Genomic DNA, 55,087 nt, shown 5'->3' on the forward strand with positions numbered 1-55,087 from the left:
CATCACAACAACTGGCAGTATACGATCCAAACTGAGACACGCCCTATTCATCCCCCACCTATAGAGGACGGGGAATTACGGGCAATTTGTTAAAAAAGTAAACGGGCAAGCCATTATTGACCTGTGGCTGGAGAAAATTCCTGCTGAGTATATGATAGCTGAGTTTGACCGGGGCTGGGTGTATGTGGGCGGCGCAGATCCGGTTGATTATGTGTCCCGATATGCAGGCCGTGTGCCGCTTGTCCATATCAAGGATTTTAGAGCCGATCACAAAGAAACCGACCTAGGCATGGGACAGGTGGACTTTAATCGAATCTTCGACATTGCCGATCAAGCGGGGATTCTCTACTATATCGTAGAGGAGGAAACGTACGCATCCTCCTCACTAGAGAGTGCTAAGCTGTCTCTGGACTATTTCCGCAAGCTTAATCTGGTGTAGGTGAAATAGAAGATAGAAGGAGATTGTACATGATGCGCTGTATAACCATACGGCAGCCGTGGGCGACACTGGTTGCTCTTGGAGAGAAGGAATTTGAGACCCGTTCTTGGAGAACGAACCATCGGGGAGAGCTGGCTATTCATGCCGGCAAAAAAATCGATAAGGCGATATGCAGGCAGGAACCGTTCAAATCCGTATTGTCTAAACATGGCTATACAGAGAGTAATCTGCCGGTGGGAGTCATTATTGCAATAGGTTCACTGGAAGAGTGTTACGAGATAACACATGAAGGAAATGGTGGAGGTTGGGTCAGCGGGAACGAATACGATTTTGGGGATTATACCGAAGGTCGTTTTGCTTGGAAGCTTGCGGATATGACACCTTTGAGCCATCCTATCCCTGTGAACGGGAAGCTGAGTCTATGGGAATATTCATTAGTGTTTTGTGATATATGATTCGGGTCTTGCCTACTCCCAAAGGCGAGGCCTATTTTTTTGGAAAAAGACACGAAAAATCGCACTATCCCTTCCGGACTCCGGCGCTGTTCCTCTGCGCTTTATTTCCTTTACTCTCTTTTCCATTTTTTAAAAACTCCATTATCAATCCTAAATATTTACAACAAATATCCTATATATTTGTTGTAATGATAAAAATTAACATAGAAGGAAGGTATTTTATGATTGTAAGACTAGACTACACAGCTTCACCCTATTTAGAAATAAACAGAATATCTGTTATTGGTTCTTTTAATGATTATAAGGAAGATTGCGGATTGATGAGAAAATCCGGAAATGTCTGGTCTACAGAGGTGTCGCTTCCACCCGGTGAACACAATTATAAGTTTTTAATCAATCACGAAATCAAGCTCAACGACCCTATGGCCAATCTGTATCTGCCTAATGAATCAGATGAGTTGTGGTCAACCATTATCATCAATGATCTGGATCAAAGACTCTATAACAACGAGCAGTACACGGTTCATATTGATAGCTATGCAGTCTCGGGTATGATTACACCGGCTCCCATAAGTGCCAATAAAAAAGGCTTTCATTTATCCAGCGATAAAATGGTGGTGGTTCGCCTGGGGTTCACAAACCTTAGCGGATTACATGCCGTAACCGCCCTTTGGTTCGATGCCCGCGGAGTGTTGCATGATATTGCGGAGAATATGCTGTGCGCTGATGAGGAATCACCGGACAAGCCTGTTTTTATCTGGTTCTGGCTGCCCTTGAATGACACGCAAAGGGAGTATCCAGAAGGAGTGTGGACCATCAAGCTGTTTCTGGATGGCAGCTATGTCTTGGAGGATCAGGTCACGATCATGAATGCTATTACTTATTCTTCCACAGGGCAGGTGTATAACGCATAGGCACTTCAGACGTAGACACGCAAGTGTTTATAGTATAATTAGGGAAGGAAGATTATAATGGCACAGATTATTGGAGCAGGCAGTAACAGCTATTCATCCCGTTCAGTCACGAGTTCATCACCCAAAACCAGCAGTAGTACATACTCAGGCGCAAGTGCGCCTACGGCGGCAAAAAGCACCAACACAACCATCGCCGCAAAGGCACCGAGCGTACCAAGCTCCAAACCAGCATCCAACAGCAGTTCCGCAAACAACAATACCAAACACAGCTTTTGGGACTCCGTTTCTTCGAGTGTATCCAAAGCGGCGGAATCTGTAAAAAAGGCAACCGTCTCTACCGTCAATGCAGCAAAAACGACGGCAGTCACTGTCAGTAACAAGGTGCAGAACAGTGCGGCTATGGTTTCAAAAGCTGTATCAAATACTGCGGCGGATGTGAAAAAGAACGTTTCAGCTGCGGCAACCTCGACAGTGGACAAAGTGATGACAGGCGGCATTATCCACCGTCAATGCGGCAAAAACGACGGCGGTGATCGTGAGTAAGAATGTGCAAAATACCGTTGCGAAGGTGGCATCCGGTGCTTCTAAGGCAGCAACGCAAGTGTCAGCAGCCGTCAACAAGGTAGCAAGTCAAGTTCCAGCGGCAGTGAACAAAACCTTAAGTTCGGTAAAGACAGTCGTTGCCTCTGCAGCCACAGATGTAAGACAAGCGGCGGCTTCAACGGTAAATAACGTAAAATTAACCGCCGTGACTGTGAGTAAGAATGTACAGAACGCCGTAACGAATGTGGCATCCGGTGCTTCCAAGATGGCAACACAAGTATCAGCAGTCATCAGCAAAACGGTGACTCAGGTGGCAAAACAAGTTGCGCCGACAGTGAACAAGACCTTAAGTTCGGTGAAGCAAGTCGTTGCCTCTGCAGCCACGGAGGTGAGGCAAGCGGCAGCTTCAACGGTGAACACCGTAAAAATAACCGCTGTGACTGTGAGTAAGAATGTGCAGAACACTGTAACGAATATGGCATCGGGTGTATCCAAGGCAGCAACTAATGCTTCAGCAACCGTCAGCAAGACCGTGAATTCCGCGGTGAACGCTGTAAGTGAAAAGGCGAAGAAGATAAACGTAGCGGATACCGTAAATGGATTCCAAACAGGGCTGGATGTGGCCGGGTTGATACCGGGGGCAGGGGAGCTGGCAGATGGGGCCAATGCTCTGATCTATATGGCTAAAGGGGAAAAGGCCAATGCTGCGCTTTCAGCCGCAGCGATGATTCCGGGAATTGGATCGATCGGAACGGTAGGCAAACTGGTTGGCAAAGGCAAAGGATTGTTGGATGAAGGCGTATCGATGGCGGCTCATCTGGGCGATGATGTTCGTGCGGTTAATAAGGGTAAGGGTAAAATTGATTGTCCTGAATGCACCATTTCTAGGGGTAAGTATCCTGAATCGGCTCAGCACATTGAAGATGCTATCAAGAACGGTCAACCGGATACATTGACAATCAACCGTGGTGGGGCAAAATCCAATAGACGAGATTCATTAAAAGGACTTGAAAAGGTACAAGGTAAAGACCTAGATGAATATCCTCCTGCAATGTTTGGAGAAGGTGGAAAGGGTGCAAGTGTTAGACCTATATCACCGTCTGACAATAGAGGAGCAGGCTCATCAATGGGACATAAACTTAGACAATATCCTGATGGAACTAAAATTAGAATTAAAATTAGAATTAGAATTAAAATCGATGATTAAGCATGGTAAAATTAATGAAACGAGGTGAAAAGAATTAATGAAATCATTGGATGAACTGATTGATGAATCAGAATCGGCATGGTTATTAGTACATGATTGGATTTCTAAGGCTACCAATAACGTAGAGATATTAGCTGTTAATCAACTTGAAGCGAAAGATGTCTTGTATAAGCTACAAGTTTCAACTAAATCCTTATTAGGCGCGGTTGCATATTATACAGGTGGAATCTTATTTGAGAATGGTTGGCTACGTTTATTGGGTTCAGGTAGTAGTCTATTGCCGAGAAATTTGACTTCGTGGAATGGAATGGACTCGGATGGAAAAAGTTCGAGATTACCTTCATCATTGTTAATTGCTGATGATGCAGTTGGTGGCTTCTTTGCACTAAATGGTGGGGCTTTCGATGGCAATGTTGGGGATGTATTTTATTTTGCACCCGATACATTGGAATGGGAAAGTTTAGACATGCAATATTCGGATTTTCTAAACTGGGCTTGTGTAGGTGATGTAAAAAAATTCTACGAAACTTTTCGTTGGAATGGTTGGAAAGAAGAGATTCAGAAGATGGATGGAGACAAGGGTATATTGATTTATCCATACTTGTGGGCGGAAGGTGACCCTGTTTCAAATCGTGCAAGGTCAATAGTTCCAATTGAAGAATTATGGAATCTAAATAAGATAAACAAAGAAAAATTGGGCATTAAGTAGACTGCCAAAACCTTGACTGGCTTCATGCCATTCAAGGTTTCTTTTTTTTGGTGGGGGCTACCCAGTGACGAATAAACCTATCATTCAACCAATAACACATATAACCCATGTAATAGGAATAAAGAATTTCCTTTTTATTTGAACGCACATAAATACGACGAACAGTCTCACCAATATGGATGCGGCAGAGAAAATCGTCTACCTAGGGTAATAGAGTACAATGAACGTTTTGGCGAAATGGTGATTCGCGGCTTCGGTGATTTAGAGGTAAAGAAGAAACTAAACGAGATGTTTGAAGCGAGATACCCGGTGCAGGAAGGGCAGGGAGAAACAGCTTAATCCCCTTGTGCCATACCTACAAGCAACACCTGAGAAACTACTTTCTACTCTCTTACACAAACTTCTTGACCCTACCGAAAACTCGGAGGTAGTCCGTGAAATAAATGTATTTTATACACTTATTTCTAGCTTTTGGCGCTGAGATGTATGGATAGATGTACTTTGTGCAACTAAAAACACGAATATGCTGGTTAAACCCCGGAATACCAAAAAATAAGTGTATAAAGTGCAATTAAACACCCTAAAGTGTGCTAAGGGAGAAATATAAGTGTACGTTGTGCAACTATGAATTAGACTATATATTGAAACCCATGTAGGTAGACGATTTGCCGTATTTGTCGAGGATACCTGGGGAGATACTTCTACTCTCATGCACAAACTTCTTGACGCTACCCATTTGGTGGGATTTAATACCACTAAATAACCCGATAGGTGCTTTATCCTTAAATTAGAAGGAAAAATTCCTTCTAAATAGTTGAACAATTCGGATTAACGTTGCTATGTTTATGAGACGTATCATGCGAATCCGTTGGAAGTCATTGATCGGCTTTGAATCAGCTGTAAATCAGCTGTAAATCAAAAGTTCAGTCTATTAAAGTAGCAGGAAAAGAAGTAGATGTGTCAAGAAGAGTGTACCCAATCGAGATAGATAAAGACTATGTGCCGAAAGGAAAATCTTCGTATGTTTTAAAAGATGGGGGAAATAGCTTCAGAAATGACCCGTTGTATGAAAACGTGCAAATGAAGAGTAGTAAAGAGGGAAACCATGAATGAGCAAATAATAAAAATGCTCGTAGAGTATGGTCAGGAAAAGGATTTTTTTGGAGGAGTGTCAGAAAAAAATTCATAATGTAGAAGAAGTGCTCAGGTGGAATAGTCGAGTTGAAATCTTAGACATTCAAGGAGATCTTGGGGCTACTACTATCCCTCTCCTGATCCAGGCTTAATCCAATACTGTTCTTCATAGCTCTTAAAAGCTGATATATCCAACCCAAGGTATCTCCGCATGTGTATAGCGGCTTGCGCGGCAATCATATCATAAAGAAGCAGCATCCGGTCGTGATAGCCCCGGCATATGAATTTGGCTTCAATTCCGGTCTTAAGTCGTTGCTGGTCATACACCTTAACTCCTAACTTCCTCATTTCATTACGTATATCTCTTAAATCTCCAGTGGCTGCAGACGCAGCTGCATTAAGCATATCCAAATAGGGGGCAGGAGTCCGGAGATGGGCGGAAATAAGGCCTGCATCACGCTCGAAAGCGGATAAAATGAGTGGGAGAAGTACATAAGATTTGACCAGTATATTTTCTGCACTTCCAGCCCTCTGCATAGATATCCATCCTTTCTAAAATGGGAACGTATATTCCTATTCTACCCCGGTAATCTAAAAATAATCAATGGTATTTCTAAACATAAGGATAATTGTGACATATTTCACACAAGAAAAGGGAAGGGTAGTATATATTAAAATTGAAATAAACAAATTGTTAATATCTCTTAGGGGAAGAAGGACGTAAAAATGAAATATGAAGGAAATTTCCGTCGCGGGTTGGTATTTGGCGTATTCCTAAGTATTCCTTTATGGGTATCCATGATTGGGTGGATCCAGCTTTTATAAATTTATTCAGTTCTAACCTTTTTAATAATTCTCTCCTTGAACCAAGTACTGTTCTTTATGGACAGCACTTGGTTTTTTTTCGCAGGTTATTAGTGATTGCTGGCTGCGTGTTATACTATTTTCTAATCAGAACTACTGTTTTGGACTTTTAAATAGAAGGGTGACAATCACATTGCTGTGGAGTTTAATCGGATGGTTAAGTGTTATTGTTATAGCCGGGGCAGTGGCATATAGCGGATTCTTTTTTTACAGGATTGCTATTAAGCGAGCGCCGAAGGTGTTTTTAAGTACTAATCGTGATTTGAAGGCTAATCCTCCGGTTGCCGGTGCTTCTTGGGGGGAGGGGCAGAATTGGATATCCAGTCAGAAGATTCAGAACGTAGAGATCCTATCCGCTGACGGTTTGAAGCTTCGCGCCTATATGATCCCTTCCAGCCGGGCCGAGGGTCATACAGTGATTATCGCGCATGGTTATTCAGGAAAAGGCAAGGATATGGGGGCGTACGCCAAAATATATGCTGAGCTCTTGGGCTATAATGTTCTAATTCCTGACGCACGAGGGCATGGGGAGAGCGAGGGCAATTATATCGGCTTTGGTTGGCATGAACGCCGCGACTATCTGCAGTGGATAAGGTATCTCATTGATAGAAAAGGCCCCGAGTCGAAAATTGTCCTCCACGGAGTCTCTATGGGAGGAGCAACGGTGCTGATGACCTCCGGAGAAGACCTGCCGCCGCAGGTAAAGGTAATCGTGTCGGATTGCGCCTACACTTCCGTTAAAGCTCAATTGTCTTATCAACTGCGGCGTATGTATCGTTTGCCAGGCTTTCCTTTTGTAAATAGCGCCAGTCTGGTGACCCGGTTGAAGGCAGGCTACTCCTTTGGTGAGGCCTCTGCATTAAAACAGGTACAAAAAGCAAAGGTGCCCATTCTATTCATTCATGGAGATGCAGATACCTTTGTACCCTTCAGCATGATGAATGAGTTGTATGAGGCTTGTCGCAGTCCCAAGGAGCAATTCATCGTGCAAGGCGCCGGACACGGGACCTCCTATGATAGAGATAAGACTGGTTATGTAAGTCGAGTTACAAACTTTGTAACAAAGTATATGTAAATAGCCCCTGAACGTAGACAGCGCCCGATATCCGCAAGTAGCGGTTATCGAGCGCTTATATGTTTCCACACACTTACCGTCCTTGAACAAAGGTCGGTTGTGTTCGTGTATATTTAATCTCCCGCCGTTCGTGAGTACGGGTCGTATAATTCCCTGTTATTTCCACCAGCACTGTGGTGAGATAATCCTTCCAATACGACAAAAGCCCTACCTCTCTTTTGTCCTTGCGGTTCCGTAGACCGCGCCAGTGTGAATCGGATGCTATGTGTGAATTTAGTCTCATAAAAAGGAGATTCCTGCAAAGAAAACGTAAGATTATGTGTCAGAATTGCCGATAACTATATTACAGTAACCCATCGGTTATCATTTTCTTAAGTAGGAACAGATATAGGGGAAATCAAATATTATATGAATATACCATATATTAGAGACAAATGCAAATAGTTAAAGCTGGTAGGGCTGGAAACGGGGGGACGAATGAATCTATATGCATCATTTCTTAAGAAGCAGATCCGTAATTACTTATTCGGCTCTGCTGTTGCGGTACTAGCTGTCGGAAGCTTACTTCTATTCTGTTCACTGGAAATCACGCCTGTAGAGTACCTAAGGTTGATCCTTGCAATTTGTGCTGCATTTGTAATTATGACTTTAGTGGATATCTCGGTATTTATGAGTCATATGATGGATTGACCGGATTATCGATCCCGTTGTATGGCCGAATTATCGCGGTTGCGGATGCTTATGATGCCATGACTTCAGATCGTCCCTACCGAAAAGGGATGGATCACGATCGGGCGCTGGTTATTTTGGAGCAGGGTAAAGGAAGTCAGTGGGATCCTGAATTTGCCGGGTTATTCCTTTCCTACTTAGGTAAAGGTAAGGACTACAAAGTGAACAAAGAGGACATAAAGAACAAACCTAAAGAGAATGTTTCTGCCTAAATTTTATCCTTATATTTCTTGAAAATCCTTATTTGGGCTGGACGCTTTCTTCTTAGGTGCCTATTTTGTGAACTGGCCCTTAAAAGTGACAATAAACGACTACATTTATTGAAGGATTGACAGCAGACCGTTATAATTAATAAGTCTGGTTTTTAATTAAAAAATAAGGGAGAATTTTATGAAACGTGGGGATGTGCTGCTGATTTCCATCGTTTTGGTTGCTGCTCTTGCTTTTTTGGCGCCGAGATGGTTTTCCAGCAATGATAAGGGTGGACCGGGGAAAAACCTTGTGGCGAATATAACGATAGACGGCAAGCAATATCGAACAATCAAGCTTACCAAAGAAAATCAAACGATTGATATTCGTACAGACCGTGGTTACAACATTCTAAAGGTACATGATTATGGCGTTGAAATGTACGATGCCGACTGTCCCGATAAGGTATGCCTCGGTTTCGGATTTATTACTCTGCCTAAGCAGACTATTGTCTGTCTACCGCATCGGGTTTTAGTAGAAATCGCAAGTGCATCGGGGGAGGACGAAATTGATGCCTATGTCCAGTAGTGAGTCGGCTACAGCGCTGAAAAGGACTGTAATTATAGCTATTTTTTCTGCAGTAGCTGTAGTGCTGGGTATTTTGGAGGCCCAGATTCCTTTGGTCGGAATGGGGCTGATGCCCGGTGCCAAGCTTGGCTTTGCCAATATCATGATTTTGACCTGTATTTACTTTTTACGCGGCCGGGATGCACTCCTGCTGGTTATTCTGAAGACTTTGCTCACTGCATTTCTACTCGGTACTTTCTCAAGTTTGCTCTTCAGTCTGTGCGGCTCCTTGCTCAGTTTTCTTATAATGTTCCTGATGGTACGGTTTGGCCGAAAGAGATTCAGTCTAATTGGTATCAGTATTGCCGGCGGTCTGGCTCATAATATTGGACAGCTCTTGGCAGCGTCTGTCGTTTTTTCCTCTTCAAGTATTCTATACTACTTGCCGCTGCTGCTCATCACTGGAGTGGTAACAGGAATTGCCGTAGGATTTGCAGTTCGGTATCTGGTGGACTCTCTGTCCAAAATATCGCTGTTTGAAGAATTCCTGGATAGAACGGCCTAAAGCGCGGGAGGAAGACTAACATGATTGAAACGAATAGATTACAGAATTTGGAAGCAAGTGAACAGCCTGCAGTTATTACCTTAAGCGGGGTATCGTTTGGGTATGATCCGAAACAGCCCATTTTCCAAGATATCTCTCTCACCATAGCTCAGGGGCAATGGGTTAGCTTGGTCGGTGCAAACGGATGCGGCAAGTCAACACTAGTCAAGCTGTTGAATGCACTGCTTCCTAAGAGTGATGGAGAAATCGTAGTTTGCGGACTGCAACTAAATGAAGAAAATATCGGGTCAATCCGACAAAATATAGGTATGGTATTTCAGAATCCGGACAACCAGTTTATTGGCGCAACTGTAGAGGAAGATATTTTATTCGGTCTTGAAGGTCTGTGTCTGGAGCCTATCGAAATGGGACACCGTTTACAAGTATATACCGACAAGCTAGGAATCGCTCACCTGCTGGACAAGCATCCGGGTGAATTATCCGGAGGACAGAAGCAGCGTGTAGCTATAGCTTCCATACTTGCTATGGAGCCAGGCATCGTCATCTTCGACGAGGCCTCTTCTATGTTGGATGAAGGAAGCCGAAATGAGCTGCTGGATATTCTGCAGCGTATGCGTGCAGAGGGCAAATATACGATCCTTATGATTACCCATGATGCGGATGAGATTTTGGCCTCAGACCGTGTTTTGGCGCTGTATGGAGGCGGACTTGCTGCGGATATGACACCTGCCGAGCTGTTTAGCAATGATGACCTGCTGGATAAATGTAACTTGCGTATGCCGTTTTCCTGGCAGCTGGCACGTGAATTACAAAAGGTTGGCATAAATACAGACGTGCCCGCCAGTGAAAAGGAGCTTATAGAGAAGCTATGGCCATAGAACTACAGCAAGTGAGTTATATATATTCCGACCGAAGTCTATGGAAGCAGACCGCGTTACATAACATTGACCTTTCGATTCCGCAGGGCTCTATAGTCGGCATTGCCGGTGCGACCGGTTCCGGTAAGTCTACGCTGCTTCAACTGTTCAATGGGATTCTGAAGCCCACGGAGGGAACAGTGAAAGTGCTGGATGTAACTCTTCAGGCGGGAGAGAAATCGCCCAAGCTGCTTGCGCTGCGGCGTCGTGTGGGCCTCGTCTTCCAATTTCCAGAACAGCAAATGTTCGAAGAAACGGTAGAGAAGGATCTATGCTTCGGGCCGCTTAATTTCGGGATGAGTCTGGAAGAAGCCAAGGAGCGCGCGCGTAAGGCGATGGTGGATATGGGACTCGATCTGTCGCTGCTCGAGCGCAATCCGTTCCGCTTGAGCGGAGGGCAAATGCGCAAGGCGGCCATTGCTTCTGTATTGGCTATGGACCCGGAAATTGTTGTGCTCGATGAGCCTACTGCCACACTGGATCCTGTTAGTCGTGCAGAGCTTATTTCTTTACTGGAACGTCTCTGCCGGGAACAGGGCCGTACCATTATTATTGTGACACACCGTATGGATGAACTGCTGCCTATTGCGGACAGATGGATTGTGCTTAAGGAAGGACAAGCAGCTTTTCAGGGAAGCACTCAGGAGCTAGCCTCCGATCCTTCCATTCTGGAGCGCTGCGGAATAGCAATACCCCAATCTCTCCGTTACTGGCGGGCCGTTGCCGATCGTTTCCGACTGGAGGGTGAGGTTCCCCGATTGACACCGAAGGCGTTGGCAGAATTTATCGCTTCCTTGTCATCTGACATATCCCACCCGGAGATTGAAAAGAGGGATAACCATGAGTAGCGAGAAACTGCTGCTGGGGCGCACTATTGAGACGGGGTCATGGGTGCACAAGCTGGATGCACGCGGAAAAATTATCGGAATGCTATTATATGTTGCTGTTATTTTGCTCTCCCATTCCTGGCCGGCGATGGCACTGCTCGCAGTGTTCTCCATTTCGGTGATGGCTTCAACGAGAATCCCGCTTAAGTATTTTGTGAAAGCTGCGAAACCTCTGCGTTACCTGATGTTATTTATCTTTATCGTTCAGGTGCTGTCCATAAAAGAGGGCGAGGTATGGTTAACCCTCGGATCGTTGTCGCTACATCAGGATGGACTGCGTTTGGGTGCATTTTCAGTGATCCGAATGCTCTTTCTCGTCTCTTTTACAGCGCTGCTGACCTTTACGACGACTCCGGGTAAGCTGAACCAGGGGCTTGAGGGCATTCTTTCACCGCTCAAAAAAATCGGGATGTCTCCGGACAGGCTTACCTTGATGATTGGTATTGCCTTGCGCTTCATTCCTACCATTCTGGATGAATCGCAGATTATTATGAAGGCACAAGCCTCGCGCGGTGCGGATCTGGCAGAACTGCCCTTGAAGGAAAAAGCGCGGATGCTCGTCTCGCTGCTTGTGCCTGTCATTTCAAGTGCTTTTCGACGCGCGCAGGATTTAGTGTATTCCATGGAAGCCCGGGGCTTCCGAATGGATGCGCCGCGTACCCGGTATCATCGCTTAAGGTGGGGGTTAGCAGATACTGTTTTTATATGTATGTTTGTCGTGATGGGGTTGGCTGTAGCAATACTGTAAATAAGAGGACCGTTATTTAGGAGGAAAAAGTATGGCACGTTATTTTAATGGCAAAGAGATCGAACTGCTTGTACCGGTAGGGACATTTGATATTTTTAAAGAGGTTATTCAATCGGCGTGTGATGCGGTCTACTTCGGTGGGCCTGTACTAAATATGAGAATGATGCGCAAAGGCTATAATCTGTCGCATGAAGAGATCGTGGAGGCGCTCGCTATCGCTCACGGTCTTGGCAAAAAGGTGTACGTTACCGTAAATAATTTGTTCAGTGAAGAGGATGTGGAGGAAGCCAGAGAATATCTGCGTTTTCTAGATCAAGCCGGGCCTGATGCGTTAATTGTTCAAGATATGGCAGTGCTGGAATTGATACGCGAGATGGACCTTACTGTACCCATCCATGCATCAGTCATGATGAATGTGCACAACTTAGAAATGATCTATGCCCTGCGGGACTTGGGTGTAAGCCGAGTGGTTACCTCCCGTGAAATGGACTTGCAGACCGCCAAACTGCTCGGACAGCAGAGTGGAATGGAATTGGAATACTTCATTCATGGAGATATGTGCTCCGTGCACGGCGCGAACTGTTACTTCAGCTCGCAGGTATTCGGCATGAGCAGTAATCGCGGTAAATGTATGAAGCCTTGCCGCTGGGATTACCGAATCAAGAAGGACGGATTCGTATTTCCGACGGAATATCCGCTTGCTGTTAAAGATATGTTCATGTACGAGCATCTTCCGGAGCTGATCCAGTCCGGTATTACCTCCTTCAAAATTGAGGGACGGATGCGTGATAAGGATTTCGTTGTGATGCTTGCGAACAGCTATGGCGAAGCCATTGATCGATATATCGAGGATCCAATAGGGTTTGACCGTACAGTAGATTCCAAGATGCTGCACAAAAACCGTAAACGCGATTTTTCAACAGCCTATGCTTTCGGGAAGCCTGGACTGACTAACATTAACCGCCGGTATGAAGGTACAGGCAAGTTTTATAGCACGGGTAAGGTATTCAGTACACCGACTGCTGAACGGGAGTTATCGGAAGAACGTGTAATGGAGCTGCGGGAACGATTATCTGCTGAAAAACGGCCGGAGACGGCTAAGCCGGAGCTTGCGGTACGTGTTAACAACATGAATCAGGCACGGGTGGCCCTGGAGCAGGGTGTAGAGCATCTTTATCTATCAGGCGATGTATTCGAGCCGGACCGGCCGTTTACGAAGCGTGATGTGACAGAGCTTGGCTTGATCAAAGGACAGACTAAGCTATATTTGGGTCTGCCGCGGATGATGTTGGAGCTTGATTTTGACCAATATGACCAACTGCTTGGCGGGGAACGATTGCCGATTGACGGACTGCTGGTAACGAACCTGGGGGCTATCCGCCGCTATAGCTCTTCCGGATATCCTTTGGTTGGCGATGCTAATCTTAATATTTATAATGGTTTGTCTGCTTCTCTGTACGCTGGACTTGGACTTGAGAGACTTACAGTATCACCGGAAATGACGTTGGAGCACTTTGCCTCCTTCACCTCCGGCAGCAAGCTTCCGCTGGAAGTTATTGTTCACGGTACACCGGCACTTATGTATATGGATCATGATTTGTTTGAGAATACCGAAGTTATGGAGCCTATTGGTCAAGAAGACAATCGTTACGTCAGCAATGATGTGCTTGTTCTTATGACGGATAAAGGTGAAAACCCGGTGTATCGTGATCAGCATGGTCGCTGTCACCTTTTGTTTGCTAAAGAACTATGTTATTTACCGATGCTGGATGAGATGACGGGAATGGGGGTTTCCTGCTACCGTATTGAAGGACCTACCTATAGTGAAGAACAGCTGCGGGAAGTTATAAGAGCCTACCAACATAAAATTAAGGGCACGGATGATAAAGAGGACATGCTGGGCGGAATGAAGCCGGTTTATGCAGGTTATACGTTAGGGTCCTTGCAATTTAATTAGATTTTGAGGCTTTATCTTAAGATGAAATTTAAGATAGCAATTAAGCTTGAGCCAAACAGCAGCAGCTAAGGTGAATCTATTTTAAGGAAGATCGGGTTAAGAACACTATGCGGACTACAGAGCCCTTATTGTCTATAAAATGCTCTATAAGTAAGTTATGCGGACACAGATGCCGTTATATATGAAGATTGGGCTATTTAAAGTCGAATTCTTGTAAATAAGGCCTTCTGAGTCCGCATAGATAAGGAATTCGGGTAAATGAGGTAAATAGCGTCCGCTGGGTCCGTATATCTTATGCATTCATCTTGAGTAGATATCCACGGGTGTTCATTCATCAGCCTGAAAGCAGTGCGACTAATCCTTTATTCTAAAAATCTTAAGTTCAATCTAGATAGTACGTTAGCAACAGAAAGAGAGGGAATCTTTCATGGAACGAGTAAAAGCCATCGGCAGAGAAGCCGTAGCGGCCAAGCGCAAGCAATATTTCTATCCTTGCACACAGCACTTTTATCGGAATCCGCCTCAATTAGTACGCGGATCTATGCAGTTCGTTTACGATGAGAATGATAAGGTCTACACGGACTTTTTTGCCGGAGTATCTGTGGTAGCCTGCGGTCACTGCAATTCCAGCATTACTGCGCGGACGATCGAACAGCTGCAGCAGCTGCAACATACTACAACGGTTTACTTGACGCAGCCTAACGTAGATTTAGCCGAGCGGCTTGAGGAAGTATTACCAGGTAACCTACGGCGGAGCTTCTTCGTGAATAGCGGCTCTGAGGCGAATGAAGGTGCATTGCTGCTCGCTAGAATGCATACGGGACGTAAAGGTTTTATTGCATTGGAAAGCGGATTACATGGACGTACCAATCTTACAATGAGTGTAACCGGACTCCCTATGTGGCGTACCGATGCTTTTTTGGATGAAGATGTGTATTTCATTAGCCGCCCTTACCACCCGGAGCTAACGATGGAAGAGGCTGCAACACGTTCTCTCAAGGATCTGGAGCAGGTTCTAAAAGAGAAGGGCGACACCATTGCCGCAATGATTGCAGAACCGATTCAAGGTAACGGCGGCATGATTATGCCAGTGTCGTGGTACTTCCGTGAGGTTAAGGCTCTGCTGGATCAATATGGAGTGTTGCTGATTGCAGATGAGATTCAGACCGGGTTTGGCCGTACGGGTGTAATGTTTGCTATGGAGCATTTTGATGTGGTTCCCGATATCGTGAGTATGGCAAAAGCGCTCGGCAACGGGGTTCCGGTTGCAGCATTTGCAACTACAGATGAAATTGCATTATCGCTCAATCGTCCATCAGCTTCCACTTTCGGGGGGAATCCGGTATCGGCAGTTACAGCACTGGCTGTGCTCGACTATATTCGGGCGGAACAGCTTCCGCAGCGTGCAGAACGGCTTGGGGGTAAGCTTAAAGAAGGGCTGAAGTCACTTCAGGAACAGTACCCTGGGTGGATTTCGGACGTACGTGGTACAGGACTAATGCTGGGAGCGGAATTAGTAGGTGCAGATGCCGCCGGTAAGGCAGCAATAACGGATAATGTACTAGAGTTAATGAAGGACCGCGGATACTTAATCGGTAAAAATGGTGTGGATCGCAATGTGTTGGCTTTCCAGCCTCCTCTCATCATTACAGAGGACGATATTAATGGAATGCTGGCCGCACTGAATGAAGTGCTGATGGAAGCATTCAGCAATTAAGAAAGAGGATAAAGTTATGGCTATTGTAAATGTCTTTAAAAATGCAGCCCTGAAGCTAAAATTGTTCAGTGATCTTGTTATGTTCTCCCACACCCTTTTTTCACTGCCGTTTGCCATCATTTCCATGGTATGGGCAGCAGGGGGCTGGCCTTCCGGTCATCTCATGCTATGGGGTCTTATTGCCTTAATCGGTGCCCGGAACGGTGCCAATGCGTTTAACCGGCTTGTGGACCGTACCTTTGACGGACAAAATCCACGTACGGCACATCGTCATCTGCCGCAGCAAATGGTTGCTGAAAAAGAAGTCATCCTGTTTATCATCGTGAATTACGCACTCTTTATAGTTGCATCAGGGATGTTGAACCTGCTCTGCCTGCTCTTGTCGCCGGTAGCCATAGTTTTAATATCTTCATATTCTTACACAAAGCGGTTTACCTTTCTTAGCCATCTATACTTGGGTTTTGTTATCGCCTCAGCACCCATTGGAGCATGGTTTGCCGTAACAGGGAATATTGCGTTTACACCGTTTGTTATCGGGACGGTAGTTATGCTCTGGATTGCAGGATTTGATATTATCTACGGCACACAGGATATTGAGTTTGATCGGCGGCACGGGCTGTGGTCCATACCGAGCTTTTTTGGATTAGAGAATGCTCTTCGTATCTCCAAAGGTCTGCATTTCATTATGGTTATGCTATTGCTTTTCTTATATGTGTGGCGTGATCTTGGGTGGATGTATCTTGTGGGGATTGGTGTGGCTACTCTGCTCTTGATGACGGAACATAAGATTATTAAGCCCTCGAACCGTCGTATGATGAAGGTGGCTTCGTATAATTTGAATCAGGTGATCAGTATAGTTATATTGTTGTGTACGCTGGTTGATTATTTTTATGTCAGCTAGGGGGCGGGTGGTTGGGGAACGTCACTGCGCGGAATGTTTGGACTTCCGATCGCTGTTATCCTTGGATTTCTTGATTGGAACCGCGTATGCGGTTGAAATCCAAGGATAGCATATGCTTCCGGAGAGAGCTTTCCTACGGAAAGCTTTCGGGCGAACGCTAACGCTTCTCCAGTTCCAAAATTCCTCTGCGTTCCGCCCCAACCTTCCCTCAGCTAACAACAAAAGACAACCCTGCCTACCCAACGGGGGTGGGTAGGAGGAAGAAAAGCGTGATGTTGCTTTTCTTCCTTCCTTCCTTGCTTTTAAGAGTCTGAAAACTAACCCCTAACCCCTAACCCCCAACCCCCAACCCCCAACCCCCAACCCCCAACCCCCAACCCCCAACCCTCCAGCTAAACACTCTCACGGGTGCTTTAATGTATTAGACTGAAAAATAAAGTATTATACAAAGAAATAATCTAATAGACTGGCAGCGGCGTTAAGCTAACAGATGAATCATTTCCTAATGGTGCAAAGTAAATGGTGCGTTTATTATTATTTTCAAAAAATAGACATTAAATCCCATTATATTCCTTCTTTGATGTGTTATTGTGGAATTGTATTTAAAAGCTATCGATGGAGGTTGAATCTATGAAGGGCTTAAGAGTTGGGTCCAGTATTGTTACTTTATCTGCATGCTTTTTATTAGGTACTGGACTTGTTCATGCTGATTTTGGTACAGCACACATTAAACAAGGTTCTATTAATGGAGGGAGTGCAACTGCATTGAAATATTGGTATGATAGCTCGGTGTCCACTTTCGGTTATGCAGGTGCATTTGACAATGCTATGTCTCAATGGGACGCCGCATCTAGTTTCAAGCACAACATCTTCAGGTTCAGCTGATATTAAGATTTATGTTGGTAGTAATAATTTACCTGAGGGAACCATCGCATCTACTGATTATTGGTCATATAACTGGCTAGGACAAGTATCTAATGTATCGTCAGATGAAGTTACGAATGGAACAAATTTTGATGAAGCTCGGATTAGATACGACGATACTCAATCGGATATTAGAAATTATACTCCAAGGAAAGTTGCTGGCCATGAAGTTGGACATGCATTGGGGTTAAATCATTTCGAAAATGCCCCGGCCCACTCTGGAGAATATTGGATGAAATCAGGTAACTTTACACTTACTGCTCCTACGTCAACCGACAAAGAACATCTCACTAGTAAATGGGGGTCTTAATAATGCTGATGACGAAACGAAAAATTGGGATAATAGTAAGCTTGGCGGCAATTTTAACCTTATCCATAACGTATATTATTGCAGATCAAACAATTAAAAAAGAGATTTCTACTGAGGCAGAACATATTATCTTTGCAAATGCTGATGAGGCAATAAGAGCATCCGACATTGCAATTGAAGCAACAGTTCTAGATGGTGTAAAAAATGTTGTTGAATATCAAGATGGGTATCCTAGTGGCTTTACTCTAAGAGATATTAAAGTAAATAAAGTTTTAGATGGTAACAAGGAAGTTAAAAAAGAGCAGTTGGCGATAGCTGAGCCGTATTATGAAGTAGGGAATGGAGTTGCTCCTGGTACTACTGTCATTTCATATGAAGAATATACACCACTTCAACCAGGGAGTAAGTATGTTCTTTTCTTGAAATGGAGCGACAAAATACAAGCCTATTGGGTGAATTCTCTTGAACAAGGAAAAGTTAATATTGATAAAAAGGATATCAAAGAGTTATCTAATACCAAGAATGATAACCAAATGCAGAAGCTTTCCGAGAGCGTACTTGAAAAATATGGTTACAAATAACCTGCTTCTGCAAGTTAACGTGCTTGCGCAGTGCGCTAAGTAATCTTCCCTTAACCTGCTGCTACGCAGTGCAAGATGAACGTTAGGTCAATAAAAGCAGCAGCAGTCTAAGACTTATTTTTTGAAGACTGGCAATTTTCAAACTCATAAACCCCATTAAATCAGGTTCCCCAGTCTAGCACTTTATTTTCACTGCACAGCTTTGCTTCGTTCGCTATTTAGCAAAAACATATATATATAGATTGAACTAAACAATAACCTCAGGATGATCGTAACGAAGGGGAATTTTGGAACTGGAAGAGCGTAAGCGACCGCCTTTGTCTCCGGATTTCATCCGCAGACAGCGGTACAAATCAAGAAATATGGAGACAACAGCGGCTGGAAGTCCAACATTCACCGTAGTTACTACCAAATCCCAACAAGTAAAACTTTAGTACAATCTATATAGATCTAATCCTACAAAAAAACGGATACCCACCCATTTGAAAAGGGGGTATCCGTTTTTGATTATATGAGACTGCAGAGAAGCAGATCTATCGGTCACGCGCTGCAAAATATTGCAGCAGCGTAGCTAAGTCAACATGCGCCGGATAGGCGGAAAGCTGTTGTACGATGGATGCGGCTTGATCGAGGTAGTCTTGGCTGATCTCTTCAGCCCGTGATAAGGCTTCGCTGTGCTTAATGAGCTCTAGCACATTAGCTACCTCAGAATCGGTCGAGTCTGGGCCGATCATACGGATAACAGCTTCTAACTCTGGGTCCTGCAACGCATAGAGCACCGGCAAGGTAACCTGACCGTGCCGGAGGTCGCTGCCTGCAGGCTTGCCGAGAATGGCCTCAGACTGCGTGAAGTCCAGAAGATCATCCTGGATTTGAAAAGACATTCCTAAGGCTTCTCCAAAGGCATACAACAGTTTAGCAACTTCTTCTGTGCTGTCAGAGGACAAAGCACCGACTCGTAGGCAGGTAGCCATTAGCAGGGCTGTTTTGTTACGAGATTTCTCGAGGTATTGCTCCATCGAAATGTCGTAATTGTAGGCAAGCTCCATTTGTTGATATTCCCCGAGACATAGCTGAGCGGTAGCGACAGATGATAAATCATGTACATAGCGGTCTTTGTCTGAAGTGTATTTACTTAAGAGTTCAATCACCCGTGCAGACATATAATTTCCGATATGAACAGCTGAAGTGATGCCGGTCTTGGTATGCAGCGCAGGTTGGCCACGCCGCAGCTCGGCGGAATCTATAATATCGTCATGGACTAATGAAGCCACATGTATAAATTCAGCGGCAGCAGCTAACTGTAAGGTTCGACGGCCGGAGGCCTTTCTGCCAAATCGACTGCCAACTATAACCATGAGTGGTCGAAGGCGTTTGCCGCCAGAACCAATGAGCTCAAGGATACTGCTGGATAGCTGGGAGTGCTTAGGTACATCCTTATCCCGAGTCACTAATTGTTCGATTTCACGGTTAATTTCTCCAAGGTCTATATTCAAGGTTTCGTGCAATTTCATCTATCTATCCCACCCGTCAAATGGCTTTGCTTGTGCGGCTTTGCTGCCTGCGCTCTTGTATTAGGAATTGTTCTATTCCAGAAGCCAGATTCTCTTCCGCTAAGTTCCCATTTGACCGTCTAATTTGCATTTTTTTAATAGAAGGAGCTAAATAAGCGACCAGGTCCAGCTCCCGGTATTTCACCGCAAACTGAAGATAAAAGCTATATAAATAATCTCCATCCAATATATTTCGGGTCAGGTTGGGATGATACGGAGTGCATTCCATATGGCGCTGTGCAGCCAATGTCAAAATGATGTATATGCTCAGTAATGGAGCTCTGCGGCATGCATCTACATTATAGCGTTCCAGTACCGGAAGCAGACGCTCACATTCCGCCGGAGAGAGCTGAAGCTGAATCCCGGCGATCGGTGACATATCCGCCTGAAGCAACTGGAAGCTATCTTCCATGAGTTGTCTGTTCACAAGATTCTCTCCTTCTTGTCGGTTTTGCTGGAGCAACCATCCCCTGATCATCCCTACAAAACCACTCTTTAAATAAGGAGAGTAATGTGCCCCGGAGGACACATTACTCTAGAAAAAATTATATTAATTTTTAATGAAAAGCACATACTATCTACATATCTTGTTTATATAATATTGCAAAGAGGGTATAAAAGATTATTACCGTCAGTCGGTGTAGAGATACCAACGTCTGACCAGAGGAATCTTCTTCCACTGTTTCTTAAGCCAAGGAAGTACATAGTAATCTAGGCCGAACACACTTCCGGATCCGCCGATGCAGGCAATAGCAGCAGCTACGTACCATAACATCTCTGTGGATGCCATTTTTGTAGACCAGATCATTACAGCCATACCAATCGTGGCAATAGAGGCGATAGCTGAGAACAGACCAACGATAAGCATAATACCGAAGACGATCTCTGCACATACCATACCAAGTTGGAACCATTTAGCCAGGAATGTGTAAGTTCCATCTGGATTATAGAACATCAGGTCCATGAACCAGTTAGTAGTATCGTATATAAAGCCTGGAACTGGAAGTGCTTCAACTGCTTCTTTGGCGGTTGTAACTGCTGAAGCTGCTGATTGAGCATCTACCGTTTCTTTTACAGCATCCACTGCTTGGCTTGCTGCCGAAGCTGCGTCTGTTGCATAAGGAGCGGCTGGAATCAGGAAAATCTTATCGGGATCTTCCCAGATTTTCTTGAGCTTGTCGACACCTTCATAGACCCACATCCCACCGAGCAGCATACGAAGCGGAACGAGCCAGAAGTTAGGTGAACGCTTGGAGAAGTAGCCGCCCACAAAACTCTTGCGGTTCTCAACATGGAAGAACTCATGCATCATGTAAGTCCATACTTTGTTAAAGCCAACAACTTGGGACAGGTAGAACATATTAATAAAATGCTTGGATAACATAGCCATGAATCCGGTAAGCATAAAGAATTTACCTGGCAGACCAACGTTTGCTACACCGTAGCGGCTACCGATGGAGACCATGGTACCGTGGAATCCTGGTTTATAAGCCTTTTTCGGTGTACCGTTGATGTCTGCAATAATGTTGGTAGCAATGACCGGAGCCGCTTGCTCTGCATTTTCAACCATTTGTGGTACAGGACGTGTTTCGCCTTCAGGAATGAAGAAAATGTTATCCCCTACAACGTATACGTTCTTGTGATCGACACTTTCAAGATGCTCGTTGGTAACGATCCGTTTGCGACCTTGTTGTTGAACATCAAGAGTGCCTACGATTTCGGAACCTTCAACACCTGCAGTCCAAACTACTGTATGCGTATCTACAACGTTTTTCTCACCGAGAGCAACACTGCCTTTACCAACTTCAGTAATCTTAGCGTTGGTAACGATTTCCACGTTCATCTTGCGCAGGTATGATTCTGCTTTCTGAATCAGCTTGTCTGGAAGAATTGGCAGAACCTTAGGTGCCATATCGGCAACGATCAAACGAACTTCGGATGGATCAATGTAGAACTCTTTGCAAAGATCCTCACGATATTCAGCCATCTCACCGATCAGCTCAACACCTGTAAATCCGGCGCCGACAACTACAAAGGTAAGCATGGAGCGGCGAACTGCTGCATTCTTTTCCTTCGCTGCCCGAGTGAACATGTCACGGGTTTGACGTTTCAAGGCAACAGCATCATCGTAAGACCAGAAGGACAATGTGTTCTCCTCTGCTCCAGGAATACCGAAGAATGTTGGTTTGCTGCCCGTACCGATTACTAGATAATCATATGCATATGTTGCCTTTTCGGATTGCAGTTTTTTGCCTTTGAAATCAATATTGCTGATTTCATCAAGCACTACATCCACTTTAAGACCTGCAAAGATCTTCTTCAAATCAATCTTGATCGAATCCTCTGGAGCACGGTTCGCGGCAACCTCATGCAGCTCAGTCAAAAGGGTGTGATACGGATTTCGGTCAATCAGCTTGATTTCTACTTCTTTGTTGTTCTTAAATTTCTTTGCTAGTTTTTTGGCCGTTAGTACGCCGCCGTAGCCGCCGCCCAAAATGACTATTTTCTTCAAAAGAAACTCACCTCATTCATCTGATTAGCTGCAAGAGGATCGCAAATTACTTCGCGCCTTCGAGTGCTTTTTCTGCCAGGGTAAAGTATTCACCTACACTGATGGAAACGCCGGAAATAGCGTCTGTTTTACCTTCATCGTTAAGAGCAGGAGCAGTACCTTTGTTTTCAACATAGTAAGCTTGAGCTTTAGCGATTTCCTCATGCCATTCTGCTTGAGCGCCTGCAGCTTTCATACCGTACTTACCATCGGCTGAGTATTGTTGTTTGTCAATGCCGTCTTTGTTCACGCCGCTGAATTTAGCAGCAACAACATTACCGTTAACAACAGTTAGATCAACAGTGGATTTGAAACCGTTATTTGGATCAAATTCAGCACCTTCAGCATGGTATCCACCATCTTTAAGAGCACCGGCTTGTGCAGGGCCAGCAGCCAGAGCTGCTTGAGCTGCTGCTACGAAATCGTTAACACCCATGGAAACACCGGAGATTGCATCAGTTTTACCTTCAGCATTTACTGTGATTGCTGCAGGATCTTGTTTCTCGATTAGGAAAGCTTCAGCTGTAGCTGCTTGTTCGTGCCAGTCTGCTTGTGCTCCGCCTTTTTCTTTCATTCCGTATTTACCGTCTTCGGAAACTTTTTTCTTCAGGTCGCCGGCAGTGTTAACGTTGAATGCATTCCAATCAGCTTTGGTGATTTTGCCGCCTTCTACAGTCAAGATTGCGAATGATTGCCAGCCAGTCTTTGCATCAGCTTCTGCAGTACCATAGTATGTTCCATCTTGGTATTTAGCAGTCTCAGTACCGGCGTTAGTTGCGTTAGCAGCAGGAGCCGTTGTTTCAGCAGGGGCATTAGTAGCAGCAGGAGCGTTATTTGTGTTGTTCCCGCAGCCAGCTAGCAAACCAAGAGCTAGTGCGCTCGTCAAAATTACAGATGCTTTTTTCATTAAATAGGACCTCCAAGAAAGTAGTTTAAAATATATATATTAAAATGTAAAACATTTTAATAGTAATTGGAAGTGATAAAAATCACTTTATAAATGACATTTGTCACTTTTAATCTGGGTCAATATACCTTAATGTAGACGGTGTATGACTTTTTTGGGTATTAGGTATCAAAAATTTTAAATATCAGCTTTCAGATCACATGGCATTTTAGCATACATACTAACGACTTCATGTGAAAACTATCACTTATTCAACTATTAATTTATTAACATATGAATCATATCAAATTTTAAAATATATAGATACCTATTTTCTAGACTAATATGTGACAAAATCCGACCTTCTTTCAAGTTATGAAGTAGGATTCATGTCTTATATCTACGGGTAAATATTACTATAAGAAGATACAATTCTAAACGGGCTTAACTGGCAGTGAAATAACCTCAGGGACCTATATCCGCGCCTAAATTCAGGAGTATATGCGGGCAGGCTAAATCACATTGTAAGGAGAGGCGATGTCGATGTATAAGTCCCATGTGGTAACCGGTAGAGTTATTGAGATTCAGGGAGACAGGATACTTACACAGCAAGGAGACGTTATCTGCACGTATCATTCCCGGTATTACATGCTTCCACCCTTAGAAACAGGGATAGAGGTTGAACGCGATCAGATAGATGTCCCACTGTTTGCTGGAAATGATAAGAATGGAAGGAGGTTCCCAGAAGAAGTTGGAATCCGATGAGGCCTTGGTTTCCATTGCACAAAAAGAGCGCAAATCGCATCTGATTTGCGCTCTTTTTCTATAAAATCTCAACATTAATAAATCCCCATCATCCAAAAAGTGGAACTTAAGAGCCATGACCTTCCTGTATCCATATGGTAGTATGTAGGGTACAAGTAGATAAGAGTTCAGTATTTGTAGCAGGAGTGAACCTATGGATTATTTAAAAATATTTTTTGTGAACACCGCATTGCTCATAACATTGGCTTATTTAGCGAACTTACTATATAAACATACTATTTCGTACGCTTCAGAACGGGTTAAGCTGGTGTGCTGGGTGATACTTGCGATATTTGCAGGTTGGATCAGCTCTTTTTTCGGTTTCATGCTAGGTGAAGATGTTATCTTTGATCTTAGGTTTGTTCCCCTAATCATTTCGACTATGGCCTTCCCGCAGCCCTTTATTCTAATTCTTATTGGTGCAGGTACAGGACTTATGCGGCTTACCCTTGGTGTGAACTCGGCCGCATTTGCAGGTGTGCTTAACTTATTCATATTGGGTTTTGTCTGTGCCGGTTTAAGTTTCTGGGTTCGGCGCTCTTCCTATTCTATGATAAGTAAAGGCTTGACCATCATTCTCGTGGTGAATTTGTTCAACTCTATTAATATTACGTTGTTTGGAGTCATATCCGTTCAGAAGTACATAACTGAAATAATGCCAGTGACTTTTCCGTCGGGATTAATTCTTAGTATGTTGTTCGCGTTGATTATCAGGGATTTTCATCTGGAGCAGCAGCGTACTTTACAAATCCAACGGGCTAATAATCTTCTTTCTACTCAGACGGAAGAATTGCATAAGAACAAGATTGTCATGGAGGAAAGGGCAAAACAGCTCATGCTGGCATCCCAATTTAAATCAGAGTTTCTAGCCAATATGTCACATGAGCTCAGAACACCCCTGAATAGCATTATCAATCTGTCGCAGTTAATAGAAGAAGAAGATGCTTCTCTTGGCAGAGATGAAATGATCCTTTATGGAAGTATAATTCATCGTTCAGGCGATGATCTCATGAAGCTCATTAATGATATTTTGGATTTGTCCAAAGTAGAAGCGGGGCGGTTGGAAATTAGCAGTGAAGAAGTGAATGTGAGTGAAATTCCTGAACTTCTCGCTTTGCAATTCAGTGTGGTTGCTCGCCAGAAGGGTCTGGAGTTCTCGGTGACAATGAGTGATGAATTACCGGAATCATTTAATTCTGATCCCCAGCGGGTACAACAGATTCTACGAAATCTATTATCTAATGCTTTCAAATTTACCGAAACAGGTAGGGTATCACTAAACATACGGGATGAAATCAGGAATGAAGGCAAGCATCCCAAGCGCTGGATCGTATTTGACGTTCAGGATAGCGGGATTGGCATTGCCAAGGATAAGCATTTGACCATCTTTGAAGCATTTCAACAAGCGGACGGGACGATAAGCAGACAGTATGGAGGCACTGGACTGGGTCTATCCATTAGCCGCGATCTGGCCAGGCTTCTAGGCGGCTTTATCATTTTGAACAGCAGTGAAGGAAAAGGGAGCCTATTCTCGTTATATTTACCCCTAAGTGAGAATGTCCAATAAACTCCAAGCGAATTTATAATTATGTCATATTGACATAAGCATGATGCGGAGTAGAATGAAGCCAAAGCCGCATCAAAGGAGTGTAATCACCTTAATGAACATCATGAGAAGCGGGCCGCTGATCAGACGTCCGAAATCGTTACGTAAATTCTCGAAGCAACGCAAAAATTTGTATATAGCTACGTGGGAGGGTGTTCCTGCAACGATCTTTCAGGTGCTGCTGCAAGGGCAGTTTCTGACAGGATTTCTTCTATATTTAGGCGCATCATCAAGCCAAATTGGTTTTGTGCTGGCTTTAACTACTTTGGTTAATATAGCTCAGATTGGTGTTGCTTTTCTAATTCAAAAATTACCGAGCCGCAAATGGGCTATGGTTACCTGTGTAGCTATACACAGGATACTTTGGACCTCAACAGGATTGATACCCTTTATACTTCCAAAAGATCTTTGGGTGGTTACGTTTATTGGGTTATATACAATCGCCTTCATAGCAAATACAGCCGGAGCTGTGCTTTGGAGTTCTGTTATCAGTGATCTGGTTCCCGCCCGTGTCCGGGGGCGTTATTTCGGGATTCGAAATACGGTTCTAAATGCGCTAGGTAGTGCCGTCTTGTATGCCGGCGGTATTGTTCTGGACCGATATCCCGGAGGCCAAGGTTTTTTTATTTTGTATGTAGTTGTGTGGATTTTTGCCGCAACCAATATTGTAGTGCTGTTCTTTTATCCAGATACTCATTTCGAGAAGTCGGACGAAAATAAGTTCCTGCCGATGTTTAAGAAACCGCTCCACGATACGTTATTTATGAAGTCCACTCTGTTTCTAGCTGCATGGCTTTTGCTGCAGAATTTGACAGTACCTCTCTATTCGTATGTCATGCTGCAATTGCTGCATATTAACTATCAGACATTATCGTTGCTTAATGTATCCCAGACGATATTTATGATGGGAAGCTTCTATGTATGGGGTAATCTGAATGCGAGGTATAGCAACAAGCGTTTGCTGCTCTGGACCCTGCCGATTATTGCCGCTTCATCTCTGATTTGGGGACTGCTATCCGTCCTTCCAATGTTATTAGTATTGTTTACTGCGCATATTGTGTTTGGCGTAGGTGTTGGCGGTTTTAACCAGCTGGCCTTCAACTTTATTATCGGTGATACTCCTAAGAAGGAACGGCCGATGTATATGGCGATGTTTGCGGCGCTCACAGGTCTATCATCGTTCTTCGGGCCTCTTATCGGAGGTCAGATCTATGGCTGGATAGAGAATTGGCCGCATTGGACCCAAGTGTACGGAATGCAGATCGTCGTCGGCGTACTGATGCTAGTGCTGGCTTTATTGCTGGGAAGACGCATCCTGAAGGATGAATAGAACCTAGACTGAAGGAGAGACCGTTCTAATGACAAGAATTGCAATGGTACTGGGGGCAACCGGACTCGTGGGTACCCAGGTTACGGAGAGCTTATTACGAAGCGGGATCTGGGACGAGGTCAGGGTATTGGTTCGTCATCCACTGGATCAGAAACATCCCGGCCTGAAGCAATTCGTTATTAATTGGGATGAGCTGGAGCAGCATGGGAATCTGTTTAACGGGGTGTCGGCTATCTTTTGTTGTCTTGGAACAACGATCAAGAAAGCAGGATCTCAGAGTAATTTCGAGCGTGTAGATCTTCATTATCCACTGCAGGCCGCGGCTCTTGCCAAGAAACATCAGGTCAAGCAATTCTTGGTTGTCTCTTCTATGGGAGCAAGCTCGAAATCCCGTAATTTTTACAGCCGAACCAAAGGGAGTATGGAGGAAGGGTTGAGCGCTTTGGAGTTTCAAGGTCTTCATATATTCCGTCCGTCGCTTTTGCTGGGCCAGCGGCAAGAGTTCAGGCTGGGGGAACAAGTAGCTGCAAAGCTCATGAGAGCATTTGGTTTTTTACTAGTCGGCAAGGCTGCTCAATACCGGGCAATCCAAGCGAAAACGGTAGCTCAGGCAATGATCAACATTGCAAATGTCGGTACACGGGGCGTGCATGTTTACAATAACGAGGTTATTCAAGTACTTGGTATAGAACGATAGGTTTGCATTAACTAAAGACCAGGACTTACAATAAGAAAATAAAATGACGCTGGGAGGAGTAACATAAATGAGTAAAAAACAGATTTCTACAACAAATGCACCGGGTGCGATCGGCCCTTACAGCCAAGCTATTACAGCAGGAAATTGGGTATACACCTCCGGGCAACTAGGCATGAATCCAGAAACAGGAGATTTGGCAGAGGGTGTGCAGGAGCAGGCGCGTCAGGCACTTAACAATCTCAAGGCTATTCTGGAGGAAGCTGGGGCTTCTCTCGATCATGTGGTGAAGACTACGGTCTTCCTAAAGGACATGAATGATTTCGTGGCGGTTAATGAAGTTTACAGCACTTTTTTTACAGAACCCTATCCCGCCCGCAGTGCCGTTGAAGTTGCCCGCTTACCTAAGGACGGATTAGTAGAGATCGAAGCGGTTGCCCGCAAAAAATAACGATTGAAATGAACAAAAGGCCCTCTATTGCAACTGCGTCAGTCGCAGATTTTGCAGTAAAGGGCCTTTTTTCTTTCGGATTTAGAAATCACTCAGATGTAAAATTATCTCATTAATAACATATATACGGCTGTCGGTATGCGCTTACCTTACAAATGTCCCCGTAAAGTGTAGGGAAATATACGGAAACGTTTTTAAATCCGAGCCTTTTCGTATAAGATGAAGGTAAAACCTTTTTTTGTTGTGTTGGGGCTGGTCGTTTTTCATATATAGGGGAGCGCTCGTTATATGCACTGTTCCTTTAAATAGTTCGAAATATATTTCTCGTAGAGAGGATGCTGTCGTTCAGATATGGACGGAGGTACCCTTTCTGCTTGCTTACAAGACAGGAGATCACGATGACTAAGCATCTGTATGCAATATGGTTAGGGGATGTTTTATTTTGCTTCTCCGGCGAAACTTCGGAACCGAAGGTAGATGCCTGGACCCGAGTGGTCAAACGGCTGGAGCTGCAGGGTGGTTTGCGTCCTTTTGCGGGTGCCGCGCTGCGTCTGGCTGAAGTGAAATATCCTACCGCTCCGGTTGAAGGGAAGACTGTGCGTCGGCAAATGCCCGGTCGTACTCTTGAGGGCCTTGCGCTTACACCTAAAGAGGCCTTTGATTTGCTCTTAGCCTGGGACGAATCACTATGTCTGAATCAAGGCGTCGAGCCTGGGGGAGAAATGAGATACTGGGCTGCTGCCGCGCGCTTCGGCCTAGAACTTTTGGGTACAGGTGGATTTACGCCTGGAGCCCTGCCGCCGCGACCCGTAGGCTCCCGCCGCCGTGGAGGGGAACAGGCAGCTTTGGCTTGCTGGGTCCCTGCATTTCGGAACGAGGAGTACACAAAGATATTTCTACAGCTCTCCGCATCAATGCCTGTGCTTGGACTGGGCAGTCCTTCGGCTGAAGCCGGTGACTTATCGACTCGCGAGGAGGCGGGGGCGCATGTGCTCTATTCTTTCTTACAAGCTGTGATGAGTACTGAGGTCAAGGGGGTCATCTCTCGTATAGAGAGTGAACTATCCCCATACAAAGCCAATTATCGCCGGGGTTATTCTCCTCTCACGGAACTATGGTGGAACAGCCTGCTCACGGGCAGCCGGGATATACCTGTGCAGGGTACTCCTGCTGAGGTGACCGAGCTCCTCGCCGTTGTGTCTGAGACCGGCGGAACGGAAGTGCCTCATACAGAGAAAGAAGAGGCGCGTCGCGGACAGCTGGGACTTGGACTGCGCCTGGAGCCGCCCGCCGATGAAGAGGGAGTGTGGCGACTTTCCTTTTGGGCGGAAAGCCGCGAAGAAAGTGAGTTTTGGTTGCCTGCAAGCTCGATCTGGGCCAGCGCTGAGCGGGAGTTCACCTTGTGGGGGAAACGTTACCGAAATATTCAGGAGCAACTTCTTACACTCTTGGGACGGGCAGCGAAGATATCACCGGATATTGAACGGGGACTAAGCTCGCCTGCTCCTACAGGAGTCGATCTGGAGCCTCAACGTCTTTACTTTTTTTTGAAAGAGACTGTGCCTCAACTGACCACACGCGGGATAACCGTCCAAATGCCTTCGCGATGGAGTCGAGAGGGACGTCGCCGTATTGGAATGAAGATGAAAATGCAGCAGCTCTCCAATGAGGCCGTTGGACCAGCACCTGTTGCCCTGGGTATGGAGGAGTTGATCTCCTTTCGGATCGAGGCATCGCTTGGAGAAGCATCCATCAGCGCGGAGGAACTCACGGAGTTAATGGAGGCTGGCGTGCCTTTTGTTCGTTTTCGCGGGGAATGGATAGAGATAGATCCTAAAGAGATACGTCAGGTTCTAAAATATATGAAACGGCACGAACATGGGGAAATGTCTGCGGCTGATTGGATGAGGCTCGAAGCTGAGGATGAAGAAGACAGACTCTGGAAAGGCATGTCGGTCACAGGCATGGAGACCACAGGGTTGTTGTCCTCTCTTATGCGCGGTGATATGCTTCGCAATTTACCGGAGCGGCAAATTCCCGAAGGTCTTCATGGAACTCTCCGTCCTTATCAGGAGCGGGGATTTCAATGGCTGTCTGCTTTAAGTGGACTGGGCTTTGGTGTATGTCTAGCCGATGATATGGGTCTCGGAAAGACTATCCAGGTCATTACATGCCTCTTGGATCGTGCCTTAAATCACCCGGCCGATCAGCAACGGGGTCCGATACTGATCTTATGTCCGACATCGCTTCTAGGGAACTGGCAGCGGGAACTTCAGCGTTTCGCCCCCTCGCTAACCGTTCATATTCATCATGGAGGGCGGAGGGTTCGTGGTGAGAGCTTCCTGTCTCTGGTTGCCAGTCATGATATTGTGCTGACAACTTACCATTTAGCCGGTCGTGACAGTGAGGATTTAGCAGGAGTTAAATGGTCTACTGTAGTGCTGGACGAAGCTCAATATATCAAGAATCACCGTACTAAGCAGGCTCAAAGCGTAATGAAGCTTTCCGCACCGCACCGTATTGCCATGACGGGAACTCCGGTAGAGAACCGCTTAGGGGAACTGTGGTCCATTTTTCATTTTTTGAATCCGGGATATCTGGGAACCTACCACTCCTTCCGACAGCGTTACGGATCAGGCGAAGGCGGCGATCGGCTTCGGGAGCTTCATCGTTTGGTCTCTCCCTTCTTACTGCGTAGACTTAAAAGTGACCCTGACATTTCCAAGGATCTTCCTGAAAAGCTGGAACTCAAATCCTATTGTCCGCTCTCGGAAACTCAGGCGGCACTATACCAGGGGGTTGTGGATGAAATGCTGGGTGTGATAGGGGAAAGGTCGGGAATGGCCAGAAGAGGGTTGGTGTTGTCCTCCCTAACAAAGCTGAAGCAGATTTGTAATCATCCCGGACTTTTCCGTAAAGAGGAGGGGCGTAGCTTAAGGCACGAGCATTCCGGTAAAATGGATGTTATGTACGAGGTGCTGGACAGCATAGCAGAGATTGGGGAATCTGCACTGATCTTTACTCAGTATGTCGCTATGGGTGAAATGTTGGTAAATCGGTTGACCAAGCGTTATGGCAAACACCCGTTATTCCTGCATGGTGGCGTTCCGAAACGGGAGCGTGATGAGATGGTTCGAGCTTTTCAGGAGGGGGAGGGAACGGCTTTCTTCGTCCTCTCACTCAAGGCTGGCGGTGTGGGGCTGAATCTTACACGGGCTAATCATGTGCTTCATTATGACCGTTGGTGGAACCCGGCTGTAGAGAATCAGGCTACAGACCGAGCCTTCCGAATCGGTCAGCATAAGAATGTTCAGGTGCATAAACTGATCTGCCAAGGAACTTTGGAAGAACGTATAGATGAGCTTATCGAACGTAAAAAGAGTCTGTCTGAGCAGGTTGTAGGCTCTGGTGAAACATGGTTGACGGAGATGTCCAACCATGAGTTGAAGGAGCTCATTGAGCTGCAGGGACAGGATTGGATGTAGAGAACTGCGAGATAATTATACGGTGGAGGGGATCGGATGAATGGGAGTTTAGAATTACAGCTTGAGGCTGTTCCTGGAGTATTGAAGGCAGCTCAGATCGTGCTGCCTGGGAGTCCATCGGAGTTGTCCATCAAGGTTCCCCTGTGGTCACCTTCCACGCGGAAAGAACTGGTTAGGCGCTTGGCATTGTGCCCCAATGAGATGTACGCTCTGTTACAAGGCCGTGCGCCCCATTGGTTCAATGGACTGGAGATTCTTCCGGCTAACCTGGAGCAGACTTCTGATGCGGACGTAGAAGACGTGGGAATGAAGAACGATGATATGCTGAAGCAAATCGAAAAGAGCCTTTCAGATCAACCCCTCTTGGCATTAAAGCTAAGAGGATTTCCTAAAGAGGAGTTGCTGGAGGCAGTATTTGCGTTCTGGGCTGAAACTGCGGCTGATGCCGAGAGGACGAACAACGGGATCAACCCAACGGCGGTACTTACAGCAGAGCTGGCCCGGCTGGAGCGCAAGGGGCCTGCAATCTCCTCAGGGGAGTGGCTGGCTGAGGCGGCTGCTGAAGGCTCGCTCCACCAGCCGGGAACCTTATTTCACGAAGTGGGTGACCGTCCCTTCCCGAAGAACCCGGTCGTAGCAACGGTTACTGAGGATTGGCAAAATTTGTTGCCTCAAACCCCTAGGGTGCAAGACGGGCTGGCTCTTGTTATGCGCCGTGTTTCGGAAGCAGCTGCCGGGCGGGCGAGGGGTAATAATAAATTATAATTCCAAGCGCTGTAATGGACAGAATAAAGGGCGATCCCACAACAGAGTTCTCTGTTCCGGGATCGCCCTTTATTGGTTTAGCTTTGCGGTTCCTCATTACTGCCAGCACCGTCTGAAAGCTCCAAAATTTCCGTTCGGAGGCGCAGCATCTTCTGGTCGAGCTCATCGGCGGCACGGGCCGCTTCTTTAAGTTCCTCTGCCACATGTGCAGGAAGCTGCTTATCGAATTTATAGTATAGAATATGCTCCATGCTGGCCCAGAAATCCATGGCAAGGGTACGCAGTTGAATTTCTGCCTTAACCCAGCGTGTACCTTCCAACAGAATTAGGGGGATAGAAACAATTAGATGCAGGCTTTGATATCCATTAGGCTTGGGATGGGCAATATAATCCTTGATCTCAAGAACGCGAATATCCTCACGGATGCATAAATGGTCCACAAGGCGATAAATGTCTTTAACAAAAGCGCATACGATCCGCATACCTGCGATATCATGGATGTACTGCTCCATATTCTCGGAGCTGAGTTCGTAGCCTTTGCGCTCCATTTTTTGCAGAATACTCTTAGGTTCCTTAATGCGGGATTTAATATGCTCAATAGGGCTGAAGCCGTCACGAATTTGCCATTCGGTCTTAATGACATCGATTTTATTCTGAAGTTCATTGAGGGCTAGACGATAAAGTGCTGGTAGCTGCATTAACTCATCAATCTGTCTGGGAAAACCGTTCTCCTTCTCCCACTGCCTAAGATCTTGGACATGTAACTGTAACTTATTTAATGTAAGATGTCTGCTTTCGTGTTCTTTCACGGTTACTCTCCCGATTTACGTATTTGTGACTCCTTCTATTTTAACCGATGGACAGTCTCGGAAGCAAAACTTTAAGTAGGCAAGAGTCATTTTGAAGAGATTCAAACAGCCCGAGCCCCGGTGATTATCCGGATCTAAGGCTTAATATTTGTTGGGAATCTTCATATAAACTCACGGTCTTCTCGTAAAACTTGTCACCTGTGGTTCGCCAAAATCATTTTAACTATTATACACAGTACGACAAATAATGAATCTGTTCGATACATTTGGTATGATAGAGTCACGTTTCCGGCATTGTCCGGACCGTAAAAGGTTAATTCGTGTTAACGCATGAATATATTTTGCCTATTCTCACTGTGGAGAAGGAGGAACTACAATGAATTTATTACAGCGCATAAAAGACGGTGCCAGCCGGGTTACCGAGAAAGCGCAAAGTTCTGTTGAAATCGGCAAGCTGAACAGCCGAATTTCGGATATTGAACATGAGATGGAAATTGAATTTATGAAAATGGGAAAAATCTTTTATGAGGGATATCGTTCGAGGGATATGTCGCTTGCTGAAGGTAAAATGCTGGAGCTATCACGGAACTGCTCGAAACTTCAGGAAGAGATTGAGAATGTACGCTCACATATTGCCGAATTGAAAAATGAACGGTTATGTAAATGTGGACATATAGTTGCGCTTGACGCCAATTTCTGTCCGAGCTGCGGTCGGAAGTTAGAAGCAGCGGCGAAGGTAAATGCAGCGTCGGCATCAACACAATATACACCCCGGAGAGTGGATCCGGAAGAAACTCAGGTCTATTCGGTACAGGTAGATTCCGTTAAAGAGTCTGAACCCGAGCTTGAGCATGAACATCCATTTAATTATGAAGAGGTTCTGGATCATGAGGAAGAGCTTCCTTTGGCACTGGAGGATTACGTTGTTAATGCCCAGGATTCAAAGCGCGAACTCCAACATGCAGATGAACTGGAGCGTGAACGGGAAAGACAGCTTGAACTTGATCAGCGGATTCGGGATTGGAAAGCTAGTGAATTCGTAGAATCAGATGCTGAGAATACTAGTGTAAAAGATATGGTCAAATGCCAGATTTGCCGCGTAGATTTACCAAAAGGCTCGATGTGGTGTCCGCGCTGCGGATCGGAACAAATCTAGGTAACAGTCAGTCATCTTAGGGGGACAACGAGTATGGAACAGTTGCTACTGCATCTGCGCAATCTGGGATTCACGGAAATGGAATCCAAAATTATGGTGGAGCTTGCCGCCAAAGGCCAGGCTTCAGGTTATGAGGTTGCCAAGCAACTCGGAGTATCAAGATCCAATGTATATGCGGCGCTTCAACGGTTGACACAACAAGGATATGTCCGTTGTGGGGAAGGGGAACCTGCCCGTTACAGTGTGCTGAATCCGGATGAATTGGCGTTGATGATCTCCGGCCGTGTGCAAGCCTCGCTTCACTTTGTGGAGAGTGAAATGCCGCGCGGCGGACCGGTTAGCCCTTCCTTTTATAATTTGGAAGGAGATCGGAATGTGCTGGGTACTCTAGTACGACAGTTAAATGCCGCCAAACTGGAAATTGTTGTGGATGTGTGGAGAGAGGAAGCTTCCCTCTTGCGCAATGAGCTGGAGCAGGCCGAACTGCGCGGCGTGAAGCTGCTATGGGCATTCGACGGCGGCAACGCCGGTCCTATTCCTTATCCGGCTTGGCCGCCGCTTAACGGTAGAGCAGCGCGAAAGGACGGGCGCAAATTCTCGTTCGTCATCGACCGAAGCTGGTGCATGCTTGGCATGCGTTATGAGGACGGGTCCGTTCAGGCGGTCGTAACGGAGCATCCGGTGCTTGTAGAACTGCTGCTGAATCATTTCACGCAAGAAATGGTGCTGTTTGAATTGGAGCAGGATATGGGTCCTGAACTGGAGCGAAGATATGGGGAACGTTATGGCAACATTTATCGTAAATATGTAATGCATGATCAGGATGAGAATCCTGAGGAGAATGCAGAATAAGAGAATTAGCTTATCGACTAAATCAGGAGGTGAATAAGAGGATGGAATGTATTGTTCATTTTGAAGTGCAACATTCGGAAGGTCCCAAACAGCTGCGCGGTCTACTGTTTCTGGATAAGGGATCAAAGCCCAGTGAAAGTCAGTTGATTGAGATGTTCAAAGATATGAAGTTTGATGTGAACATGGATAATCAGGAGAAGCTGATCTTTAAACCCGTAAACCCTCGGGAAGATTACTCTGAGATTAGAGTGACCAAATTTGACATGGGGGACGAAGAGTTTAAAGAGGATAGAGAGTTGAAGTCTATCATCGGTAACTTGCTTCCGCAGAAGCCGACAGGTATTTAATTCATTGGGTCCATTTTGGGGAGAGGAGGAGTACATATGCTGTTACTGAAACAAAAGGTAATCAACGAAGGTATTGTACTTGGTCAGGGAGTACTCAAGGTGGATTCATTCTTGAATCATCAGATGGACCCTGTTCTAATGCGTGAGGTCGGCCGTGAGTTTTCACGCCGATTTGCGGGAGAAGGAATTACGAAGGTGCTAACCATTGAATCGTCTGGTATTGCTCCGGGAATCATGACCGCACTGGAGCTCAATGTTCCGCTGATCTTTGCCCGCAAGCAGAAGTCTCTCACGTTGACAGAGGATATCTATGTAGAGAAGGTGTATTCCTTCACCAAAAAAGAGAGCAATGAGATTACCGTCTCCAAAAAGTTCATTGCACCCGGAGAACGTGTTCTCATTGTCGATGATTTTCTGGCTAACGGTGAGGCTGCGTTTGGCCTGGCGCGTATCGTGGAGCAAGCGGGTGCGAGTGTCGTAGGGATAGGAATTGTGATCGAAAAGTCATTCCAGCCCGGAAACCGCCTGTTGCAGGAGGCGGGTTACCGTCTAGAATCGCTCGTGCGCATCGCCTCTCTGGAGGACGGCGTAATTTCTTTTGTGGAAGCGGACGGTGAAGTATTGCCTGAATAAGGAATGAGCTGCAATGCTGACATTCCTACTCCTAATTAAACAAGCCGGTAACGAAGGGCATAACGCTCCCGTTGCCGGCTTGTTTAGGTATGGAGTATTCCGATTTAGACTTAGCCCGGCTAACCTAGCTGGAGAGTGCGGAGCCTGCTTCCGGGAGCGCAGCGCTTGAAGCCAGCGGTGACAGCACCCGCAGCGCTCCAGGCTCACAGCGCACGGCCAGCGCCTCTACACCGAGGCTCTCGCCATCGCCGATGGCATGCCGAGGTTCAGCGAAGTGGACGGCTACACTCCGTCCACGCAGCATAGACACGAAGGGCAGAGAGATATGCTTGCCCTTCAGCACCGTCGGGAACAGCCGCAGCAATTGTCCGCGGCTGCACCCGTGAACCACGCAGACGTCGAGCAGGCCGTCATCGGCCTTCGCCTGCGGGCAGATCAGCAGCCCGCCGCCATAGCTCGGCAGGTTGCAGACCGAGACGAGCCAGGCCTTGTCATAGACATGCTCCGTACCGTCGCAAGCTACTTTCACCTGGCACGGCTTAAAAGTGATCAGCGTATGTAATATGCCGATGATATAAGCCAGCTGACCCGCGCCAATCGCGTTGCACAGACGCTTGTAGCGGCTGGCATTCACATTCTCCGCCACCTGGGCGTCGAATCCGCTGGCAACCGCGGTCAGTGTTAATCCGTCCGCGGAGGATAACAGATCAGCTTCAAGAAAGCGGCTGCTCAGGGCAACTTCAAGCGCAGACTCCGTCTCCAGCGGAATGCCGAAACCCCGAGCGGTATCGTTTCCTGAACCGGCGGGAATCACAGCCAGAGGAATGCCTCTGTGTCCAAGGGCTCCTAGAATACTGTGAAGGGTTCCGTCACCCCCAATAACGACAGCGGCGCTCCACTCTTCATGCTTCTGCAGCGCTTGCAAGACACTTTGCTCCGCTTCATCTGCGCTATGTGTAAACAAGGTCTCGTACTGGACTTGGCGATCCCGTAGCAACCCCTCTACAATATGCCATGTCCGTCTCCCGGCGCCTCCGCCGGAGCGTGAATTTATAATGAATAAATACATGCTCTTTCCAGCTCCTAAAAATCCAGTGTTGTCTTAATTCCATTGTAAGGAGTGGATGGACAAAAGGGAATCATTTTCCGTGCGTCTGCATACAGGGAATTACAAATGCCGGAGCTGCTGTTCGGCGATCTGACCTACCCAAGGGAGCTTATACCACTTTCCACGCAGAGCATGGTATATCATCAACAGCCATACGGCAAAGCTGCACAGAAAAATCAGGGCTGACAACAAGGGGCCAAGTAAAGGGAATAATGAGCCCAGGACATGTGTGATCATCAGAATCCCAAAAACAATCAGCGACTGAAGAGCGTGGAACAGCACGAAGCGGCTCCGTTTCTCCAATGCGAGAAAGACGATGCCTCCGATAAAAGGGAAGAAGTAACACAGTGCACCTGCAATATTGTCTGGTAATCCGGTGGAAGATCTAAAAGGGGACATAGGCTCACTCTCCTTATGGCTTGGACAAGAAGGGACACCGGAGTATACGGAGCGGTTGAATCGGAGTGCCCATCTCCTCAATAAAGCCTATGTTTCATAGGGACAAAGTATGTGATTATCGGCTTCAGGAATATATAAATGCTTACTGGGCAAATAAAAAAAATATTTTCCAAGATCATAATTTACAAGGAAAGGTGGAAGTTGGGTTGGAATATGATACAATATAACGATAAGGCCCCAAAGGAGTGATTCAATTTTTGGCTCTTAGGGTAACTATAGTGTCAAGGTGACCTTTTAAGGACATCTTAAACTTTCAGCCCAAATCACGACGAACCTGCTTCACCGACTTATGGCGTTCCCCAAGTCCTCAGCTTAGGGTCTTGTCTTAGACGGATAGTGCAAGATACGTATGTGTTAGTGGTACTTACTTGCATTTCGAAGTTACGGCGCACTTTTCATCATGCATTCTCTACAACGGAGCATTCATTTTCAATGTTTTGGGAGGGAACTGATCATGGCAAGTAAAGGTCATAACGAAGTCAAGGAAAGTCTACGGGAAATGACACGCATTTTCCGCCCCAAAGATCCCAAGAAATTCGTAAAAGAATACGTCCGTAAATATCGGATAACGGGAGGCTATGAAGAAGAGCTGACCATGGTCGTTGAGCATGAACTGGTAAGGATGAATTCATCCGTCTCCTGATGTTAAGGAGTGCCTATTGCCTGCGCCTTCTTTTGACGAGATCATTTTAGGTATATCATCCATGAGGATTCTCATAAACCGTACCCGGGTGGCTAGCTGCCCAGGGATCGGTTTTTTTTGTATGTAAATCTATCGGCTTTGATTCAATTATCACAAATTTGTCAAATGAATTAGTAGTTAAATTTGGGGCTAGAGGGGTTTTGGAAAAGGAAAAAAAGTTGTTTGCGTTTTCTGAAAGCGATTGCAAAATGAGGCGTGACAAGCCTTTTTTTCAATTTAGAACACTTTGTGAACTAGTTGTGAACGATTGACAAAACACCCCCTTAATCTTATATTAATAGTGATTGTTATAATTGACAGAACAAACGAAATAATCTTAGAAATCGGGACGAAGCGGGGTAGATCAATGATGAAAACGTGGCAGGCTGTAAAGCGACTCCTTCCCATGATGTCAGTATTCGCACTCATTCTTGCAGGTTGCGGCCGCGAAGACTTATCGGTTCTTAGACCGCAAGGGCCTGTAGCGGAAAGCTCTTTAGGATTGATAAAGCTGTCGATCACGATCATGATCGTTGTGCTGTTAATTGTATTTGCTATTGCAGCTTTTGTAATGATCAGGTTCCGTAGGAAACCGAATCAAACGGAGATCCCCGAGCAGGTTGAAGGCAGCTTCAAGCTGGAAATCCTCTGGACAGTTATTCCTCTGATCCTTGTGGTAGTTCTGGCTATTCCGACTGTGAAGCAGGTCTTCGCGGCAGGAAATGATCATTCAAATGACAAAAATGCGGTGAAAGTAAAAGTCACGGGTCATCAATACTGGTGGGAATTTGAGTATGGGGACTATGGTGTAATTACAGCTCAAGATTTAGTCATTCCTACCGGGAAGGATATAGCCTTTGAGCTGATAACCAAAGATGTTCTACATTCTTTCTGGGTACCTTCGCTCTCCGGTAAAATAGATACTAACCCTGCAGGAACCATTAACCGCTTCAGCTTCAGTGCACCGAAGGAGGGTGTTTACCGGGGGAAATGTGCGGAATTATGCGGACCTTCACACGGATTTATGGAATTCAAGGTAAAGGCTGTCAGTAATGAAGAATTTGAAAAGTGGATTGAGTCTAGGAAAGCGCCTGCAGTGCTCCCAGAAGACCCTGCCCTGGCCAAGACTTTTAAAGATCAATGCCTTCAATGCCACGCAGTAGGAGATCAGGGTATTGCAAATGCTCCGGATCTTACGGGTATCGGCTCCCGGGAGGCGATAGCCGGCATTCTGATTAATGATGATACCCGGGAAGACGGCGCTCCAGTTGAAGAGAATCTCAAAACTTGGCTGCATGATCCACAAAGCGTGAAGCCGGGCAACCTTATGCCTAACCCCAAAGACCTTGGCCTGAGCGATGCAGAGATCGACGGCATTGCAGAGTACCTGGCCAACTATAAATTGGACTAATGACATAGCCCATAACGAGCAGCATATATGAAGAGGGGGGAAATACCTTGGCTCACGCACATACCTTGAACTCATCGAAGCCTTTAGGACATGGTTCCAGCGTTAAGCGCCATACCGGGCTGATGGACTGGATCACAACGGTCGATCATAAGAAGATAGCTATTTTATACCTGTGGGCAGGAGGGTTGTTTTTTGGCATCGGGGGGCTTGAAGCCATTCTGATCCGTATCCAACTGATCAAGCCTATGAATGATTTCCTGGATGCGCAAACTTTCAATGAGTTAATTACGATGCATGGCACAACAATGATCTTTTTAGGCGTCATGCCCGTAATCTTTGCCCTTATGAATGCGGTTATTCCGCTGCAGATAGGCGCTCGAGACGTAGCATTCCCTTTCTTGAATGCGCTGGGCTTCTGGACCTTTCTGTTCGGTGGGATCTTACTTAATCTGAGCTGGATTATGGGTGGAGCTCCCGATGCAGGGTGGACCTCCTATGCACCACTTTCGACCTCAACCTACAGTACTACGCACGGGGTGGACTTTTACACTATTGGCCTGCAGATTGCCGGGCTGGGTACCTTAATCGGCGGTATTAACTTTTTGGCAACGATTATCACCATGCGTGCACCGGGGATGTCCTTTATGCGGATGCCGATGTTCGCTTGGACGACATTTATTACCTCTGCTATTATTTTGTTCGCTTTTCCTGCAATTACAGTAGGTCTCGTACTCCTGACATTCGATCGGATCCTGGGTGCGAACTTCTTCGAAGTAGGGGGCGGCGGCAGCCCGGTACTCTGGCAGCATATCTTCTGGATATTCGGGCACCCCGAAGTATATATCCTCATTCTTCCGGCTTTCGGTATCATCTCGGAGGTTATTCCGACCTTCTCACGCAAGCGGCTGTTCGGGTACAGTTCAATGGTATTCGCTACAATCCTAATCGCCTTTCTCGGGTTCATGGTTTGGGCGCATCATATGTTCACGACAGGTCTTGGGCCAGTAGCGAACGCATTGTTCTCCGTGTCTACGATGCTGATTGCCGTTCCAACCGGTATTAAAATCTTTAACTGGCTGTTCACGATGTGGGGCGGGCAAGTGCGCTTTACTACACCAAATCTATTCGCAGCTGGATTCATTCCTACCTTTACTATGGGCGGCGTAACGGGTGTAATGCTAGCGTCGGCACCTGCAGATTTTCAGTTCCATGATACGTATTTCGTCGTGGCCCATTTTCACTATGTAATTGTCGGGGGTCTAGTACTGGGGCTGTTCGCGGGTCTTCATTACTGGTGGCCGAAAATGTTTGGCCGTATGCTCAGTGAGTCTCTGGGCAAGTGGACATTCTGGACCTTTATACTCGGATTTCATATGACCTTCTTTGTTCAGCATTTCCTGGGTCTGATGGGTATGCAGCGCCGCGTATTTACTTACTTGCCGAATCAGCAGTTTGATTTGCTGAATCTGGTAAGTACGATTGGTGCGTTTTTAATGGGCGTAGGGATGATTATCTTCCTTATAAATATTTATCTGACTTCTAGAAGACCAGCGGATGCGTCAAATGATCCTTGGGAAGACGGCCGTACGCTGGAATGGACGATTCCATCTCCGCCGCCGGAATACAATTTCAAGCAAACACCGCTTGTACGCGGCATTGATGCTTTCTGGAAAGAAAAAACGGCGGGTCATACCGCTATGACACCTGCTGAACCTGTTGGATCAATCCATATGCCTTCAGCAACAGCCATTCCTTTTGTAATGTCAGTAGGTATTTTCATCGCCGGACTTGGATTTATGTTCAGTCGAGATGAATTCGGGAATGCCTTTATGAGCTTCCTCTTTAATAATTACATTGTTACCGCACTTGGACTTCTCATTACGTTCGGAGCTATGCTGATCAGGTCGTTGTATGACGATCATGGCTGGCATATCGAACCTGAAGAGCTGGAAGGAAGGTGAGAAGTCATGACAACAGCACATGCAGAAGCTGCTAACGGTACTCTTCCGCACGAACCGGAGAGAGCCACAGCTGAGGGACGTAATAAGGTTCTAGCCTTTTGGTTATTTCTAGGCGGTGAGGCGGTGCTCTTCGGCACCCTCTTTGCTACCTTTCTGGCACTGCGTAATCAGACCAACGATGGTCCATCTGCCAATGAGTTATTTCATCTGCCGCTTGTTGCAGCAGCGACGTTCATTCTCTTAGTCAGCAGTTTAACCAGTGTATTCGCCATCCAAGCTATGCACCGAAACAACATAGCACAGCTCCGGAACTGGCTGATCCTTACCGTATTACTCGGTTTAGGCTTTTTGGGATTAGAAATTTACGAATTCTCAGAGTATGTACGACATGAAGAATTCGGTATGACTACAAGCGCCTTCAGCTCGGCTTTCTATACGCTGGTCGGATTCCACGGTGCTCACGTAGCTTTTGGTATTGCTTGGATATCGCTATTAATCGGTCAGTTATCATACAAGGGTCTGACGGTTGTAACTGCGCCTAAGATTTATGTCTCAGCCATGTACTGGCACTTTATTGATGTGGTGTGGGTGTTCATCTTCACCGTTGTGTACCTGCTTGGAAAGGTGGGCTAAGGCCATGACGACCGATCAGCAATCAAAAGTTAACGGGGTTAAGCACCGTCATCGGACGGAAGGCCCGCAAAGACATATTGTTGTCTTCGTCTTCTCCATAGTTCTTACACTTATTGCCTTTGCTGCAGTAGCAGCCGGGGGGGTTAACCCCACCTTTACAGTTGTTCTTTTGTTGATAATGGCTGTACTTCAGGTTTTCCTGCAAATGGGCTTCTGGATGCACTTGAAAGACAAGGGACATCTGCTGCCAATCATCTTCATGCTCGGTGGATTCTTTATTGCCGGAACCTGTATTATAATGGCGTTATATTGGGTATGGTGGGATTAGCGAATAAGAGAGAGGCGGGCGGATAAGCCCCCTCTTTTTTAGAGTATAAAAAGGGCTGATGTTTCACCGGGTTTGGGACATCTACGCCCTACAGGTAGCTGAATCCGGGTTGCGGACCAATCCTTCGGTGTATTAGAGGGGAAAATGCCCGCTAATACCGACCAAAACGCCATGAAATTGAGATTAGAAGGAAAATATACCCATAATCTTACCCATACTGCCCCAAGGAGGTATATCCTCTAAATTAGCGGGCGAAATCCCCTCTAATTGCCCAAACGGGGTGTCAGGTGCAGAAATAGAGGGAGAAAACCCCTCTATAGGGCTTAACAGACTTCTATCCTTCTCGTACGGATACCTAAAAGCGATAAGGAGTATCGCTGCTTCGGAAACATAAGTTAACTCCATTGGTTCACCGTTATAAAGGTGTTGGTGCCCTGCGTTAGGAGGTGTGTTCATGCTGGGATTAGAATATTTTAGCTTTGCTGATTTGTGGAGTCCGCTCTTTCTGGCGGTAATGCTGCTGCTTACGGCGGGATATTTCGTGCTCATTGGACCGCTATCCGACCGTTTTCCCGGTTCTGTTCCGGTGCTTTTTCGCCATAGAGCTTTGTTTGTTTCCGGGATGTTTTTCCTATATCTCGCTCAAGGCGGGCCGATCAGTCTGCTTGGACATCTAATGTTCTCATTCCATATGGTTAGTATGGCCTTATCCTACCTGGTAGCAGTACCCCTGATCATGATGGGGATTCCCGAGTGGGTGTGGCGGTCGGCGCTAAAGGTTAATCCTTTTCGGCGCTTGTCCTTTTTAGCTCAACCTGTGGTTGCGGCTTTGCTGTTTAACGGATTGTTCTCCCTGTATCATATACCGGTGATCCATGACTATGTGATGCTGCATTTCAGCATTCACCGCATTTATTATGCCGTATTATTTCTTACCTCCTCACTGATGTGGTGGACATTGATCAATCCGCTGCCGGAACGCCGGATGGCTTCGGGATTAGGTAAGATCGGCTTTATTTTCTTGAACATGGTACTGCTGACTCCTGCGTGCGGGTTGATTATATTTGCGACCCAGCCGTTGTATGCAACATACAGTGATCCGGATACCTGGGCGCTCGCGATGGGGTATTGTGTGCCGGGTGATCCTGCCGCACTTCTGCAGGCCTTTGGGGGTCCTACGTTCTTCGGATGGATGTCTCCTAAGGTGGATCAGCAGGTAGGGGGCATAGCGATGAAGTTCATTCAGGAGTTTATTTTTGCCTCCATGCTTGCTTATGTGTTCTATCATTGGTATAAAAAAGAGAACGGGCAAGATGACAGCGAAGAATTGCCTCCATCCTCAGGGTTGGAAAGTGGCAGCTTGACCCGTGCGTAGCTGGCACTATCAAGGGGGATAATCATGGATATTTTCACACTGTTTCCAACGATCAGTACAGCATTCATCGTGATTAGCGCGGTATTGGTTGCGATTGGCTGGAGACTCATTATTAAGGGGAAACGCGAGGCGCACAAGAAGGCGATGATAGCTGCTGCTGTGGCTGCTCTATTATTCTTCATCGTGTATACCTCCAGAACGTTATTCGTGGGGAACACCTCATGGGGCGGTCCCGAAGAATTAACTATGATCTATCATGTCTTTCTGATCTTCCACATTGTATTGGCAACGGTCGCCGCAGTATTCGGACTAACCACACTTACCCTTGGCTTCAAGGCGAAATATGCCAAACATCGTAAGTGGGGTAGAATCACATCTATGATCTGGTTCGCAACGGCCATTACAGGTGTTATGGTGTATGTGCTGCTCTACATGTTGTATCCGGGCGGACATACGAAGCCGGTGTGGGAAGTTATTTTAGGTGCTTAACAAAATGGCGTAGCATTACAGTGAAACCCGTCAGCCTTAAAGGCTGACGGGTTTTTATGTGCCGAAAAAGGGGCTCTTTCTCGAAATCAGTGGTTGATTTTCCGTTTACGTCACTGTGCGTGGAACGATTTCGATCTAACCTCTCCTGATGTTTCACCGGGTTTGGGGTAACTACGTCTTACAGGTAGCCGAATCCGGGTTGCGGACGGTAGCGTCAAGAAGTTTGTGTATGAGAGTAGAAGTATCTCCTCGGGGTATCCGCGACAACTACGGAAAATCGTCTACCTATAGGGGGATCAATTTATATAGTTGCACAACGTACACTTATATTTCTCCCTTAGCACACTTTAGGGTGTTTAATTGCACTTTATACACTTATTTTTTGGTATTCCGGGGTTTAACCGGCATATTCGTGTTTTTAGTTGCACAAAGTACATCTATCCATACATCCGAGCGCCAAAAGCTAGAAATAAGTGTATAAAATACATCTATTTTACTGACGCTTCCGGGTGCAGAAATAGAGGGAGAAAACCCTATACAGGACATAACGGATTTCTGTCTTTCTCGTCACCTGTCAAGAACTGATTTTAGTGTTGAGCCGAAAAAGGTGGCCTAAACTCTTTTGTGAAAAAGTTAAAAAGTGCTTGACGATGGAAAATTAAGGACATATACTGTGTATATAGATATATACAGTAAGCACAGGTAAACACATCCTGAAGATTACGAGTGAATTCTAAACAATAAAGTGAGGTTAGTGTTCATGAGGACATTAAGAGATTCCTGGTTTATGTTGCGTGGTGAGTTGCGCGGGGACAAATTATCAATACTGTTCACCTTATTGTTCTCGGTTTTTATGATCGGTTACTTGGTGTTTTTCACAGGAATGCTGATTAATAGCTCCATAGGTGATAAGCAACAGACAGCGATTGTAGACTTCATGCTGATTACGATGGTTCCCATCCTTGGTTTTACCTACACTCGGCGTACGTTCACGTATTTGAGCGAAGATTCATATACCAAAATGTTAGCCTACTTGCACAGTCTGCCTATACCGGCTGCAGTTATTCTATGCAAGAGAAAAATTCAGGCAATTCTAACCTTAGGCCTGAACGGTATTTTGTTCTTCGGATTGATGTATGGAATCGGCAGGGAGATCAGGCTGGAGATGTCACCGGTTCCGTATACCGTGTTTGCCCTAACCTGGATTGGTTATGGTCTTGCTGTGACAGGTCTTTATATCTTCATCGAGTTTCTGTTCAGCGGCAAGATGTACTGCTTGTTTACCTTTATCATCATGATAATATGTGCCGGGGTTTCTGCACTGGTGAAGTTAACGGGAGGAAATTTGCTTTTCTACAGCATCTCCTGTTCTAAAGAGTATGAATTCTTATCCCCATTAATGTGGGGAAGCCTGCTTACCGGAGTTGTCTTTATGCAGTTATTCTCTAAATGGACGATACACCGATTGAAGAAGCGGGATCTTGTATGATTAATAAAAGAGGTAAGGAAGCATTCCGATATAACGGAGTGGAAGGCGGTGTGTAACGATGTGGATACCTATACAAATCAATGAAAATAGTGCCGAACCCCTGTATCACCAGATAGAAACCCAATTGCGTGCGCTGATTATAAGTGGAGTGATTACGGAAGGAACGCTGCTTCCTTCTATACGTGAATTTGCCGGGGACCTGAATTGCAGTGTCATTACTGTCCGCCGGGTATATCAGGATTTGGAGGGGGAAGGCATGCTGCGTACGAGACAAGGAACAGGTACTTTTGTTTCTCATGTAGGAGATGGTGCGCGTGAGGGATACAAGCGGGATGCAGTTACAAAGGCACTGGAGAGTGCGGTGAATATTGCCCAATCGGTTCATAGCAGCGAAGAAGAGCTAAGGGAGATTTTTCAGGAGATTGTAGAACGGAAATATAAAGAACAACAGTGAAAGGGGGTATGACTGGATGGTACAGATGGCAATTGAACTGCGGAATGTACGCAAACAGCGGCGCACCAAAACAATAGGCCCGCTTAATCTAAAGCTGCCGGAAGGACATATCACCGCTCTGGTGGGGCAGAACGGTTCGGGTAAGAGTACTTTGCTACAAATGCTGCTACAGCTGAATCACCCGGAACAAGGGCAGATCTACTGGTTCGAAAGTATGTATGCAGATAGACTCCCCGTCGAACTTCGGCAGAGAATAACCTATGTGCCGGAGACATCGCTCTCAGAGGAGAAACACTGGAGTGCAGAAGATGCTGCAAGATTCCGAAGTTATTGGTATCCGCAGTGGGATAACTCTTATTTCCAAGAGCTTATTGACACCTTTGAGGTCCCCCTAAATATAAAGCTTGGCAAAATGTCAAAAGGGGAGCGGCGCAAGTTCGAAATTGCGGCTGCCTTGGCTGCACGCCCCCGTCTGCTGCTGCTGGATGAGCCTTCGTCGGGTTTGGACCCTTTTGCCTGGAAGAAGATGATTGAGGTCTTGCGCCGGTATATGAATGAGAATAATGCCACAATCGTGATTTCAACTCATATAGTAGAAGAAGTTCGCCGATTGGCTGATTATATCGTGTTTATGCATCAGGGACAGGTGCTTGGAATGGCTGAGAAAGACAGCTTATATGGGCTCTGGAACGAAGTATGGGTAAACGTCAGCGATCAAGAAGAGCTTAAGGAGCTTTCTGCAGAGCTTCCCGGAACGCTTCACTGGACGATGGACACACCGGGAGTGGCTTCATTCGTTACAGAACATTTTTATAAAATAGAGAAACGCATCCAGAATTTAGGCGTACATGTTATTAAAAGCCGTAGTCTGGAGCTCGATGAAATACTCAGCTTATGGACTCAAGGGCATTATCCTGAATTAGTTGATCTAGAGAGAGGGGATTGAAGAATGGAAGCTTTGAAGCTGGATGGTGTAGTGAAGCAATTCGGAGAGAAAACAGCTGTAAACAGAATTAGCCTGAGTGTGGAGCCCGGTGAAATTTACGGCTTGCTCGGGGCTAACGGAGCGGGTAAAACAACTACTATGCGTATGGTGTTGGGTCTAATTTATCCGGATGATGGGAAGATCCTGTATAGCGGTAAGGCATTCAACAGCGAACTGCAGCAGATCATGGGTTATCTTCCGGAAGAACGGGGACTGTACCCGAAGGTGAAGGTTAGCGATCAGATCATCTATTTGGCCCGTCTGCGGGGGATGTCATCTAGTGATGCGGATAAGAGCCTGCGTTACTGGCTGGATCGTTTCGATGTGCCGGATTATTACAATAAGAAGGTCGAAGAGCTGTCCAAGGGCAATCAGCAAAAAATGGGCTTTATTGCAGCGGTTGTACATAAGCCGCGTCTCTTAATCCTTGACGAAGCGTTCAGCGGTCTGGACCCGGTTAATGTGGAGCTGCTAAAAGATACGGTTAGAGAATTGCGCGATCAAGGTACGAGCATCCTGTTCTCGACGCATCGGATGGAGCATGTTGAAGAGCTATGCCGCCATATTACCATTATGGATCGTTCTAATACAGTCGTTCAAGGAGATATCCGTGAAATCAAGAAGGGTTATCCGCGAGAGGAAGTGTTGCTTCGTACATCTTCAGAGGTATCCGGCTTGGAGACCTTGCCAGGCGTTACGGGTGTTCAGCGGCAGGAACGCGGTTATCTGCTGACGATAAGTGAGATAGCCGCTGCACAGCGTATCTTACAGCAAGCGGTAGGGCAAAGCGAAGTGGAGCATTTTGAAATCAAGGAACCAACATTAAACCAAATCTTTATCAAAGTGGTAGGTGGTGAATCTAATGAATAAGATGGGAACAATAATCGGATTTACCTTTAAAAATAAAGTAAAAACGAAGTCCTTTATGATCACTACGCTGGTATTAGTACTGCTGTTAAGTATTGGTATGAATATTCCATACCTGATTAAAGTATTTCAAGGCGACGATGAAGCGAGTGCAGGAATTCACGTTGCTGTTGTGGCGGCGGAAGGCAGCCGGGCTTCAGAGTTGTTAAAGAATTATGCTTCAGGAGTTACTACTGAGGGCGGAGCTACAGTGGATCAGTATACATCTGCTGAAGATTCTGCACTGAAGACATCCCTAGATGAAGGAACGTTGGATGGCTACATCCAATTAGGGGCAGAAAGCGAGACTGGGCTTCCGCCAGTAACCTTCTATAGTCCAGACGGAGATATGGATGCTGAGGTTCAAACCTTCCTCCAATTGGGTCTTCAGCAGGCAAACGCACAGCTCATTGCTGGTGACAAGTTAACCCCGGAACAGATTGGGGCCATGAACGCACCCGTTCAATTGGATACGAAGCAGATCAGTACGGATGGAACTGCCGTGACAGACGAGGAGAAGGATGAGGCTCCGATCATTAATTATGTGATTGTATATGCCCTCCTAATGATGTTCTTCATGTCCATTATGATGACAGGAAATATGATCGCGGCTGAAGTTACCTCCGAAAAAAGCTCGCGCATTATGGAAATTCTTATTACGAGCGCATCGCCTCTGGCCCAAATGTTCGGCAAGGTAATCGGTATCTTCTTAATCGGAATGTTGCAAATTGCTATTATAGCGGCTGCTGTTGCCGCAAATCTTATGCTTCCGCATAACGCATCGATTCTAACGGATTTTGACCTTGACCTGGGCCAGCTTAACGTCAATCTGCTGATTTACGGATTGGTTCTCTATGTTCTGGGGTACTTCCTATATGCCTTAATCTACGCGGCTATCGGTTCCATCGTCAGCCGTACCGAGGATTTGGGTCAGGCGGTTATGCCGATCACTATGCTGGGCCTTGTGACCTTCTACATCCCGTTATTCAGTATTTCGAATGCCGATACATTGGTTGTTAAGGTAGCAAGCTATATTCCATTCACTTCCCCGCTCAGTATGCTGCTGCGCATCGGGGTTGGCGATGTAGCTTTTTGGGAGATCCTAGTATCACTTCTGATCCTACTGGTTTCTATCTTTGTCTTCGGCTGGCTCGCCGCCAAGATCTACCGCACAGGCGTGTTGATGTACGGCAAGCGCCCTACCATCAAGGAAATCAGAAAAGCGATGAAGGCTTATAAGATTTAAGGGAGTTAACCCAAACCAATAGTAGGAGTTGCAATCATGGATAAAAAACAACAACAAAATTTAGGAATGCTATTCGTAGCCTCTTTTTCCTCACTTACAGTGAGCCAAATCATTGAGTCTAACGGGAGCAATCTGGTAGATTTCACGCAAGGGGTTCTAACGGGTATAGGCATTGTTGGCATGCTGCTAACGATCGTAACCTTTGGTAGATATTATAAGCGCAGCCGATAACAGGCTCATCCGCGGTTGAAGCTAAGACCGGGGAAAACTATATATGTTAAGTAATAGACCCTTGGCGCATCGGAGTTATTGATGCGGCAAGGGTTTTGAATATTTTATATGGAGGAATGCTCAATGAAATTTATTAAGAGGGTTAGCTTTTGGCTACCTCTGTTTTCTTTAATAATATGTATTTACAACTTATCAGGGCACGATGACAAAAACATACTACTATTTTTCTCAAATCCATTATTATTATGGCTTAATCCTTGGTTGACTCGGACCACCTTTGAGAATGAATTTATTGAGAAGGCTGTTCCCTACGCTCTACATTTTTTCTCTTGGTTTTTAGCAAGTATTTTAATAGATTGGATTATTTCATTGTTTAAAACAAAGAAGGATGGTGAAATATGAAGAAACTTGGGGCACTAATATTTTTGATCGTGATATTGTTAAATGTATCTTCTTATGTAAGCGCGGAGTCTATAAACGATAAGAAAGTAGTACTTAGCATAAATGGTTCTTTCTTAATTTATAGCAGTGGTACATTACCATATATCGATTACAACAACCGTATATTGGTACCTGCTCGCATCATTGCCGACGCTTTGGGCGGTGTGGTTCGATGGGACAACGTAAAGAAATCCTTGGACCTTAGTTCAGACAAACTTCATATTGTGTCAGCATTGAATCAGAAAATGTCCATAATTAATGGTACCGAAGTTCAGACAGATAGCGCCGTTACTAACAAAAACGGAACAATCATGATTCCTTTGAAATGGGTTGCAAATGGGTTGTCTGCCTCAGTAAGTTTCCATCAAGCATCGAGAGTGGCGTCTATTGAAAGCGGGGAATTTTTTAAAAAGGGCCGTTTGGAATTAATGAACAATGAAAGCAACAAGGCCAGTTTTGATCCTGAAATCGTACCCGTCAAAATCTCCTACGAGAAAAGCACTGACTATGCATTTAATACTATGCACGTCACCTTCAAAAACTTCTCCAATAATACTTATGCAAAGGGAGAAATTCAAGATCATCTCATCGCTCTAGTGAACAACGACAACATTTTTGACCTAGGGAGCAAAGGCGAGGTCATAAACGACACATCGACGATTGTTTCTTTGGGCCCCATCAAGCCAAACATGTCATATATTTATGAAATTCATATCAAACCATTGGATCATTTGGATCCTGGTCCGGCGCAATATGCCTTTTTAAGGTATTTCAAAAGGGTAGCATTTTAATAATTCCCATGTCTGCGGCGTTTCCAACTGGCATTCAATCAGCCACACGATTGAATGTCAGTTTTTTTATTTCAGAAATATTCCGTTAGGAACATTCTGATATGAGAACCACCAACTGCTATTACCGTTGATGAATGATTTATTCACGGTTTATTGGGTGATCCAATTCTACATGGCCCATTAGACTTTCAGATGATTCTCCGTCTACAAGCAGATCGATGCTGTGAACTTCCTCGAACTGAAAAAATGTTTCTCTAAGCACATCTAGGGCTAGAAGCTCTCCTCCTGCACCCAATCTTGCTTCATCCGGAATATGCACATCTAATGTCAACTTTCCTTGATCGAATTTTGTGGACAGTAAATCAATCTTGTTCCATAAGGAGACTAACTCGGTTTGATCCTTACTCTGAAGAGCTGCAAACGTCTTACTGTATTTGTCGGAGTTATCTTCAAAAGTAATTTCCTTCGTACTCTTCTCTAGTTGGGTTAGTTGGGCATCAACGTAATAAACCTGAATTTCTACAGTACTTGCAGAATTAGAACCTTGCACCGGGCCTGAAGAAGTGTCCTTGTTTCCACAACCTACGGTTAATAAACTAATTGCACATACTAAGATAGCAAGATGAATTCCTTTTTTCATAGAAGCACACCCTCTTGAGTTTTTTGCTGACTTACAGCTTCAGATACTCTTTTATCCCATCTACGATGGCTTGAGCCGCTTTGGTTTGAACGCTCTCTGACATCATAGCCTCTTCTTCAGGCAGATTACTTAAAAAACCCACTTCGAGAAGAACTGCGGGCATCGTTGTTTCTCGAATGACTTGTAAGCTGCCGTTTTTTACACCACGATCTTTTAGTCCCATTGCTTCGACCAAATGCTTATGAACGATGTTAGCAAGTTCCTCACTACTTGCACGCTGGTAATAGAACGTCTCGGTTCCCGTTGTCTGTGGGGAAGAGAGTACGCTGTTTCCATGGATGGATACAAACACATCTGCATTCAGATCGTTAGCTAATTTAACCCGTTCTGAACGTGTAGGATAAACATCTGTTTCGCGAGTCATGACCACTTCTATTTCGGGTTCTTGTAACAAGATCGCCTGAACTTTAAGGGCTAAAGCAAGGTTGAAATCCTTCTCATGTTTGTTTGTAATACTTGTTGTACCTGGATCGCTTCCTCCATGGCCTGGATCAATAACTACGACTTTTTTGCCTGAATCACTAATCGGGGTTGCTGGTGTCGGATCGTTTACCATAATCAAATCAAGAATAAATTTGCCGTCGATGTATTGTTGATTATAACTAACCGAACTCACATTGTTTAATTCAATAACTATTCGAACTTGGGCTGGATCATTTTTGAAAAGAGAATAGCGCACTTCAGTAAGATTCGGAATATCACCAGTACTTAATTTCCCCATAGATCCAGTTGGTGCTGGTTGACTCAGATTACCGAAATTCGTAGATGGGAAATCCACTACAATACGGTCGGGATTTTTCAATGTAGTAATCACTGGAGTAACCTCACGATCTAACGAGACGACGAGTTGATTGTTTGCATAATTTATTTCGTGAACAAGGTTGGTTGTCGCGTCATTTTGACTACTGTTGGCTGAAGACGATGGTGGAGAAGTAGTAGGGGTGCTTGCTAGAGTAACTATCTTTTCTTGGTTATTCCAGCCTACCTTCAAGCCCATTTCTTCACTAACAAATCGAATTGGAACGACAACGGTATTTTTGATTATTTGTGGGGCAATATTAAGCGAAACGGTACTGTTATCGACGGACGCCTCTTGCTTTCCAACAGTTAATGTAATTGTTTTAGAGCCTTGTTGAATATTTACATTCTGTGTTTTTTGATCCCAAATCACGTTAAACTCTAAGTTCTCGGCTACCACTCGAATGGGAATCATAATATTGTTGCGAACATTTACGACTTCAACTTCATTAGGTAGATTTAGCTCCTGGCCATCTAAAATAATTTTTGTTTGAGTTGTTGCTGCATGAGACTGAACTGGCATGAAGAAGAATAGTATTAGTGCGCTAAATAAAAACAATAGTACTGATTTTTTCATTTTACACCTCGGTTTAAAATTAACGTCTTACCATCAAGTATGCGGGGGATTATCATTCACCTCCTGCGACCCGCAAGGTAGCTTAAGAACACTATTTGCTTTAATATTACATAATTCTACATTTATACATATTTATCCTGTAAATATGAGAAATTTTGTGAAAATACATATAATTGTTACAAATGGATGGATTATATTATACAATTAATAGTAAATATTTCATGGAGGGGCTTTTATTTAAAAATATAAGCGATTAAATCTGAAGTAATGTTGCTACTGTTGCTTTGTCGCGAGCATCACGGGGGTTAAATAAACTCTATTATATGTAAGGAGAAATCTTATGAAAAAAATGATTCAAATTTTGATCTGTTGCAGTCTAAGTATAAGCTTTATTTCTGCATTTAATATTCATTCCGCCAAAGCGGCATCCTCTTATACGGTTGTGATAAATGATATAAATCCGATCGATAACCCTGTTTTTTTAGAAGGATTGAACTACATTCCGTTAAAGTCTAGCCTTGCAATATTAGGTTATCACGTTGAGTGGATCCAATCTGATCGTAGTTTAAAGATATACTCCCCTGATCAGACTGTTGTAATAAATATGAATTCTAAAAAAATAAATATTAATGGAAAGTTATCTGCTGAATATAAAAATGAAATTATTAATATGGATGGTCATTCCTTAATTACTGCAAGATATCTAGCTAAAATAATGAAATGTTCCCTTATAGTTGAGGGGGGGATTATCAATATAAAAAGTAAAAATCAATTTATATTAGGAGAATCACCACACATAACCTATTGGTTAAGTAACAATGGTTCTCTTTTTAGTTTAAATAAAGATATGGATGAGGCTCCTAAACTTACTGGGAAAATAAATTTAACATTAAGCGATGAAGGTTATTCCAAAATGACAATTAATAGTATCAGCAATCCCAATTCCTTTGTTGTAACAGCTACTAAATTTAGTGGAGAGCCCTTGATTTTTACTAGATCGGTTAAAATTTTTGTTAAAGATAATAAAATAGTAGAGTCGGTTGTGTTTGGGAATGAGGAAACGATTGAAACATCAAAACTCGGAGATTTATGGGTTTTTAATGATGGACAGGTAATAAAATATTTAAATGACCACGGTGAGATTATAAAAACTATCAAAATAAATGAAATAATTGCGAAGGATTCTTATTCAATTGATGGTTTTGACGGAGATCATATCGTCATTCTCAGATCAGAAACTAAAAAAAACCTGTGGGTTATTGATACAAGTACTAATCGAAGTTTTCTTCTCTACAAAAAACTGCTAAGCAAAGAGGAGCAAGCTTCAATTGAAAGAAATGCCGATATTACTGATATGCATTATGGCGATAATCTACATTTAAAATCGAAGAACGGAAATGTTCTATCGTTTAATTATTTCAGCTATCTACAAGGGGCTAAAGATATTACCCTTATGGTAGATATAAAAGATATTGAAAAATATTTTTTGGATTAAAAAACACATATAATACCGGAAGAAGAAAATATATATGTTGTGTAATAAACCCTTGGTGCATCGGTTGTTGATGCGGCAAGGGTTTTGAATATTTTATAGTGGACCAACAAGTAAATAAGTGTACTTTGTGCAATTATATCAGGAGGGTATAGTCATCTTTAGTGTTTTAGTGTACTTTATGCACTAGACATGCATAGAACCTTACACGAAATCGAAAAACTAAAAAAGTAATAATTTTACAGTTGTGTTTTTTGGATAAAGTGAAAAAAATCAA

The 55,087-nt window shown here is 45.1% G+C and carries 58 protein-coding genes and 2 pseudogenes; 47 read left to right on the forward strand and 13 right to left on the reverse strand.

Going from position 1 to position 55,087, the window contains the following annotated elements:
• Positions 1-151: 151 nt before the first annotated feature.
• The 3 genes from J2T20_RS22640 (at position 152) to J2T20_RS22650 (ending at position 1,808) form a co-directional block, all read left to right on the forward strand.
• Positions 152-439, forward strand: a complete 288-nt coding sequence (locus J2T20_RS22640) for a sugar phosphate isomerase/epimerase family protein (protein WP_307591803.1) — start codon at positions 152-154, stop codon at positions 437-439.
• Positions 440-468: 29 nt separating this feature from the next.
• Positions 469-894 (forward strand): ASCH domain-containing protein, encoded by a 426-nt coding sequence (locus J2T20_RS22645; protein WP_307591805.1) that lies wholly within the window; start codon positions 469-471, stop codon positions 892-894.
• Between the two features lie 221 nt (positions 895-1,115).
• Positions 1,116-1,808, forward strand: coding sequence for a hypothetical protein (locus J2T20_RS22650; protein WP_307591807.1), 693 nt, complete (start codon positions 1,116-1,118; stop codon positions 1,806-1,808).
• A gap of 89 nt (positions 1,809-1,897) precedes the next feature.
• Here the strand turns inward: J2T20_RS22650 and J2T20_RS22655 are convergent, their stop codons facing one another.
• Positions 1,898-2,305: a hypothetical protein gene (locus J2T20_RS22655; RefSeq protein ID WP_307591809.1), complete on the reverse strand. Its 408-nt coding sequence runs from the start codon at positions 2,303-2,305 to the stop codon at positions 1,898-1,900.
• Between the two features lie 38 nt (positions 2,306-2,343).
• On the opposite strand from J2T20_RS22655, the gene J2T20_RS22660 reads away from it, so the two are divergent.
• The 3 genes and pseudogenes from J2T20_RS22660 to J2T20_RS22670 form a co-directional block, all read left to right on the forward strand.
• On the forward strand, positions 2,344-3,558 hold the full coding sequence (locus J2T20_RS22660; protein WP_307591811.1) for a NucA/NucB deoxyribonuclease domain-containing protein: 1,215 nt from the start codon (positions 2,344-2,346) through the stop codon (positions 3,556-3,558).
• 37 nt (positions 3,559-3,595) lie between these two features.
• Positions 3,596-4,267: a DUF2625 domain-containing protein gene (locus J2T20_RS22665; RefSeq protein ID WP_307591812.1), complete on the forward strand. Its 672-nt coding sequence runs from the start codon at positions 3,596-3,598 to the stop codon at positions 4,265-4,267.
• Between the two features lie 160 nt (positions 4,268-4,427).
• A pseudogene (locus J2T20_RS22670) lies at positions 4,428-4,606 on the forward strand (IS256 family transposase); the annotation flags it as partial.
• A gap of 921 nt (positions 4,607-5,527) precedes the next feature.
• Here J2T20_RS22670 and J2T20_RS22675 read toward each other — a convergent pair.
• Complete coding sequence (locus J2T20_RS22675; protein WP_307591816.1) at positions 5,528-5,938, reverse strand: hypothetical protein; 411 nt, start codon at positions 5,936-5,938, stop codon at positions 5,528-5,530.
• 463 nt (positions 5,939-6,401) lie between these two features.
• On the opposite strand from J2T20_RS22675, the gene J2T20_RS22680 reads away from it, so the two are divergent.
• Positions 6,402-7,340: an alpha/beta hydrolase gene (locus J2T20_RS22680; protein WP_373457846.1), complete on the forward strand. Its 939-nt coding sequence runs from the start codon at positions 6,402-6,404 to the stop codon at positions 7,338-7,340.
• Between the two features lie 73 nt (positions 7,341-7,413).
• Here the strand turns inward: J2T20_RS22680 and J2T20_RS22685 are convergent, their stop codons facing one another.
• Entirely contained in the window at positions 7,414-7,542 is a 129-nt protein-coding gene (locus J2T20_RS22685; protein WP_307591819.1) for a hypothetical protein, read from the reverse strand.
• Positions 7,543-7,817: 275 nt separating this feature from the next.
• Between J2T20_RS22685 and J2T20_RS22690 the strand changes: the two genes are divergently transcribed.
• The 13 genes and pseudogenes from J2T20_RS22690 to J2T20_RS22745 all read left to right on the forward strand — a co-directional run bounded on the left by J2T20_RS22690 (position 7,818) and on the right by J2T20_RS22745 (position 18,332).
• Positions 7,818-8,030 (forward strand): hypothetical protein, encoded by a 213-nt coding sequence (locus tag J2T20_RS22690; RefSeq protein ID WP_307591911.1) that lies wholly within the window; start codon positions 7,818-7,820, stop codon positions 8,028-8,030.
• Positions 8,009-8,281 (forward strand): annotated as a pseudogene (locus tag J2T20_RS22695) (HD-GYP domain-containing protein); the annotation flags it as partial. The gene J2T20_RS22690 and the pseudogene J2T20_RS22695, both read left to right, overlap by 22 nt.
• 178 nt (positions 8,282-8,459) lie before the next feature.
• On the forward strand, positions 8,460-8,846 hold the full coding sequence (locus J2T20_RS22700) for a NusG domain II-containing protein (RefSeq protein WP_307591821.1): 387 nt from the start codon (positions 8,460-8,462) through the stop codon (positions 8,844-8,846).
• Positions 8,830-9,390 (forward strand): Gx transporter family protein, encoded by a 561-nt coding sequence (locus J2T20_RS22705; RefSeq protein WP_307591823.1) that lies wholly within the window; start codon positions 8,830-8,832, stop codon positions 9,388-9,390. Before J2T20_RS22700 ends, J2T20_RS22705 begins: the two co-directional genes overlap by 17 nt.
• Before the next feature lie 20 nt (positions 9,391-9,410).
• Entirely contained in the window at positions 9,411-10,268 is an 858-nt protein-coding gene (locus J2T20_RS22710; RefSeq protein ID WP_307591825.1) for an ATP-binding cassette domain-containing protein, read from the forward strand.
• On the forward strand, positions 10,259-11,155 hold the full coding sequence (locus J2T20_RS22715; RefSeq protein ID WP_307591827.1) for an energy-coupling factor transporter ATPase: 897 nt from the start codon (positions 10,259-10,261) through the stop codon (positions 11,153-11,155). The genes J2T20_RS22710 and J2T20_RS22715 overlap by 10 nt, the downstream gene beginning before the upstream one ends.
• Positions 11,148-11,942 (forward strand): energy-coupling factor transporter transmembrane component T family protein, encoded by a 795-nt coding sequence (locus tag J2T20_RS22720; protein WP_307591829.1) that lies wholly within the window; start codon positions 11,148-11,150, stop codon positions 11,940-11,942. Before J2T20_RS22715 ends, J2T20_RS22720 begins: the two co-directional genes overlap by 8 nt.
• A gap of 31 nt (positions 11,943-11,973) precedes the next feature.
• Positions 11,974-13,899 (forward strand): peptidase U32 family protein, encoded by a 1,926-nt coding sequence (locus J2T20_RS22725; protein ID WP_307591830.1) that lies wholly within the window; start codon positions 11,974-11,976, stop codon positions 13,897-13,899.
• 427 nt (positions 13,900-14,326) lie between these two features.
• On the forward strand, positions 14,327-15,616 hold the full coding sequence (locus J2T20_RS22730) for an aspartate aminotransferase family protein (protein WP_307591831.1): 1,290 nt from the start codon (positions 14,327-14,329) through the stop codon (positions 15,614-15,616).
• 16 nt (positions 15,617-15,632) lie between these two features.
• Complete coding sequence (locus J2T20_RS22735) at positions 15,633-16,517, forward strand: UbiA-like polyprenyltransferase (RefSeq protein ID WP_307591833.1); 885 nt, start codon at positions 15,633-15,635, stop codon at positions 16,515-16,517.
• A gap of 630 nt (positions 16,518-17,147) precedes the next feature.
• Complete coding sequence (locus tag J2T20_RS22740) at positions 17,148-17,402, forward strand: hypothetical protein (RefSeq protein ID WP_307591835.1); 255 nt, start codon at positions 17,148-17,150, stop codon at positions 17,400-17,402.
• Entirely contained in the window at positions 17,341-17,751 is a 411-nt protein-coding gene (locus J2T20_RS25860; protein WP_373457845.1) for a matrixin family metalloprotease, read from the forward strand. Before J2T20_RS22740 ends, J2T20_RS25860 begins: the two co-directional genes overlap by 62 nt.
• A 2-nt stretch (positions 17,752-17,753) precedes the next feature.
• Complete coding sequence (locus J2T20_RS22745; RefSeq protein WP_307591836.1) at positions 17,754-18,332, forward strand: hypothetical protein; 579 nt, start codon at positions 17,754-17,756, stop codon at positions 18,330-18,332.
• Between the two features lie 247 nt (positions 18,333-18,579).
• Here J2T20_RS22745 and J2T20_RS22750 read toward each other — a convergent pair whose 3' ends face one another.
• The 5 genes from J2T20_RS22750 to J2T20_RS22770 all read right to left on the reverse strand — a co-directional run bounded on the left by J2T20_RS22750 (position 18,580) and on the right by J2T20_RS22770 (position 23,343).
• Positions 18,580-18,729, reverse strand: a complete 150-nt coding sequence (locus J2T20_RS22750; protein ID WP_307591837.1) for a hypothetical protein — start codon at positions 18,727-18,729, stop codon at positions 18,580-18,582.
• Between the two features lie 136 nt (positions 18,730-18,865).
• Positions 18,866-19,846 (reverse strand): polyprenyl synthetase family protein, encoded by a 981-nt coding sequence (locus J2T20_RS22755; protein ID WP_307591839.1) that lies wholly within the window; start codon positions 19,844-19,846, stop codon positions 18,866-18,868.
• A 16-nt stretch (positions 19,847-19,862) separates the two neighbouring features.
• Positions 19,863-20,312: a hypothetical protein gene (locus J2T20_RS22760; protein WP_307591841.1), complete on the reverse strand. Its 450-nt coding sequence runs from the start codon at positions 20,310-20,312 to the stop codon at positions 19,863-19,865.
• A gap of 204 nt (positions 20,313-20,516) precedes the next feature.
• The gene (locus tag J2T20_RS22765; protein WP_307591843.1) at positions 20,517-22,397 is read right to left on the reverse strand and encodes an FAD-dependent oxidoreductase; all 1,881 of its coding nucleotides are present in this window, start codon (positions 22,395-22,397) and stop codon (positions 20,517-20,519) included.
• 46 nt (positions 22,398-22,443) lie between these two features.
• Positions 22,444-23,343, reverse strand: a complete 900-nt coding sequence (locus J2T20_RS22770) for an FMN-binding protein (RefSeq protein WP_307591844.1) — start codon at positions 23,341-23,343, stop codon at positions 22,444-22,446.
• A gap of 516 nt (positions 23,344-23,859) precedes the next feature.
• Here J2T20_RS22770 and J2T20_RS22775 point away from each other — a divergent pair.
• From J2T20_RS22775 to J2T20_RS22805, 7 genes are all read left to right on the forward strand, one after another.
• Positions 23,860-24,087 (forward strand): hypothetical protein, encoded by a 228-nt coding sequence (locus tag J2T20_RS22775; RefSeq protein WP_307591845.1) that lies wholly within the window; start codon positions 23,860-23,862, stop codon positions 24,085-24,087.
• 193 nt (positions 24,088-24,280) lie between these two features.
• The gene (locus J2T20_RS22780; protein ID WP_307591847.1) at positions 24,281-25,693 is read left to right on the forward strand and encodes an ATP-binding protein; all 1,413 of its coding nucleotides are present in this window, start codon (positions 24,281-24,283) and stop codon (positions 25,691-25,693) included.
• A gap of 94 nt (positions 25,694-25,787) precedes the next feature.
• Complete coding sequence (locus tag J2T20_RS22785; RefSeq protein WP_307591849.1) at positions 25,788-27,062, forward strand: MFS transporter; 1,275 nt, start codon at positions 25,788-25,790, stop codon at positions 27,060-27,062.
• Positions 27,063-27,090: 28 nt separating this feature from the next.
• Complete coding sequence (locus J2T20_RS22790; protein ID WP_307591851.1) at positions 27,091-27,759, forward strand: NAD(P)H-binding protein; 669 nt, start codon at positions 27,091-27,093, stop codon at positions 27,757-27,759.
• A gap of 67 nt (positions 27,760-27,826) precedes the next feature.
• Positions 27,827-28,207, forward strand: a complete 381-nt coding sequence (locus J2T20_RS22795) for a RidA family protein (RefSeq protein WP_307591853.1) — start codon at positions 27,827-27,829, stop codon at positions 28,205-28,207.
• Positions 28,208-28,605: 398 nt separating this feature from the next.
• Positions 28,606-31,692, forward strand: coding sequence for a DEAD/DEAH box helicase (locus J2T20_RS22800; protein ID WP_307591855.1), 3,087 nt, complete (start codon positions 28,606-28,608; stop codon positions 31,690-31,692).
• Between the two features lie 36 nt (positions 31,693-31,728).
• Entirely contained in the window at positions 31,729-32,457 is a 729-nt protein-coding gene (locus J2T20_RS22805; protein ID WP_307591857.1) for a hypothetical protein, read from the forward strand.
• Between the two features lie 77 nt (positions 32,458-32,534).
• Here J2T20_RS22805 and J2T20_RS22810 read toward each other — a convergent pair whose 3' ends face one another.
• Complete coding sequence (locus tag J2T20_RS22810; protein ID WP_307591859.1) at positions 32,535-33,266, reverse strand: GTP pyrophosphokinase; 732 nt, start codon at positions 33,264-33,266, stop codon at positions 32,535-32,537.
• Between the two features lie 376 nt (positions 33,267-33,642).
• Between J2T20_RS22810 and J2T20_RS22815 the strand changes: the two genes are divergently transcribed.
• Genes J2T20_RS22815 through J2T20_RS22830 form a run of 4 tightly spaced genes read left to right on the forward strand, consistent with a single transcriptional unit; the run spans position 33,643 to position 36,254 of the window.
• Positions 33,643-34,422 carry a zinc ribbon domain-containing protein gene (locus J2T20_RS22815; protein ID WP_307591861.1) on the forward strand — a complete coding sequence of 260 codons (780 nt, stop codon included), beginning with the start codon at positions 33,643-33,645 and terminating at the stop codon, positions 34,420-34,422.
• 33 nt (positions 34,423-34,455) lie between these two features.
• The gene (locus tag J2T20_RS22820; RefSeq protein WP_307591863.1) at positions 34,456-35,274 is read left to right on the forward strand and encodes a TrmB family transcriptional regulator; all 819 of its coding nucleotides are present in this window, start codon (positions 34,456-34,458) and stop codon (positions 35,272-35,274) included.
• Positions 35,275-35,315: 41 nt separating this feature from the next.
• On the forward strand, positions 35,316-35,621 hold the full coding sequence (locus J2T20_RS22825; protein WP_307591865.1) for a hypothetical protein: 306 nt from the start codon (positions 35,316-35,318) through the stop codon (positions 35,619-35,621).
• A gap of 36 nt (positions 35,622-35,657) precedes the next feature.
• Positions 35,658-36,254: a xanthine phosphoribosyltransferase gene (locus J2T20_RS22830; RefSeq protein WP_307591866.1), complete on the forward strand. Its 597-nt coding sequence runs from the start codon at positions 35,658-35,660 to the stop codon at positions 36,252-36,254.
• A gap of 124 nt (positions 36,255-36,378) precedes the next feature.
• Here J2T20_RS22830 and J2T20_RS22835 read toward each other — a convergent pair whose 3' ends face one another.
• Complete coding sequence (locus J2T20_RS22835) at positions 36,379-37,323, reverse strand: diacylglycerol/lipid kinase family protein (protein ID WP_307591868.1); 945 nt, start codon at positions 37,321-37,323, stop codon at positions 36,379-36,381.
• Positions 37,324-37,422: 99 nt separating this feature from the next.
• Complete coding sequence (locus J2T20_RS22840; RefSeq protein ID WP_307591869.1) at positions 37,423-37,761, reverse strand: DUF4870 domain-containing protein; 339 nt, start codon at positions 37,759-37,761, stop codon at positions 37,423-37,425.
• 514 nt (positions 37,762-38,275) lie between these two features.
• Here J2T20_RS22840 and J2T20_RS22845 point away from each other — a divergent pair.
• The 15 genes from J2T20_RS22845 (at position 38,276) to J2T20_RS22915 (ending at position 51,243) form a co-directional block, all read left to right on the forward strand.
• On the forward strand, positions 38,276-38,464 hold the full coding sequence (locus J2T20_RS22845) for a hypothetical protein (protein WP_019913840.1): 189 nt from the start codon (positions 38,276-38,278) through the stop codon (positions 38,462-38,464).
• Between the two features lie 406 nt (positions 38,465-38,870).
• Positions 38,871-39,914 carry a cytochrome c oxidase subunit II gene (coxB, locus tag J2T20_RS22850; RefSeq protein ID WP_307591883.1) on the forward strand — a complete coding sequence of 348 codons (1,044 nt, stop codon included), beginning with the start codon at positions 38,871-38,873 and terminating at the stop codon, positions 39,912-39,914.
• 122 nt (positions 39,915-40,036) lie between these two features.
• Complete coding sequence (ctaD, locus tag J2T20_RS22855) at positions 40,037-41,875, forward strand: cytochrome c oxidase subunit I (RefSeq protein WP_307591909.1); 1,839 nt, start codon at positions 40,037-40,039, stop codon at positions 41,873-41,875.
• A 6-nt stretch (positions 41,876-41,881) separates the two neighbouring features.
• Entirely contained in the window at positions 41,882-42,508 is a 627-nt protein-coding gene (locus J2T20_RS22860) for a cytochrome c oxidase subunit 3 (RefSeq protein WP_307591885.1), read from the forward strand.
• A gap of 4 nt (positions 42,509-42,512) precedes the next feature.
• Positions 42,513-42,836: a cytochrome C oxidase subunit IV family protein gene (locus tag J2T20_RS22865; protein WP_307591886.1), complete on the forward strand. Its 324-nt coding sequence runs from the start codon at positions 42,513-42,515 to the stop codon at positions 42,834-42,836.
• A 454-nt stretch (positions 42,837-43,290) separates the two neighbouring features.
• The gene (ctaG, locus tag J2T20_RS22870) at positions 43,291-44,211 is read left to right on the forward strand and encodes a cytochrome c oxidase assembly factor CtaG (protein WP_307591887.1); all 921 of its coding nucleotides are present in this window, start codon (positions 43,291-43,293) and stop codon (positions 44,209-44,211) included.
• A 24-nt stretch (positions 44,212-44,235) separates the two neighbouring features.
• Positions 44,236-44,700, forward strand: a complete 465-nt coding sequence (locus tag J2T20_RS22875) for a DUF420 domain-containing protein (RefSeq protein ID WP_307591889.1) — start codon at positions 44,236-44,238, stop codon at positions 44,698-44,700.
• A gap of 760 nt (positions 44,701-45,460) precedes the next feature.
• A complete protein-coding gene (locus J2T20_RS22880; protein ID WP_307591891.1) occupies positions 45,461-46,189 on the forward strand; it encodes a hypothetical protein in 729 nt (242 codons plus the stop codon).
• A 58-nt stretch (positions 46,190-46,247) separates the two neighbouring features.
• Positions 46,248-46,643: a GntR family transcriptional regulator gene (locus tag J2T20_RS22885; RefSeq protein WP_307591893.1), complete on the forward strand. Its 396-nt coding sequence runs from the start codon at positions 46,248-46,250 to the stop codon at positions 46,641-46,643.
• Between the two features lie 16 nt (positions 46,644-46,659).
• Positions 46,660-47,589: an ATP-binding cassette domain-containing protein gene (locus J2T20_RS22890; protein WP_307591894.1), complete on the forward strand. Its 930-nt coding sequence runs from the start codon at positions 46,660-46,662 to the stop codon at positions 47,587-47,589.
• A 3-nt stretch (positions 47,590-47,592) separates the two neighbouring features.
• Positions 47,593-48,498: an ABC transporter ATP-binding protein gene (locus J2T20_RS22895; RefSeq protein ID WP_307591896.1), complete on the forward strand. Its 906-nt coding sequence runs from the start codon at positions 47,593-47,595 to the stop codon at positions 48,496-48,498.
• On the forward strand, positions 48,491-49,780 hold the full coding sequence (locus J2T20_RS22900) for an ABC transporter permease (RefSeq protein ID WP_307591897.1): 1,290 nt from the start codon (positions 48,491-48,493) through the stop codon (positions 49,778-49,780). Before J2T20_RS22895 ends, J2T20_RS22900 begins: the two co-directional genes overlap by 8 nt.
• 36 nt (positions 49,781-49,816) lie before the next feature.
• Positions 49,817-50,011: a hypothetical protein gene (locus J2T20_RS22905; RefSeq protein ID WP_307591898.1), complete on the forward strand. Its 195-nt coding sequence runs from the start codon at positions 49,817-49,819 to the stop codon at positions 50,009-50,011.
• A gap of 123 nt (positions 50,012-50,134) precedes the next feature.
• Positions 50,135-50,413, forward strand: a complete 279-nt coding sequence (locus J2T20_RS22910; RefSeq protein WP_307591900.1) for a hypothetical protein — start codon at positions 50,135-50,137, stop codon at positions 50,411-50,413.
• Complete coding sequence (locus J2T20_RS22915; RefSeq protein ID WP_307591901.1) at positions 50,410-51,243, forward strand: copper amine oxidase N-terminal domain-containing protein; 834 nt, start codon at positions 50,410-50,412, stop codon at positions 51,241-51,243. Before J2T20_RS22910 ends, J2T20_RS22915 begins: the two co-directional genes overlap by 4 nt.
• A gap of 139 nt (positions 51,244-51,382) precedes the next feature.
• Here the strand turns inward: J2T20_RS22915 and J2T20_RS22920 are convergent, their stop codons facing one another.
• Together J2T20_RS22920 and J2T20_RS22925 are read right to left on the reverse strand one after the other, a co-directional pair.
• A complete protein-coding gene (locus J2T20_RS22920; protein ID WP_307591903.1) occupies positions 51,383-51,883 on the reverse strand; it encodes a GerMN domain-containing protein in 501 nt (166 codons plus the stop codon).
• A 31-nt stretch (positions 51,884-51,914) separates the two neighbouring features.
• Positions 51,915-53,318, reverse strand: a complete 1,404-nt coding sequence (locus J2T20_RS22925) for an N-acetylmuramoyl-L-alanine amidase family protein (RefSeq protein WP_307591905.1) — start codon at positions 53,316-53,318, stop codon at positions 51,915-51,917.
• A 340-nt stretch (positions 53,319-53,658) separates the two neighbouring features.
• Here J2T20_RS22925 and J2T20_RS22930 point away from each other — a divergent pair, with 340 nt between their 5' ends.
• Positions 53,659-54,813 carry a stalk domain-containing protein gene (locus tag J2T20_RS22930; protein WP_307591907.1) on the forward strand — a complete coding sequence of 385 codons (1,155 nt, stop codon included), beginning with the start codon at positions 53,659-53,661 and terminating at the stop codon, positions 54,811-54,813.
• Positions 54,814-55,087 lie beyond the last annotated feature (274 nt).

Source organism: Paenibacillus wynnii (assembly GCF_030812855.1).
Taxonomy (GTDB): Bacteria; Bacillota; Bacilli; order Paenibacillales; family Paenibacillaceae; genus Paenibacillus_AQ; species Paenibacillus_AQ wynnii_A.

Coding starts and splice junctions, on each gene's coding strand:
- J2T20_RS22895 (WP_307591896.1), top strand. CDS start 47,593: ATGGAAGCTTTGAAGCTGGATGGTGTAGTGAAGCAATTCGGAGAGAAA.
- J2T20_RS22930 (WP_307591907.1), top strand. CDS start 53,659: ATGAAAAAAATGATTCAAATTTTGATCTGTTGCAGTCTAAGTATAAGC.
- J2T20_RS22920 (WP_307591903.1), bottom strand. CDS start 51,883: ATGAAAAAAGGAATTCATCTTGCTATCTTAGTATGTGCAATTAGTTTA.
- J2T20_RS22815 (WP_307591861.1), top strand. CDS start 33,643: ATGAATTTATTACAGCGCATAAAAGACGGTGCCAGCCGGGTTACCGAG.
- J2T20_RS22705 (WP_307591823.1), top strand. CDS start 8,830: ATGCCTATGTCCAGTAGTGAGTCGGCTACAGCGCTGAAAAGGACTGTA.
- J2T20_RS22700 (WP_307591821.1), top strand. CDS start 8,460: ATGAAACGTGGGGATGTGCTGCTGATTTCCATCGTTTTGGTTGCTGCT.
- J2T20_RS22890 (WP_307591894.1), top strand. CDS start 46,660: ATGGTACAGATGGCAATTGAACTGCGGAATGTACGCAAACAGCGGCGC.
- J2T20_RS22730 (WP_307591831.1), top strand. CDS start 14,327: ATGGAACGAGTAAAAGCCATCGGCAGAGAAGCCGTAGCGGCCAAGCGC.
- J2T20_RS22645 (WP_307591805.1), top strand. CDS start 469: ATGATGCGCTGTATAACCATACGGCAGCCGTGGGCGACACTGGTTGCT.
- J2T20_RS22655 (WP_307591809.1), bottom strand. CDS start 2,305: ATGCCGCCTGTCATCACTTTGTCCACTGTCGAGGTTGCCGCAGCTGAA.
- J2T20_RS22885 (WP_307591893.1), top strand. CDS start 46,248: ATGTGGATACCTATACAAATCAATGAAAATAGTGCCGAACCCCTGTAT.
- J2T20_RS22800 (WP_307591855.1), top strand. CDS start 28,606: ATGACTAAGCATCTGTATGCAATATGGTTAGGGGATGTTTTATTTTGC.
- J2T20_RS22665 (WP_307591812.1), top strand. CDS start 3,596: ATGAAATCATTGGATGAACTGATTGATGAATCAGAATCGGCATGGTTA.
- J2T20_RS22910 (WP_307591900.1), top strand. CDS start 50,135: ATGAAATTTATTAAGAGGGTTAGCTTTTGGCTACCTCTGTTTTCTTTA.
- J2T20_RS22675 (WP_307591816.1), bottom strand. CDS start 5,938: ATGCAGAGGGCTGGAAGTGCAGAAAATATACTGGTCAAATCTTATGTA.
- J2T20_RS22690 (WP_307591911.1), top strand. CDS start 7,818: ATGAATCTATATGCATCATTTCTTAAGAAGCAGATCCGTAATTACTTA.
- J2T20_RS22790 (WP_307591851.1), top strand. CDS start 27,091: ATGACAAGAATTGCAATGGTACTGGGGGCAACCGGACTCGTGGGTACC.
- J2T20_RS22715 (WP_307591827.1), top strand. CDS start 10,259: ATGGCCATAGAACTACAGCAAGTGAGTTATATATATTCCGACCGAAGT.
- J2T20_RS22720 (WP_307591829.1), top strand. CDS start 11,148: ATGAGTAGCGAGAAACTGCTGCTGGGGCGCACTATTGAGACGGGGTCA.
- J2T20_RS22840 (WP_307591869.1), bottom strand. CDS start 37,761: ATGTCCCCTTTTAGATCTTCCACCGGATTACCAGACAATATTGCAGGT.
- J2T20_RS22775 (WP_307591845.1), top strand. CDS start 23,860: ATGTCGATGTATAAGTCCCATGTGGTAACCGGTAGAGTTATTGAGATT.
- J2T20_RS22905 (WP_307591898.1), top strand. CDS start 49,817: ATGGATAAAAAACAACAACAAAATTTAGGAATGCTATTCGTAGCCTCT.
- J2T20_RS22780 (WP_307591847.1), top strand. CDS start 24,281: ATGGATTATTTAAAAATATTTTTTGTGAACACCGCATTGCTCATAACA.
- J2T20_RS22830 (WP_307591866.1), top strand. CDS start 35,658: ATGCTGTTACTGAAACAAAAGGTAATCAACGAAGGTATTGTACTTGGT.
- J2T20_RS22755 (WP_307591839.1), bottom strand. CDS start 19,846: ATGAAATTGCACGAAACCTTGAATATAGACCTTGGAGAAATTAACCGT.
- J2T20_RS22795 (WP_307591853.1), top strand. CDS start 27,827: ATGAGTAAAAAACAGATTTCTACAACAAATGCACCGGGTGCGATCGGC.
- J2T20_RS22650 (WP_307591807.1), top strand. CDS start 1,116: ATGATTGTAAGACTAGACTACACAGCTTCACCCTATTTAGAAATAAAC.
- coxB (WP_307591883.1), top strand. CDS start 38,871: ATGATGAAAACGTGGCAGGCTGTAAAGCGACTCCTTCCCATGATGTCA.
- J2T20_RS22740 (WP_307591835.1), top strand. CDS start 17,148: ATGAAGGGCTTAAGAGTTGGGTCCAGTATTGTTACTTTATCTGCATGC.
- J2T20_RS22860 (WP_307591885.1), top strand. CDS start 41,882: ATGACAACAGCACATGCAGAAGCTGCTAACGGTACTCTTCCGCACGAA.
- J2T20_RS22770 (WP_307591844.1), bottom strand. CDS start 23,343: ATGAAAAAAGCATCTGTAATTTTGACGAGCGCACTAGCTCTTGGTTTG.
- J2T20_RS22915 (WP_307591901.1), top strand. CDS start 50,410: ATGAAGAAACTTGGGGCACTAATATTTTTGATCGTGATATTGTTAAAT.
- J2T20_RS22845 (WP_019913840.1), top strand. CDS start 38,276: ATGGCAAGTAAAGGTCATAACGAAGTCAAGGAAAGTCTACGGGAAATG.
- J2T20_RS25860 (WP_373457845.1), top strand. CDS start 17,341: ATGCTATGTCTCAATGGGACGCCGCATCTAGTTTCAAGCACAACATCT.
- J2T20_RS22640 (WP_307591803.1), top strand. CDS start 152: ATGATAGCTGAGTTTGACCGGGGCTGGGTGTATGTGGGCGGCGCAGAT.
- J2T20_RS22820 (WP_307591863.1), top strand. CDS start 34,456: ATGGAACAGTTGCTACTGCATCTGCGCAATCTGGGATTCACGGAAATG.
- J2T20_RS22725 (WP_307591830.1), top strand. CDS start 11,974: ATGGCACGTTATTTTAATGGCAAAGAGATCGAACTGCTTGTACCGGTA.
- J2T20_RS22805 (WP_307591857.1), top strand. CDS start 31,729: ATGAATGGGAGTTTAGAATTACAGCTTGAGGCTGTTCCTGGAGTATTG.
- J2T20_RS22735 (WP_307591833.1), top strand. CDS start 15,633: ATGGCTATTGTAAATGTCTTTAAAAATGCAGCCCTGAAGCTAAAATTG.
- J2T20_RS22825 (WP_307591865.1), top strand. CDS start 35,316: ATGGAATGTATTGTTCATTTTGAAGTGCAACATTCGGAAGGTCCCAAA.
- J2T20_RS22785 (WP_307591849.1), top strand. CDS start 25,788: ATGAACATCATGAGAAGCGGGCCGCTGATCAGACGTCCGAAATCGTTA.
- ctaG (WP_307591887.1), top strand. CDS start 43,291: ATGCTGGGATTAGAATATTTTAGCTTTGCTGATTTGTGGAGTCCGCTC.
- J2T20_RS22710 (WP_307591825.1), top strand. CDS start 9,411: ATGATTGAAACGAATAGATTACAGAATTTGGAAGCAAGTGAACAGCCT.
- J2T20_RS22835 (WP_307591868.1), bottom strand. CDS start 37,323: ATGTATTTATTCATTATAAATTCACGCTCCGGCGGAGGCGCCGGGAGA.
- J2T20_RS22925 (WP_307591905.1), bottom strand. CDS start 53,318: ATGAAAAAATCAGTACTATTGTTTTTATTTAGCGCACTAATACTATTC.
- J2T20_RS22880 (WP_307591891.1), top strand. CDS start 45,461: ATGAGGACATTAAGAGATTCCTGGTTTATGTTGCGTGGTGAGTTGCGC.
- J2T20_RS22745 (WP_307591836.1), top strand. CDS start 17,754: ATGCTGATGACGAAACGAAAAATTGGGATAATAGTAAGCTTGGCGGCA.
- ctaD (WP_307591909.1), top strand. CDS start 40,037: ATGGACTGGATCACAACGGTCGATCATAAGAAGATAGCTATTTTATAC.
- J2T20_RS22900 (WP_307591897.1), top strand. CDS start 48,491: ATGAATAAGATGGGAACAATAATCGGATTTACCTTTAAAAATAAAGTA.
- J2T20_RS22865 (WP_307591886.1), top strand. CDS start 42,513: ATGACGACCGATCAGCAATCAAAAGTTAACGGGGTTAAGCACCGTCAT.
- J2T20_RS22875 (WP_307591889.1), top strand. CDS start 44,236: ATGGATATTTTCACACTGTTTCCAACGATCAGTACAGCATTCATCGTG.